Origin of the sequence: Mesorhizobium sp. M0047, assembly GCF_040323315.1 — a bacterium.
GTDB lineage: Bacteria > Pseudomonadota > Alphaproteobacteria > Rhizobiales > Rhizobiaceae > Mesorhizobium.
The window spans coordinates 115,343-171,752 of the sequence record NZ_JAMYUW010000003.1; the positions used below are offsets into that span (position 1 = coordinate 115,343).

General features: G+C 60.1%; 56 protein-coding genes (2 of these 56 cut by a window edge). 22 read left to right on the forward strand and 34 right to left on the reverse strand.

Translation table 11 applies throughout. The features are described from left to right. From NKJ89_RS03800 to NKJ89_RS03830, 7 genes are all read right to left on the reverse strand, one after another. Positions 1 to 44, reverse strand: partial view of a sugar ABC transporter substrate-binding protein gene (locus NKJ89_RS03800; protein WP_352600007.1) — the 5' end (the start) only. The gene continues 1,030 nt to the left of window position 1, outside the view; the window shows 44 of its 1,074 coding nt (coding positions 1-44); it begins with the start codon at positions 42 to 44; its stop codon lies off the left edge, out of view. Between the two features lie 21 nt (positions 45 to 65). Then, positions 66 to 824, reverse strand: a complete 759-nt coding sequence (locus NKJ89_RS03805; RefSeq protein WP_352600009.1) for an SDR family NAD(P)-dependent oxidoreductase — start codon at positions 822 to 824, stop codon at positions 66 to 68. After that, positions 821 to 1,618, reverse strand: coding sequence for an SDR family oxidoreductase (locus NKJ89_RS03810; RefSeq protein ID WP_352600011.1), 798 nt, complete (start codon positions 1,616 to 1,618; stop codon positions 821 to 823). Before NKJ89_RS03810 ends, NKJ89_RS03805 begins: the two co-directional genes overlap by 4 nt. After that, on the reverse strand, positions 1,608 to 2,084 hold the full coding sequence (locus NKJ89_RS03815) for a nuclear transport factor 2 family protein (protein ID WP_352600013.1): 477 nt from the start codon (positions 2,082 to 2,084) through the stop codon (positions 1,608 to 1,610). The genes NKJ89_RS03810 and NKJ89_RS03815 overlap by 11 nt, the downstream gene beginning before the upstream one ends. Positions 2,085 to 2,089: 5 nt before the next feature. After that, positions 2,090 to 3,130, reverse strand: a complete 1,041-nt coding sequence (locus tag NKJ89_RS03820; RefSeq protein WP_352600015.1) for a sugar ABC transporter substrate-binding protein — start codon at positions 3,128 to 3,130, stop codon at positions 2,090 to 2,092. A gap of 123 nt (positions 3,131 to 3,253) precedes the next feature. After that, positions 3,254 to 4,195, reverse strand: coding sequence for a VOC family protein (locus NKJ89_RS03825; RefSeq protein WP_352600017.1), 942 nt, complete (start codon positions 4,193 to 4,195; stop codon positions 3,254 to 3,256). Positions 4,196 to 4,248: 53 nt separating this feature from the next. Next, on the reverse strand, positions 4,249 to 5,130 hold the full coding sequence (locus NKJ89_RS03830) for a fumarylacetoacetate hydrolase family protein (protein ID WP_352600019.1): 882 nt from the start codon (positions 5,128 to 5,130) through the stop codon (positions 4,249 to 4,251). A 123-nt stretch (positions 5,131 to 5,253) separates the two neighbouring features. On the opposite strand from NKJ89_RS03830, the gene NKJ89_RS03835 reads away from it, so the two are divergent. Continuing rightward, positions 5,254 to 5,907 (forward strand): GntR family transcriptional regulator, encoded by a 654-nt coding sequence (locus NKJ89_RS03835; protein ID WP_352600321.1) that lies wholly within the window; start codon positions 5,254 to 5,256, stop codon positions 5,905 to 5,907. Here NKJ89_RS03835 and NKJ89_RS03840 read toward each other — a convergent pair whose 3' ends face one another. The 13 genes from NKJ89_RS03840 to NKJ89_RS03900 all read right to left on the reverse strand — a co-directional run bounded on the left by NKJ89_RS03840 (position 5,908) and on the right by NKJ89_RS03900 (position 18,543). After that, entirely contained in the window at positions 5,908 to 6,435 is a 528-nt protein-coding gene (locus tag NKJ89_RS03840) for a CGNR zinc finger domain-containing protein (protein ID WP_352600021.1), read from the reverse strand. Between the two features lie 122 nt (positions 6,436 to 6,557). Then, a complete protein-coding gene (locus NKJ89_RS03845) occupies positions 6,558 to 6,995 on the reverse strand; it encodes a nuclear transport factor 2 family protein (protein ID WP_352600023.1) in 438 nt (145 codons plus the stop codon). 129 nt (positions 6,996 to 7,124) lie between these two features. Beyond that, the gene (locus tag NKJ89_RS03850; RefSeq protein ID WP_352600025.1) at positions 7,125 to 8,180 is read right to left on the reverse strand and encodes a sugar ABC transporter substrate-binding protein; all 1,056 of its coding nucleotides are present in this window, start codon (positions 8,178 to 8,180) and stop codon (positions 7,125 to 7,127) included. A 93-nt stretch (positions 8,181 to 8,273) separates the two neighbouring features. Beyond that, positions 8,274 to 8,864 carry a TetR/AcrR family transcriptional regulator gene (locus NKJ89_RS03855; protein ID WP_352600027.1) on the reverse strand — a complete coding sequence of 197 codons (591 nt, stop codon included), beginning with the start codon at positions 8,862 to 8,864 and terminating at the stop codon, positions 8,274 to 8,276. A gap of 73 nt (positions 8,865 to 8,937) precedes the next feature. After that, a complete protein-coding gene (locus NKJ89_RS03860; RefSeq protein ID WP_352600029.1) occupies positions 8,938 to 9,675 on the reverse strand; it encodes an SDR family oxidoreductase in 738 nt (245 codons plus the stop codon). Between the two features lie 90 nt (positions 9,676 to 9,765). After that, positions 9,766 to 10,797, reverse strand: a complete 1,032-nt coding sequence (locus tag NKJ89_RS03865; protein WP_352600324.1) for an aldo/keto reductase — start codon at positions 10,795 to 10,797, stop codon at positions 9,766 to 9,768. 68 nt (positions 10,798 to 10,865) lie between these two features. Continuing rightward, positions 10,866 to 11,969: an NAD(P)-dependent alcohol dehydrogenase gene (locus tag NKJ89_RS03870; protein WP_352600031.1), complete on the reverse strand. Its 1,104-nt coding sequence runs from the start codon at positions 11,967 to 11,969 to the stop codon at positions 10,866 to 10,868. 14 nt (positions 11,970 to 11,983) lie between these two features. Next, positions 11,984 to 13,369 (reverse strand): aldehyde dehydrogenase, encoded by a 1,386-nt coding sequence (locus NKJ89_RS03875; protein ID WP_352600033.1) that lies wholly within the window; start codon positions 13,367 to 13,369, stop codon positions 11,984 to 11,986. Positions 13,370 to 13,402: 33 nt separating this feature from the next. After that, positions 13,403 to 13,918 (reverse strand): VOC family protein, encoded by a 516-nt coding sequence (locus NKJ89_RS03880; protein ID WP_352600035.1) that lies wholly within the window; start codon positions 13,916 to 13,918, stop codon positions 13,403 to 13,405. A gap of 28 nt (positions 13,919 to 13,946) precedes the next feature. Further along, the gene (locus NKJ89_RS03885; protein WP_352600037.1) at positions 13,947 to 14,921 is read right to left on the reverse strand and encodes an ABC transporter permease; all 975 of its coding nucleotides are present in this window, start codon (positions 14,919 to 14,921) and stop codon (positions 13,947 to 13,949) included. A 30-nt stretch (positions 14,922 to 14,951) separates the two neighbouring features. Then, positions 14,952 to 16,502, reverse strand: a complete 1,551-nt coding sequence (locus NKJ89_RS03890; protein ID WP_352600039.1) for a sugar ABC transporter ATP-binding protein — start codon at positions 16,500 to 16,502, stop codon at positions 14,952 to 14,954. Then, entirely contained in the window at positions 16,466 to 17,434 is a 969-nt protein-coding gene (locus tag NKJ89_RS03895; RefSeq protein WP_352600041.1) for an ABC transporter permease, read from the reverse strand. The genes NKJ89_RS03890 and NKJ89_RS03895 overlap by 37 nt, the downstream gene beginning before the upstream one ends. Positions 17,435 to 17,487: 53 nt before the next feature. After that, positions 17,488 to 18,543, reverse strand: a complete 1,056-nt coding sequence (locus tag NKJ89_RS03900) for a sugar ABC transporter substrate-binding protein (RefSeq protein WP_352600043.1) — start codon at positions 18,541 to 18,543, stop codon at positions 17,488 to 17,490. A gap of 210 nt (positions 18,544 to 18,753) precedes the next feature. Here NKJ89_RS03900 and NKJ89_RS03905 point away from each other — a divergent pair, with 210 nt between their 5' ends. From NKJ89_RS03905 to NKJ89_RS03970, 13 genes are all read left to right on the forward strand, one after another. Beyond that, positions 18,754 to 19,530, forward strand: a complete 777-nt coding sequence (locus NKJ89_RS03905) for an IclR family transcriptional regulator (RefSeq protein ID WP_352600045.1) — start codon at positions 18,754 to 18,756, stop codon at positions 19,528 to 19,530. Between the two features lie 174 nt (positions 19,531 to 19,704). Next, complete coding sequence (locus NKJ89_RS03910) at positions 19,705 to 20,319, forward strand: nuclear transport factor 2 family protein (protein ID WP_352600047.1); 615 nt, start codon at positions 19,705 to 19,707, stop codon at positions 20,317 to 20,319. Between the two features lie 40 nt (positions 20,320 to 20,359). Beyond that, positions 20,360 to 21,442, forward strand: coding sequence for a maleylacetate reductase (locus NKJ89_RS03915; RefSeq protein ID WP_352600049.1), 1,083 nt, complete (start codon positions 20,360 to 20,362; stop codon positions 21,440 to 21,442). An 8-nt stretch (positions 21,443 to 21,450) separates the two neighbouring features. Continuing rightward, positions 21,451 to 22,332, forward strand: coding sequence for a dioxygenase family protein (locus NKJ89_RS03920; RefSeq protein WP_352600051.1), 882 nt, complete (start codon positions 21,451 to 21,453; stop codon positions 22,330 to 22,332). Positions 22,333 to 22,360: 28 nt separating this feature from the next. Next, a complete protein-coding gene (locus NKJ89_RS03925; protein WP_352600053.1) occupies positions 22,361 to 23,227 on the forward strand; it encodes a TIM barrel protein in 867 nt (288 codons plus the stop codon). 525 nt (positions 23,228 to 23,752) lie between these two features. Beyond that, a complete protein-coding gene (locus NKJ89_RS03935) occupies positions 23,753 to 25,018 on the forward strand; it encodes an ABC transporter substrate-binding protein (protein ID WP_352600055.1) in 1,266 nt (421 codons plus the stop codon). A 93-nt stretch (positions 25,019 to 25,111) separates the two neighbouring features. Further along, positions 25,112 to 26,041, forward strand: a complete 930-nt coding sequence (locus NKJ89_RS03940; RefSeq protein WP_502904083.1) for a carbohydrate ABC transporter permease — start codon at positions 25,112 to 25,114, stop codon at positions 26,039 to 26,041. 7 nt (positions 26,042 to 26,048) lie between these two features. Then, positions 26,049 to 26,894 (forward strand): carbohydrate ABC transporter permease, encoded by an 846-nt coding sequence (locus NKJ89_RS03945; RefSeq protein ID WP_352600059.1) that lies wholly within the window; start codon positions 26,049 to 26,051, stop codon positions 26,892 to 26,894. Between the two features lie 125 nt (positions 26,895 to 27,019). Then, positions 27,020 to 28,027, forward strand: a complete 1,008-nt coding sequence (locus tag NKJ89_RS03950; protein WP_352600061.1) for an ABC transporter ATP-binding protein — start codon at positions 27,020 to 27,022, stop codon at positions 28,025 to 28,027. Positions 28,028 to 28,064: 37 nt separating this feature from the next. After that, positions 28,065 to 28,961 (forward strand): glucosamine kinase nucleotide-binding domain-containing protein, encoded by an 897-nt coding sequence (locus tag NKJ89_RS03955; protein WP_352600063.1) that lies wholly within the window; start codon positions 28,065 to 28,067, stop codon positions 28,959 to 28,961. Continuing rightward, a complete protein-coding gene (locus NKJ89_RS03960; RefSeq protein WP_352600065.1) occupies positions 28,961 to 29,707 on the forward strand; it encodes a GntR family transcriptional regulator in 747 nt (248 codons plus the stop codon). Before NKJ89_RS03955 ends, NKJ89_RS03960 begins: the two co-directional genes overlap by 1 nt. Then, positions 29,704 to 30,816 carry an N-acetylglucosamine-6-phosphate deacetylase gene (locus tag NKJ89_RS03965; RefSeq protein WP_352600067.1) on the forward strand — a complete coding sequence of 371 codons (1,113 nt, stop codon included), beginning with the start codon at positions 29,704 to 29,706 and terminating at the stop codon, positions 30,814 to 30,816. Before NKJ89_RS03960 ends, NKJ89_RS03965 begins: the two co-directional genes overlap by 4 nt. Then, positions 30,813 to 31,844 (forward strand): Gfo/Idh/MocA family oxidoreductase, encoded by a 1,032-nt coding sequence (locus NKJ89_RS03970; protein WP_352600069.1) that lies wholly within the window; start codon positions 30,813 to 30,815, stop codon positions 31,842 to 31,844. The genes NKJ89_RS03965 and NKJ89_RS03970 overlap by 4 nt, the downstream gene beginning before the upstream one ends. 39 nt (positions 31,845 to 31,883) lie before the next feature. Here NKJ89_RS03970 and NKJ89_RS03975 read toward each other — a convergent pair whose 3' ends face one another. The 6 genes from NKJ89_RS03975 to NKJ89_RS04000 form a co-directional block, all read right to left on the reverse strand. Then, the gene (locus tag NKJ89_RS03975) at positions 31,884 to 32,621 is read right to left on the reverse strand and encodes an SDR family oxidoreductase (RefSeq protein ID WP_352600071.1); all 738 of its coding nucleotides are present in this window, start codon (positions 32,619 to 32,621) and stop codon (positions 31,884 to 31,886) included. Next, the gene (locus NKJ89_RS03980) at positions 32,618 to 33,430 is read right to left on the reverse strand and encodes an HpcH/HpaI aldolase family protein (RefSeq protein WP_352600073.1); all 813 of its coding nucleotides are present in this window, start codon (positions 33,428 to 33,430) and stop codon (positions 32,618 to 32,620) included. Before NKJ89_RS03980 ends, NKJ89_RS03975 begins: the two co-directional genes overlap by 4 nt. Beyond that, a complete protein-coding gene (locus NKJ89_RS03985) occupies positions 33,427 to 34,398 on the reverse strand; it encodes a phosphoglycerate dehydrogenase (protein WP_352600075.1) in 972 nt (323 codons plus the stop codon). The genes NKJ89_RS03980 and NKJ89_RS03985 overlap by 4 nt, the downstream gene beginning before the upstream one ends. Positions 34,399 to 34,410: 12 nt before the next feature. Beyond that, positions 34,411 to 35,544 carry a Gfo/Idh/MocA family protein gene (locus NKJ89_RS03990; protein WP_352600077.1) on the reverse strand — a complete coding sequence of 378 codons (1,134 nt, stop codon included), beginning with the start codon at positions 35,542 to 35,544 and terminating at the stop codon, positions 34,411 to 34,413. Positions 35,545 to 35,720: 176 nt separating this feature from the next. Beyond that, on the reverse strand, positions 35,721 to 36,791 hold the full coding sequence (locus NKJ89_RS03995) for a LacI family DNA-binding transcriptional regulator (protein WP_352600079.1): 1,071 nt from the start codon (positions 36,789 to 36,791) through the stop codon (positions 35,721 to 35,723). Positions 36,792 to 36,912: 121 nt separating this feature from the next. Then, positions 36,913 to 37,881: a Gfo/Idh/MocA family protein gene (locus NKJ89_RS04000; RefSeq protein ID WP_352600081.1), complete on the reverse strand. Its 969-nt coding sequence runs from the start codon at positions 37,879 to 37,881 to the stop codon at positions 36,913 to 36,915. An 83-nt stretch (positions 37,882 to 37,964) separates the two neighbouring features. Here NKJ89_RS04000 and NKJ89_RS04005 point away from each other — a divergent pair, with 83 nt between their 5' ends. Continuing rightward, positions 37,965 to 38,861, forward strand: coding sequence for a sugar ABC transporter substrate-binding protein (locus NKJ89_RS04005; protein WP_352600083.1), 897 nt, complete (start codon positions 37,965 to 37,967; stop codon positions 38,859 to 38,861). Between the two features lie 64 nt (positions 38,862 to 38,925). Here the strand turns inward: NKJ89_RS04005 and NKJ89_RS04010 are convergent, their stop codons facing one another. Next, a complete protein-coding gene (locus NKJ89_RS04010) occupies positions 38,926 to 39,795 on the reverse strand; it encodes an SMP-30/gluconolactonase/LRE family protein (RefSeq protein ID WP_352600085.1) in 870 nt (289 codons plus the stop codon). A 13-nt stretch (positions 39,796 to 39,808) separates the two neighbouring features. Further along, positions 39,809 to 41,683 carry a 3D-(3,5/4)-trihydroxycyclohexane-1,2-dione acylhydrolase (decyclizing) gene (gene iolD, locus NKJ89_RS04015; protein WP_352600087.1) on the reverse strand — a complete coding sequence of 625 codons (1,875 nt, stop codon included), beginning with the start codon at positions 41,681 to 41,683 and terminating at the stop codon, positions 39,809 to 39,811. Between the two features lie 146 nt (positions 41,684 to 41,829). Between iolD and NKJ89_RS04020 the strand changes: the two genes are divergently transcribed. Beyond that, entirely contained in the window at positions 41,830 to 42,570 is a 741-nt protein-coding gene (locus tag NKJ89_RS04020; protein WP_352600089.1) for an SDR family NAD(P)-dependent oxidoreductase, read from the forward strand. Beyond that, positions 42,567 to 43,724 carry a Gfo/Idh/MocA family protein gene (locus tag NKJ89_RS04025; protein WP_352600091.1) on the forward strand — a complete coding sequence of 386 codons (1,158 nt, stop codon included), beginning with the start codon at positions 42,567 to 42,569 and terminating at the stop codon, positions 43,722 to 43,724. The genes NKJ89_RS04020 and NKJ89_RS04025 overlap by 4 nt, the downstream gene beginning before the upstream one ends. Positions 43,725 to 43,791: 67 nt before the next feature. On the opposite strand, the gene iolG is transcribed toward NKJ89_RS04025, so the two are convergent. Genes iolG through NKJ89_RS04050 form a run of 5 tightly spaced genes read right to left on the reverse strand, consistent with a single transcriptional unit; the run spans position 43,792 to position 49,470 of the window. Beyond that, positions 43,792 to 44,796, reverse strand: a complete 1,005-nt coding sequence (gene iolG / locus NKJ89_RS04030; RefSeq protein ID WP_352600093.1) for an inositol 2-dehydrogenase — start codon at positions 44,794 to 44,796, stop codon at positions 43,792 to 43,794. A gap of 24 nt (positions 44,797 to 44,820) precedes the next feature. Then, positions 44,821 to 45,828, reverse strand: a complete 1,008-nt coding sequence (locus tag NKJ89_RS04035; RefSeq protein ID WP_352600095.1) for an ABC transporter permease — start codon at positions 45,826 to 45,828, stop codon at positions 44,821 to 44,823. Beyond that, the gene (locus NKJ89_RS04040; protein WP_352600097.1) at positions 45,825 to 47,345 is read right to left on the reverse strand and encodes a sugar ABC transporter ATP-binding protein; all 1,521 of its coding nucleotides are present in this window, start codon (positions 47,343 to 47,345) and stop codon (positions 45,825 to 45,827) included. The genes NKJ89_RS04035 and NKJ89_RS04040 overlap by 4 nt, the downstream gene beginning before the upstream one ends. Then, the gene (locus NKJ89_RS04045) at positions 47,342 to 48,382 is read right to left on the reverse strand and encodes an ABC transporter permease (RefSeq protein ID WP_352600099.1); all 1,041 of its coding nucleotides are present in this window, start codon (positions 48,380 to 48,382) and stop codon (positions 47,342 to 47,344) included. The genes NKJ89_RS04040 and NKJ89_RS04045 overlap by 4 nt, the downstream gene beginning before the upstream one ends. A gap of 17 nt (positions 48,383 to 48,399) precedes the next feature. Continuing rightward, the gene (locus NKJ89_RS04050; RefSeq protein WP_352600101.1) at positions 48,400 to 49,470 is read right to left on the reverse strand and encodes a sugar ABC transporter substrate-binding protein; all 1,071 of its coding nucleotides are present in this window, start codon (positions 49,468 to 49,470) and stop codon (positions 48,400 to 48,402) included. Between the two features lie 544 nt (positions 49,471 to 50,014). Here NKJ89_RS04050 and NKJ89_RS04055 point away from each other — a divergent pair. Next, positions 50,015 to 50,902 carry a TIM barrel protein gene (locus NKJ89_RS04055; protein WP_352600103.1) on the forward strand — a complete coding sequence of 296 codons (888 nt, stop codon included), beginning with the start codon at positions 50,015 to 50,017 and terminating at the stop codon, positions 50,900 to 50,902. 189 nt (positions 50,903 to 51,091) lie between these two features. Here NKJ89_RS04055 and NKJ89_RS04060 read toward each other — a convergent pair whose 3' ends face one another. After that, positions 51,092 to 52,240, reverse strand: a complete 1,149-nt coding sequence (locus NKJ89_RS04060) for an ROK family transcriptional regulator (RefSeq protein ID WP_352600105.1) — start codon at positions 52,238 to 52,240, stop codon at positions 51,092 to 51,094. Positions 52,241 to 52,484: 244 nt separating this feature from the next. On the opposite strand from NKJ89_RS04060, the gene NKJ89_RS04065 reads away from it, so the two are divergent. The 4 genes in view from NKJ89_RS04065 to NKJ89_RS04080 are tightly spaced (at most 53 nt apart) and all read left to right on the forward strand, a layout consistent with a single transcriptional unit that may run on beyond the window. Further along, positions 52,485 to 53,795 carry an extracellular solute-binding protein gene (locus NKJ89_RS04065; RefSeq protein ID WP_352600107.1) on the forward strand — a complete coding sequence of 437 codons (1,311 nt, stop codon included), beginning with the start codon at positions 52,485 to 52,487 and terminating at the stop codon, positions 53,793 to 53,795. A gap of 53 nt (positions 53,796 to 53,848) precedes the next feature. Beyond that, a complete protein-coding gene (locus NKJ89_RS04070; RefSeq protein ID WP_352600109.1) occupies positions 53,849 to 54,730 on the forward strand; it encodes a carbohydrate ABC transporter permease in 882 nt (293 codons plus the stop codon). Position 54,731: 1 nt separating this feature from the next. Next, a complete protein-coding gene (locus NKJ89_RS04075; protein WP_352600111.1) occupies positions 54,732 to 55,649 on the forward strand; it encodes a carbohydrate ABC transporter permease in 918 nt (305 codons plus the stop codon). Further along, positions 55,646 to 56,410: the 5' portion of an ABC transporter ATP-binding protein gene (locus NKJ89_RS04080; RefSeq protein WP_352600113.1), read on the forward strand. 333 nt of this gene lie beyond the right edge of the window; only the first 765 of its 1,098 coding nucleotides appear in the window; its start codon is at positions 55,646 to 55,648; the stop codon falls past the right edge of the window. The genes NKJ89_RS04075 and NKJ89_RS04080 overlap by 4 nt, the downstream gene beginning before the upstream one ends.

A 56,410-nucleotide genomic window follows, 5' to 3' on the forward strand; every position in this document is an offset into this window, starting at 1 on the left:
AGGGCTGCCGCCAGGCCTGTCTTGAATTTGGTTCTGTAGTTCATCATTTCCTCCCGTTGAGTTGTCTATTGAGCTGTGTAGCCGCCATCGGCGGCAATATCGGCTCCGGTGACGAAGCTCGATTCATCGCTGGCAAGAAAGAGTGCGACGCGCGCTATCTCGATCGGCTCAGCTTGCCGCTTGAGCGGATGCGCATCGATCAGATTGCGCACATAGGCAGCGCCCTCGGGGCTCTCCTCCATCGCACGCACCGTCATCTGCGTCCGTGTCGATCCGAGGATGATCGAGTTCGACCGGATGCCGTTTTGCGCATAGGTGACGGCGTCGCATTTCGACAGAAGCCGCACCGCCGCCTTTGTCCCGTGATAGAGCGGGATATCGGCGTTGCCGATGACCCCGTAGGTCGAAGAGATGTTGACGATGCTGCCGGGCTTTCCTGCCGTCAGGAGGCCACGAATGACATGCTTCGTGCAAAGGAAGGTGCCTTTGACGTTGACCGCGAACACCGTATCGAAATCCGTCACACTCGCCTCATGCGTCGGTTTTCCGGTGCCCGCGATGGCGGCGGCATTGACCAGAATGTCGGGCGCGCCCCATGCCGCCGAAATGTCGGCCAGGGCACCGGACACGGCGTCTTCGTTGGTGATGTCGACTTGGTGGTAGCGGACATCCGCTCCCAGTGCCGCCAACGCCTGAGCGGCTCTTTCCTTGCTGTCGAAGACGGCGACTTTCGCACCCTCTTCAACAAACAGAGCGGTCACCGCGCTTCCAACGCCGCCTGCCCCACCGGTCACAACCGCGACACGATTCTTGAGCCGGTTCATGCCTTTTCTCCCAGTGCTTCCATGATGGTCCGCTGGTTGCCGATCGCCGCCATGAGCAACAGCCCGCCGTCTACATAGAGGGTGGTTCCGGTTGTGTAGTTGGCGTTGGGCGATGCGAGATACGCGATGGCCTCGGCCATCTCCTCCGGCTTGCCGGGTCGCGAAATGGGGAGTTCGGGCCTTTTGCGAGCCGCGACATCCTCGCCTTCGACCGCTCCGCTCATGGGTGTTGCAGTCTCGCCTGGCCCTATCGCATTGACGCGTATCCCGCGCGACGCGAGATCGAGCGCCATGCATTTCGTCAGCATGCCGACGCCCGCTTTCGACGAGCAATAAGCTGCGCCGCCCTTGAGGGGCACAGCCTCATGGACCGATGACAGATTGACGATGCGTCCCCTGGTGCCGGAAGCGGCCATGTGATTGGCGATGACCTGTCCGGCAATGAATGCGCCTGTGAGGTTACAGGCGACGACGCGGTTCCAGTCTTCCAGCTTGAGCGACAGGAAATCATCGAAAGCGAGCGTCCCTGCATTGTTGACGAACACATCGACGCCGCCGAGATCGGTGACGAGTGCGTCCAGCGCCGCGTGGATCGAGGCCGGGTCGGTCTGCTCCATCTGGCGAATGGCCACGCGTCGGCCCGCAGCCTTGACACGGCGCGCAGTCTCCTGCGCGCCCTGCGAATTGCTCGCGAAGGTGATGCCGATGTCGTAGCCCAGTCCAGCGAGATGAAGCGCGGTTGCCCGGCCAATGCCGGAACTGGCTCCAGTGATTATCGCGATCTCATTGGGCATCGTCGTTTCCTCCAAATGTCTTCATATCTGGCAGCATCGCCGCAGTGTCCCAGTGGAAAGGCATGAGTTCCAGGATGCGATCGTTGCGGACGCGGAAGAACTGGAGCAGCGGCCAATCGAGCGCCTTGCCGGTCGGCCGCGACACCGCAAAAACATGCGAGCGACTGAAGATCACATCCTCGCCCGATGGGTAGAAGCGTGGATCCCTGACCTCCAACGACGACCACTGGCGACCGAACGCTTCCATCCAGCTTTTGAAGCCGGCCGGCCCCCTCCATTCGCCACCGTATGGCAGGGACGCCGGCTGGTGAAGGATGCAATGCGGATCCAGCGTTTCGGCAATGATGCTGAAATCTCCGCCGCCAGGCGACAGATAGATCGTTTCCGCCTCGTAGAAGCGCATCAGCGTGTCAAAAGCCGCGCTGTTGGCAGCGCCTGCTATTTCTGTGTTCGATTGAACGGTCATAGAGATCAGTCCGCCTCCGGCTGATAGCCAGCGACATTCGACTTGTCGATGAACTGGACCAGATTGCCCTTGGTGATGGGCTTTCCCTCGTTTTGAATGACGTGAGGGACCCGCTCCCCACGTTGCGCCGCCGCAATCGCTTCGACCGAGGCAGCAGCGTTGGACCGCAGGTAGAGGGCGGTCGTGAAATCGATCGTGCCGGCCTCCACGGCCTGCTTCGCCCAGGCCGTGCCGCCGGCATCGAACACCTTCACGGTGCCGAGCTTTCCTGCGGCGTCCAGCGCCTGCACAATGCCGCGCGTCATGTTCGAATAATGCGAAAGATAGAGGGTGATCTCGGGATGCGCCGAGACGATTGGCTGTGCCTTCTCGAAGGCGACCGGCGTCGACCAGTCCGTCCGCGCCTTGGCCACGACAGACCAGTCCGGCGCTTCGGTAAGAAAGCGTTCGAGAGCAGCTTCGAAGTTGAGGGTGATCGGATTGAGATCGTTCCCGGTCAGGATCCCGACCTTCTGCGGTCCGGGCGCAAGTTCGCGGACCTTGTGCAACACCTCAAGGAACGCATCGGGCGTCTGTGTGCCACCGACATAGGTGAGCGTGCCTGGCGACCATTGTTCCTCGCCTTCCTTGCCAGAGCGCCCGCAGATCGGAAGCACGGCATTGACGACAAGTATGTTGCGCTGCGGGGCCAGGACGGACGAAGGCTCGCACATAGTGTTGCCTTCCAGCGGCTTGACGATGAACGCGTCGTAGTCCCGGTTGAGCGCGTTCGCGATCTGATTGCTCTGTTTGACGGCATCGAAACCGCCGTCAAACACATCGATGGACCATCCGTGCTTGGCGGCAGCTTCCTTGGCCGCCTCGATGCTCGCGGTCATCGCGGAATTGTTGGTGCCCTCGGAGAAGAAGGCTATTTTCAAGGGGCGATCTGTGGCGAGCTTGACGGTCATGCCGTTGCCTACGTCGACATCAACAGTCTCCGCCGCATGGACCGGCTGAATCATCACCGTGATAGCCAGTATCGTCGCACTGATAATGCTTTTCATCTCACTCCCCATTTGGATCATTGCTCCCGCCGCGCCCGAACGTGATCGTGCGGACGAACTTGATGCTTGCGCATGCGTCGATACTACTGGCGCCTCCGTCGGCGGCGCCAGCTGCCGGTCGGTCTACCGCCCGGCCAGTTCGTGGTTCACGCCAAAGTCCTCCGGTGGCGTCGGACCCCAGATATAGAAGGCATCCTCCGCGTCGTGGTCACCGGCTTGCCAGTCCATATCCTTCGGGATGAAATCCATATCGCAGGAATATTCGGTGTAGCTGCCCCAGGGATCGCGCACATAGTGGAAGTAGTTCGAGCCGAGCACATGTCGGCCCAAACCCCAACCTCGCGAAAATCCCTTGTCTGCCATTTGCATGGCGCCGAGCCCGATGTCATTGAGGCTGTCCACCTCCCAGCTCGTGTGGTGAATGCCGGGCCCCGTGGATTTTACGAACGCCACCAGGTGGTGGTCACTGCCGTGCTTGCCGTGAAGGAATGCTATCTCGTTTCCCGTACGATCCGACAGCGCGAGCCCCAGCACACGCTCGTAGAACATGACAGCCCGATCGACGTCGGCGGTAAACAGCAGGACGTGCGAAAGGCGGTTCGGTCGCGTCATGCGCGCCTGTTTGCGCGATGGCGCCCCTGCTACGCCAGGCGCGGATGATTGAAACTGGCCGTGCGCCTTTGCGTCGGGAGACGACTTGGCAGCGACTTTCAGTTCGACAAGAATACCATCGGGATCGCGAAACCAGATTCCGTTGGATTCCAATCCATATGGTGGATCGAGGCGTTTCACACCGAGTTCGTCAAGGCGGCGAGCGAAGCGCTCCATGTCGTGCTCGAACATCCCGAAGGACAGGTAGCCCAGCGCCTTGTGGTTTGCCTCGACTATGGTGCACCAGGTCTGGGCATGCCCAAAGGTTCTCAGCGCCAGACCATTGCCGACCTGCTGAACGTCCAGGCCGAAAGATTTATGGAACGCTTCCGCCTCGCTCAGATCGGGAACCGAAAAGGTGAAGCTGTCGAGGGAGTGAACGCCAAGAACGTCGTCACTGGCGCTGCGCTCCACATATCCTCTCAATGCCGTCATGCCATTCCTCCCGAATGAACTGACCTACCCTGTCAAGCAGCGCGGCGGTCGGCGGCGTCGCTCTCATCCACGATCCTGTTGCGCAGCAATCCGACCTTCTCGATCTCGACTTCGCAGACGTCGCCCGGCTTCATGTACAGTTTCGGATTGCGCGCATGCCCGATGCCGGAAGGCGTGCCGGTCACAATGACATCGCCGACCTCAAGGGTCACCGCTTCGGAAAGCGTGGAAATCAGGGTCGCCACATCGAAGATCAGTTCATTTGTGGAGGCGGACTGCACGACCTGTCCGTTGAGACGCGTCTCGAGACGCAGCCCGCTCGCGCCCTCGGGCAGTTCGTCGGCAGTGACGAGGTCCGGCCCGAACGCTCCCGTGGAATCGAAATTCTTGCCGATCGTCCATTGCGGCGACTTGAACTGGTACTCGCGCACCGAACCGTCATTGAAGACCGAATATCCGAGCACATGAGCCAAGGCGTCCGTCTTGCTGACATGCCTGCCAGCACGGCCGATGACCACGGCGAGTTCGCCTTCGAAATCGAGCGTATCCGACACGACCGGGCGCACCATCGGGACGTTGTGACCCATCAGGCTTGAAGCGAACCGGTTGAAGAATGTCGGGTAGTCGGGCTGCTTGTAACCGCTTTCTGTCGTGTGGTCGGAATAGTTGAGACCGACGCAGACGATTTTCGGCGGGGTGCGCAGAGGCGGCAGCCAGGCCAGGCTGCCGGCATCCAGGATCGGGGCCTGGCTCAGGACGGCATGGGCGCTCTCCAGGCTCCCAGGTCCCGCGGCTACCAAGGCGTCAAGGGAACCTACATAGCCTGTTTCGTTTTCGAACTGACCACGCAACACGCCGTCTACGATGACGCCGGTGCCGATGCCACCTAAGCCTTGAAAAGATCTGAACCGCATATCAATTCCTCGAAATTCCTCTTGATCCAAACCCTAGGAGAGATTCCAAAGTGAGTCAACAATAATATATTATTTTGATGGCGCATCTGGTATAGGTTTCGGCGCATGAGCATGGAGCACAGGATGGTAGCGGAGCCGGCGAACAAGGCATCTCTGGTCAGGGATCGCCTTCGAGGGGATATCCTGCGGGGTCGGCTGATGCCGGGCCAGAAACTGAATATCAGCGAGCTTTGCAGTCGCCTGCAGGTCAGCCTGCCAGCGGTGCGCGAAGCGCTGTCCGCCCTGCAAGGTGAAGGACTGGTGGATCTCAAGGCGAAAAAGGGTTTCGAGGTCTGCCAGCTTTCCGTACAGGATTTCGCCGACCTGACGCAGGCGCGTATCGAGATCGAGTCCGTCTGCCTGAGACTTTCGATAGCCGCCGGAGACGCCGCATGGGAGAAGCGCGTCGAGGACGCATTGCGTGATTTGCTGGCCGTACGGCGCTATACGGACGAGACGCCGCCGCAGATGAACGAAAGCTGGAGCGATCTTCACGCCAGGTTCCATGAAGAGCTGGCGTCAGGAATGAACAATCCGTGGCTGGCGGACATCCGACGCACCCTGTTTGCTCAAAGCGAACGCTTCCGCCGCTTGTCAGTACCGATGGAGCACTCCAGCCGCGACGTGGACGACGAGCACCGCACGATTGCCGAAGTAGCCCTTGTGCGCGACACGGAAACCGCGGTTTGCCTGTTGCGGCGGCACCTTCAGGCCACGTTCAGCATTGTGGCTCGCTGATCACTCAGCGTGGCGATGGCGAGCGACAAAGGCCCGCTTCTTGGCCTTGTTGCCGCATCCAGGACCTTCGGTTGCGCACCAGATCCTATTGTTGGCCCGGCTCTTATCCAAAAAGAACATGTTGCACGTCGGATCGGCGCACCGCTTGACCCGATCGACTTCGCCGCTGCCGACAAGCTGTATGAAGTCCCGCGCCAGCGTCGACAGGACTGACGGAACGAGGACGTCGGCATGCAGGACCACGCCATGTCCCTCCGCGCCGAGTTCGGGACGCAGAGGTGGCCGCTTCGCCGCTTGATTCAACGCGCCGATATCTGCCACATCCGGTTTGCGTCTCTCCTGCAGATCCTCGAGCACCCGGACCATCACGTCACGCAGGGTTTTGGCTTCGCTGAGATCGCTGTCCTTCAGCAAAGTCTCCTGCGTCGAAATGCCGGCATGCTTGATCCAGCCCGCCAGGTCGTCGAGAGAGCGCAAACGCTCGATATCGCGGTGCCCCCTCTCGCCCACCGTCGCAAGGAAATCCAAAGCGACGCTGTTCGACCGAAACCTGAATTCCAAATCCCCGGCGGATATTTTGCGCACAATTGGTAACCTGCTTAGCCGGTTCCGTTATAGCGATTGAACCGGCTGTTGTCCACGTCGAGCTTCTAGGCGGCGCGGATGGCTTTGCCGGACGCCGCGACATAGTCGGGAACATGCCAATAGAATGGCCGGAACTCGGCGATGCGGCCATTACGAACCGTGACGACCTGCGCCATCGGCGCGTCGTGCACCTGGCCGCTGCGTCTGGCGCGCGTGACGAGACGGCACAGGATGACGATCGTGTCACCGGAGACGAAGAACCTCGCATCCTCGACCGACAGCTGGTCGAAGGCGTCGCTCATTTTCAGGGACCAGTCCCGGAACCCTTCATGGCCGCGATATTCGCCGCCCCATGGCAGATCGGGCGACTGATGAAGTTCGATGGCAGGATCAAGCGTCGCGGCCATCTCGTCGAAAGACGCGCCTGCCGCCGCGCCTCCCGCCGCCATATAGCGCCGCTCGGCATCGTAGAATGCATTAAGAGTGTCGATTGGGCTGGTCATTCGTTCTGTCTTTCCTGGATATCCAATACTGCGTCCCTGCCAGCCTCATCATCACGCGAAGGCAAGGCGAGATTCGCGATGAAAATACCCACGGGTCCGGGCTTCGACGCCCGGATCCGTGTAATTGGATCAGGGGGATTCCGGTGTGTACCCCTCGACATTTGCCTTCGTGATGATTGCGACGTCGCCTTCCCTCTGCCCGGGAAGCAGAGCATGGCCATCATTGAGGACGACATGCGGGGGCTTCTTGCCATCGAAAGCATCGACGAGGAGCTTGACCGCCGTCGCTGCCGCTGTCGCGCGATAATAGCCGGTTGTTGCAGCAATCGTTCCGGACTTGATCGCATCGACCGACCACTTCGTGCCGCCGGCCTCATAAAGGCGAACCTGGCCTACCCGTCCGGCAGTTTCCAGTGCCGCTGCCGCCCCTTTGGACATGTTGGTGTAGACGCCGATGATGGCGTCGACGTCCGGCACCACCTGCAGGATGCTCTGCGTCTTCTGCTGGTTCATTTCGGGTGAATAATCGGTCCGGTGCGTTGCTACGATCTGAACGTCGGGGTGTTCCTTGACAACTTCCGCCACGGCCTTGTCGAAGGCCTGGGTGATGGGATGGATTTCCTGCCCCGTAAGCAGCGCGATCTTCTGCGGGCCCGGCTTGTCGTTCACGGCCTGCATGATCACCTTCTTGAACGCGGCTGGCGTCTCGTTGCCGCCAATATAGGTCAACGTACCGGGCGACCACAGTTGCTCGCCCTCGTTCACCGAGCGGCCGCAGATCGACATGGTCACCACGGCGACGGGTATGCCGGCACTCGGCGCTTCCTTGGCAGCCATGTCGCAGACCTGATTGCCTTCGATCGCCGCGACGATCCAGGCATCATATCCACCAAGCAGGGCGTTCTGCATCTGATTGACCTGCCGGGCTATGTCGAACCGGGCGTCGAACACGTCGACTTCGATACCGTGCTTGGCCGCCTCCTCCTTGGCTCCCGTCACAGTGGATTGCACGGCCGAATTGGTGCCGATTTCGATGAACAGTGCGATCTTCTTCAAGCCGTCCTTGGCTACGGTGATCGGCTTGTCCAGACCGACATCGATCGAAACATCCTCGGCCAGAGCCGGATGGAGGCTCGCGCCCAGTGCGAGCAATGCCCCGGCCGTCCTGGAAATCCAAGTTTTCATTTCAGTTCCTCCCGTTGCAACTTGATTGACGTTCAGCGATTGCAACTCAGCGCCGAACACTGTGGACCGATCGGTCCAAACGAAGTTAAAAAATTACACGGACAGCCGCGCCCTCATCATGGGCCATACGTGAAGGATGAACTCCGGCGCGTTTCGCACCTTCGATTGCAAGACCGCGCCGGTCATCATCATGTAGAGGTCCTGGGCTGCGGTCCTCGCGTCCTCTACCCTGAAGCTCCCGGACTTAACCCCTATCGACACGGCCCGCTCCAGAAAGCCGATGATACGGTCGAAGACGCTCTCGACCACCGCGCGCACATTTTCGTCCAGCGTGCTCATCTCTGCCGCCGCGAGCACATAAGGGCATCCCAAAACCTTGCCGGTCCGCTGTTTCTGCCGCATCATGTCGGCAACCGTAATGCTTACATAGGCTTGCAGCTGTTCTTCGGCAGCCGCCGAAACCTTGAAGACTTCGGCATAGTCAGCCGCGACACGCTTCCAGTGAAATTCGTAGGCCGCAACCACCAGATCGGATTTTGATCCGAAAAAATGGTAAAGACTGCTCTTGCTCACCTTGGCGCGCTTGCAGACCATATCGGTCGAAACGTTGCCGACACTGCGCGCCCAGATCAAATCCAGCGTCGCCTGGAGAATGCGTTCTTGTGTGGTTTCGACTTCGGACATGCCATGGGTTTATCATGGACCGATCAGTCCAGTCAAGGAGGCGCAGATCGGCCAAAAGACCGATCCCGCATCTCTAGCAAACCGTCCTGCCGCCGTTCACCGCGAACCTTTGCCCGGTGATAAAGTTCGCCCTGGGCGAAGCGAGAAACACCACCATGTCGGCAATGTCTTGCGGCGCGCCGAAATGACCGAGAGGAGTGCGCTCGACATACCAGTCCCGCTTCGCCTTAGGAACATCGCAGTGGCGCTGGACCGGTATCCATCCCGGCGCGACCAGATTGACCGTAATTCCTTCAGGACCGAGTTCCTTCGCCCAGGAACGCGTCATGGAAACCATGGCGCCTTTGGCCGAGGCATAGTTGCCAAAATACGGGTTACCGAGCTCGGCCACCTCGGACCCTATATTGATCACTCTCCCCGACTTGCGCTGCCTCCAATCCGGAAGGACCAGTTGCAGCAATTCGAGCGGCGCTTTCACGAAAAATTCGAGCTGATCGAGATACGTTCGCCAGCTCTGTTCCATCAGCGGCATTTCCGGCTGAGGCCCCGTGGCATTGTTGACGATCAGGTCGACCGGCCCGAGGTTTTCTCGGATTGACCGCAGGCCGATTTGCAACTGCTCCTTGTCGACTACGCTGAACTTGGCGGCAAACGCCTTGCCGCCCGAATTTTCGATCGAATTCACGACATGGGCAGCGCCTTTGTCATCATTGGCGTAGTTCACGGCGACGGCCCAGCCGTGTGAGGCCAATGCTTGGGCCATCACTGCCCCGAGGCTGCGCGAGGCACCTGTCACAAGCGCTACCTTCATCGTCTTCACGCCTCAACAGACTGGTTTCGGTACAAGCCGGCGTCGAACGAGGACGAGCGCAGCATTTTGAAGCTTCCGTCTTCCATGCCGTCAGACCGCGCCGGTCGGCGCGGCGTTATGCAACAGGCCTTCCGCCTTGAGCTCGATCCACAGTGCCGCTGGAATCTCGGTGGCCGCTATCTCCAGATTCTGTTTCATCTGTTCTATGCCGCCGCCGCCAGGGATGACCGATACGATCTGCGGATGAAGCAGGGGAAACTGAAAAGCTGCATCGATCAGCCTCACGCCGTGACGCCGACAGACCGCCTGAATCTTGCGGACGCGATCAAGAATGTCAGGCGGCGCCTTCGCGTAATTGTAATATGCGCCTTCGATCGGACCCGTGGCGAGGATGCCCGAATTATACGGTCCGCCGATTACGACGCCGATGCCCCGCGCCTGACAGAATGGCAGGAAGCTTTCAAGCGCTTCCTGTTCCAGCAACGTGTAACGCCCGGGCACAAGAAACAGGTCGAAATCGCCGCGCTCGGCGACCGCCTGGCTGCACTCGACATCGTTCTGGCCGCTTCCGATCGCCTTCGTGGACCCCTCGTCACGCAGCCGGACCATGGCGTCGTAGCCGCCCCGGCTGAAGAACTCCTCCATCCTTTGCTCGAAAGCCTCACGCGACCCATGCGTATAGATGTCGAGATCATGAACCATGAGGACATCGAACCTGTCGATCCCCATTCGCTCGAAAGAATCCTCTACGGAGCGCATGACGCCGTCATACGTGTAGTCGTATATGACCTTGCGGTTCGGCACCTCGTGCCAGAACCCGATTCCATCCCTTTCTTCCGCTGAACTGGCACGCAGAAGCCGGCCGACCTTGCCGCCGAGAATGTAGCTGTCGCGCAGCTTTCCTCTCAGGAAGGGGTTCATCCGCGTTTCGGCAAGGCCAAGCCCATACATCGGCGCGGTGTCGAAATATCGGACGCCGCCCTGCCATGCGGTTTCGAGCGTTTCCTGGGCCTCGTTGTCACTTATGGCGCGATAAAGGTTGCCGAGCGGCCCGGTCCCAAGGCCAAGCTCGGTGAAGCTCAGGCCTGCGTTCCCTGCGCGGGTCCAGTTGCGTAGACGCATCATGTCATTCCTTGATGTTGAGCTGTTGCCGGGCGATGAAACCCGCCCTCGAACGAAAGCGGTTCGTGCTAGTCGGGAAACAGCAATACGGCCTTCACTGCCTCGCCAGCTTCCGCCTCGGCGATGGCCCGGTTGATTTCGGAAAACGGGTAGAAACTCAGCAGCCTGTCGAACGGAAAAAAGCCCTGTTTCTGAAGTTCTATGAGGTGTGGGATAAACGCCTGCGGATTGGCGTCTCCCTCGACAATGCCGCGGATACTGCGGCCCGCCGTCATGATGTCCATGACATCCAGGGTGATCTCGGTACCGGGCGGAGCCGCGCCGACGATGCCGCAGACGCCGCGATGCGCGAGGGCATCGACAGCAGTCCGGATGACCTGCGAGATGCCTGTCGTATCGAAGGCGTAGTTCACGCCCGTCCCGGTGATGCGCTTGATCTCCTGCGACAGGTCAGGTGCACTTCCATCCAGCACATGGGTCGCGCCCAGTTCCAGGGCGAGATCGCGCCGGTTCGGGTGCAGATCGATGCCGATGACGGTGCGGGCGCCGAGCAGTTTCGCCGCCATCACCGCGCTGAGGCCGACAGTGCCGAGACCGAAGACGGCGATCGTCTGACCCGCGCTGAGCGTGAATGAATTGATGACCGCGCCTGCGCCGGTCTGGATGCCGCAACCCAGCGGGCCGAGAATTTTCAGGGGCACATCCTTGGATACGCGGACAACGTTGCGCTCGCGGCACAGCGCGTGCGACGCGAAAGACGATTGCCCGAAGAAGTTGCTGTGTATCCGTTCGCTGCCGCGCCGCAGGGATGTGGATCCGTCCGGACGATGGCCGGCGAAATTGTGCTCGAAATAGGCGTCGCAGTATTGGGGGGCGTGCTCCCGGCAACTCTCACAAACACCGCAATAGTCGAAGCTCATGATGACGTGATCGCCGGGCGCGATGGATTTTACCAACGGACCCACATCGATGACCACTCCTGCCCCTTCGTGACCCAACACGATCGGCTGGGGGACCGGAAAAATCTGGTCGCGCATGCCAATGTCGGTGTGACAGATGCCTGTCGCGACCAACTTGACCAGAATTTCGTCCGCACGCGGCGCTTCGAGCGTGAGGCTCTCAATGCTCAACGGCGCATGAGGCGCGCGCGCGACCGCTGCTGTGATTTCCATCGCCTCAGTCCCCGCTAAAACGGATAATGCACAGGCTCGGTCGCGATCGTGATCCAGCGCAGGTCGGTGAATTCGTGGATCGCCGCCTTTCCGCCGAACCGGCCGAAACCGCTGTCCTTCATGCCGCCGAACGGCATTTGCGCCTCATCGTGCACAGTAGGACCGTTGATGTGGAACGAGCCCGTCTGCACTTTCTTGGCGATGCGCAGCGCCTTGGTGACATCACGGGTGAATATCGCGCCCGCCAATCCATAGTCAGTGTCGTTGGCGACGCGCACCAGATCATTCTCGTCCCTGACGCGGACAATCGTCACGACAGGGCCGAAACTCTCCTGCGCAAAAAGCGACATCTCGGACGTGACATGATCGGCAACTGCGGGTTTGAACAATCGACGACCGATGCGGTCGCCGCCGCTCACCGAGGCACCCTTGGCGTTAGCGTCCTCAAGAAGGGAGATGAAACGGTCTGCCGATCGATCGGATATGACCGGCCCGATGACCGCGCCCTTGTTCGGATCACCGACCGGCAGCTTGGCAATCTTGGAACGGAGCTTTTCGACGAACTGATCTGCGATCTGTTCGTCGATGACCACGCGCTCGGTGGACATGCAAATCTGCCCTTGGTTCATGAACGCGCCGAACGCCGTGGCGTTGACGGCCTCATCGATGTCGGCATCGGCCATGACGATCAACGGAGACTTTCCGCCGAGCTCCAACAGAACCGGCTTGAGTGCGCGACCAGCCAGTTCGCCAACGATACGGCCGACCCTGGTCGAGCCGGTGAAATTCACCCGCCTCACCGCCGGATGCTCGATGAGGGCCTTCACGACGGCGCCAGCGTCCTTTTCTTCGTTGGCCACCACTCTGACGACATTGGCGCCCAGTCCGGCCTGGCCCATCAGATCGGCCAGCAGGGCATGCGTCTTCGGGCATGTCTCGGATGCCTTCAGGACAACAGTGTTCCCGCAGGCAAGCGGCATTGCGAGCGCGCGCGTCGCAAGGATGACCGGCGCGTTCCAGGGCGCAATGCCCAGACACACACCGGCCGGCTGGCGGATCGCCATGGCGAATGAGCCGGGACGGTCGGCCGGGATAACCTCACCGCTGATCTGGCTCGTCATCGCTGCCGCCTCGCGCATCATTCCGGCGGCGAGGCGTACATTGAAGTGCGCCCATGCGGCAGACGCCCCGATCTCCTCTGCCATCAGGGCCGTGAACTCGTCGCCCTTGCCGGCGAGCAGGTCTGCTGCGTCGTTGAGACGTCTGCGACGTTCGCTTGGCCCCAGTTCGGACCATTGCTGAAAAGCCGCCTGTGCGGAATCCACGGCAGCCAATGCCGCGGTAACGGCGCTGTGGTTCGACACATCCGTTAGAGGGTGGGCGGAAGCACTTACTGACATTTCAAAGCTCCGGATGGTGTTGGCCAAAATCTCTTAGCGCCGTGGCGGCTGCCAGCGACGTCGATCCGTCGTCGCCTCGTAAGCCTGGGGGGAACGGATTTGCACGAGTTCCACGATTCCACCCCATGGCGGACTGGTATAGACGTAGCGGTTGTCGTGTCCTGCTTCGGCGAAGGGCAGATCATTGATCTGACCAAACACCCGACCGCCATGCGTCTTGACGAGCCCAACAGTCGTCTCGATATCGTCGACCGAGACAGCGAAATGCTGGGTGCCCAGATCGCAGGCGCGCACCGGTTCCCTTTGGCCTTGCACCGAATATTTGAACATCTCCAGTCCCGGTCCGGCACCGAGCGACATGACCCGGACGGCTTCGAGCACTGTCTCACCCGGAACGCCCAAATCGTTGGCCATCTCCGGCCCCATCACCGGGTCGACCAAGAGATCGTAAAGTTTCTCTCCGCCGAACACCGCCTCGAAATAGGCCTGCGCCTGGTCAAGATCGGGAACGGTGATGCCGATGTGATCTATTCCGCGTGCTATCGCCATTGCTTGCATTCTCCGGATCCAACGACGGCTACTTGACCACCCCGAGCTTGCTGCGGTCGATGCTGACCGCGACTGCCGCTATGACGACCAGGCCGAAGGCCATGTTTTGCACGGCGGGTGGAAAGCCGAGAACGATGGCGCCGGTCTGAAAGAGCGTCGCAACGATCCCTCCCACTATGCTTTGCCAGACGCCGCCAACACCGCCGGTTATCGCGGTACCGCCTATGACCACTCCAACAATCGCCGGCAAGAGCAGGTTTGTCGCAAATCCCGGGGCGCTGTAAAAAGTCTGCGAGACAAGCATGCAGCCCGCCAGTGCGGCATAGAGCGCCGAGATGGCATAGGTGATTGTATAGGTCAGAGTCACATTGACGCCCGACATCAGTGTCGCTCTCTCGTTCGAACCAATCGCGTAAATGTTCCGACCCAGTATCGTCATCCGCAGCACGACGACCAGCAAAAGCGCAGACGCGGCGATGACCAGAACGCTATTTGGAACTCCCAAACTTGTTCCACCAAGTTCCTTGAGAAACGGGACGCCGGAATCGATCGGAAGCGCCGTCGCCCCACTCCAGACCAGGGCGCTGCCCGAAAGCAGGCCTAGAATGCCAAGACTGGAGATGAAGCTGGGCAACTGCAAATAGACGCGCAAACCTCCATGCACCGCACCGATGACGGCCGATATGACGAGTATGGCGGGGATGGTCATCGCGCCGAGTGCCGGGGAAAGAAGCGCGATCAGCACACCGGCGAAACTTGCCATGGCCGCAACCGAAAGGTCGATGCCACCCATCAAGATTGGAAAAGTTCCAGCAAGCACCAGCATCAGGACAGGTCCGGCATTGACGGCAAAGGTGCGAAGCCCACCAACTGAAAAGATCTGCGGCACGGTGATCCAAAGCAGGATCGCCATGGCGCCAAGCAGCAGCACCGGCGAAAAATCCATGAGCCGGACGCGCCTCAGATAAAAAGAAGCCGGCATTTTGAAGCTGAGTTCACTCATGGTCCGTCTCGCCATATCCAAAGCACCACCTCACACCATAGCCTTGATCAGTGCTTCCTCAGCTGGCGGATCGTACTGCACGTCGGCGAACTGTTCCGAGATCTCGCCGTCGCGCATGACAATGATGCGGTCGGCGAGAAACAGCACTTCATCCAGCGTATCGGCAACGAAGATCACCGAGACGCCCTGCTCCGCGAGGTCGCGGATGATTGCAAAGAGGTCCGAACGCGCGCCCGGGTCGAGGCCGCGTGTCGGATGATCCAGGACCAGAAGCGTGATTTCAGGGCTTATCAGCCATTTTCCCAGGACGGCCTTTTGCTGGTTGCCACCACTGAGCGCCGACATGAGCGCGCTGCCGAAGCGCGGCTTCACGCCCAGCTTCTCCATCCAGTTGGCGACGGCGGCGGTTTCCTCGCTCCGCTTTCTTAAGATGCCGGCTCCGGTAAACGATTTGCCCAGCGCCAGGCACATATTGTCAGCTACCGACCGACCGAGCAGCGCACCCTCGAATTTGCGTTCCGCCGGGACATAGCCAATGCCGTTGCGCACCGCCTGCCGCGGGCTACGAAGCTGGACGCCATGGCCGCGCAGACGGATTTCTCCCTGCCCTTCGTCCTCAGCTCCGAAAACGACGCGGCACAGCTGTTCGGCTCCAGAGCCATGCACGCCTATGAGGCCAAGGATTTCACCCTTCTGAACCGTAAGGGAAGTTGGTTTGAGCGCGCTGCCGCAGCTCACATTGCGCAAAGCAAGTTGTTCCTCCTGCGCAGGCGGCTTCTTTCTCTGCGCCGGAGTGGCGCCTTTCAGGCGCTGCTGCCCGATCATCAGTTCATAAAGTTCGTCCGGATCCGTGTTCGCCTTCTCGCGCTCCGCTACGACCTTGCCGTCGCTGAGGACATAAACGCGATCCGAAATGTCGAGAACTTCGTCCATGCGGTGAGAGACGAATATGACCGATGCACGCTCCCGGACACGGCGGATGTGGCCGAACAGGACCGCGATATCGTCATTCGACATGATTGCGGTCGCCTCGTCGAACAGCACGACCAGATCACGGTCGGCCATGTCTTCGAGCGACAAGACTTTCGCGAGCTCCACCATTTGCCGCTGCGCGAAAGTCAGGGTTTCAACGGTGGCTTCTGCCGAGATATCCAGGCCCAGTCGGTCGAGATGCGCTTGCGCTTTGTTGAACAGAGCCTTCCATCGATAAAAGCCCCAGCGACGGATGCCATCGGCCCGATTCAGATAAATGTTTTCTGCGACAGTGAGATTGGCGATGAGCGATTGTTCTTGATGCACCATGCCGATGCCTTGCAGCGAGGCGTTCAGCGGCGAAGTCAGAACGGCGGACTGTCCGCCAATAAAGATCTGTCCCGTGCTTGGTTGAACGATACCGGCAATGACCTTCATCAAAGTCGACTTGCCGGACCCGTTCTGTCCGATGAGACCCAGGATCTCGTTGCGGCGCAACTCGATGCTTACGTCGTCGAGTGCGGTGACGTCGCCGAAACGCTTGGATAGATTTTTGATCTCGAGCGCAGACGTCATTTGACCACCCTCAGGCGGCTGCGCATCCGCCAAGTCCCCATGGCAACCGCCGTAACAAGGGCTGCGCCCTCGATTGCCTGCCGCAGCAGCGGGTCGAAACCGGTCATGACCAATCCCTGCCTGATGACTTCAAGGATCAGCACACCGACTATCGAATAGAGGACACCGCCACGGCCGCCCGACAGCAAGGTGCCACCGATCACCACCGCGCTGACCGCTGGGAAGGCTAGTCCCTGGCCGGCAATCGGCTCGCCATAACCAAGACGCGCGGCAGAAAGAATGCCTGCAAGGCCTGCCAGCAAGCCGCAGACCGCAAATGCCGCGATCTTAAAGAATGAAGTGTTGACGCCTGCGAGTTTGAGCGCGGTCTCATCTGCGCCTATTGCGCGACAGATACGTCCAAAACGCGTATGGCGTTCGACCACGACAGCACCAGCAATGACCAGCATCGCCAGATACACCACGATGCTCAGGCCACCGATCTTGGTCAATGCTATTCCAATCAAGAGCGGATCGCTTATCACCGGTGGCGTACCGGGAAACAGCAACGCAGCGAGCCCAAGCAGGGCGAACCATGTCCCTATCGTCACAATAAGGGATGGGATCCTCAGACCAACGAAGAGGATGCCGTTCAAAAGACCGAACGCCAGGCCGCAAGCCAGTGCCAAACCGATCCCGCCCAGCCCCAGGTTTTGCGGCGATGCAGAGTTCGCGACCAGGAGCGAGACGATCATGCCAGTGGCCGAGACGACACCTTCGAGAGATAAGTCTATCGACCCCTGAAGCACGACGAACGTCAGGCCCACCGCGAGTATACAGGCGACGGCGGCGTTCTCCAGCAGCGCGGACATACTGAACCATGAGATGAAGCGCTGGTTCAACAGGTAGAAGCCCGCGACAAGCGCCATCAGCACCAAGACGGGTCCGATGCGGTTGAGACTGTTTTGCAGGGAGGGAACTGTCATCAGGTCTTCCTCGTGACTGCCGGCCGGTTCACGGCCGGCAGCAAACGGAATGGCTATTTCATATCGCCTTCGCCGATCTGTCCGGCAGACTGCGCCCAGAAATCCTTCTTGAGAGCGTCGTAATTGAACTTCGTCAGGTCCACGTTCCGGTAGCCATCGAGAACCTCGGCCACGTTGTTCTCACCCACCAGTTTCTGCTTGAGATAGAAATCGCGCTGTTCATGGCTGAGCTTGTCGAGGCTGATGTCTCCGACCGCGGCTGCATAGGCCAGCGCCGCGCCATACGCACCGAAGGTGAAGTTGTCGTCATGTACTGTCGACAGGGCGTCGCCCTTGGTGATCAAGTCCCAATATGCGACCGTGCCGTCGCCGCCGGTGACCTTGACCTTGCCGTTCAGTCCGCTTTCACGCAGGGCGGCGATCGCGCCCATACCCATTGCGTCGTTCGAACCGAACACGCCGTTCAGGTCGTCTCCGAAGCGGGAAATCCAGCCACGCGTGGTGTTCTGTGCCTCGGTTGCCGCCCAATTGGCAAAGCGGGTGTCAAGGAGTTTCACGCCTGGACACTCTTCCAGCGCTTTGTTCAATCCTTCCAGGCGCCGTTTTGCGGGCGGGTTGTCCGGCACACCGCCAAGCGCTGCGATATTGCCTTTGCCGCCGAGGGCGTCGCACAGCGACTTGCCGGTCATCTTTCCAATTTCGGTCGCATTGAACGCAATGTTCGCAACCCATGTGTCCGAAGCCGTGTCCCAGGGATGGATGTCCTCGGGCCGGTTGTAGACGGTAACGATCTTGGCGCCCGCCTCATGCGCCTTCTCGACGATTGCCTTGGTGAAGGCGATCGAGGCCGTATCGACCAAGGCGATGCAGTCGCTGCATCCGCCGGCAAATGCCGAACTAAGGTCGGACAGCAGCTTCTGGCCCTGAAAGTCACTTTGCAAAACAGTAATCTTGATATTCGGATCGACGGACTGGACAGCCTGGGTTGCGCCCTTGACGAAATCCACCCAATTTTCTGCCGACATTGAGCCCACGCCGATAAACAGCCGCTTGACTTCCGCAGCCGAAGCCTCGGAAGTCGCCGCCCCAACGGCGAGCGCCCCAACCATACCAAGCGCCATCCTCAATTTTTTCACGTGCATTATCTCCTCCCGAGGTCCTGCCTTCTTTGACTTGCACTGCGACTTTTGGTCATGTGCTTCCGATTGACCCAACCGGCACTCGAATATAGAGTGTTCCCATATAGAGACAGTTCCCTATAGAGAACGAGATATGTTTCTGTCAAGAGATGCCAACCGCTTTTTGGCCCGAGGTGTAATATGACATCCGAGACCGATGATGGATCAGTCAAATCAGCGGTTCGCGTGCTTGAGGTTTTCGAATTTCTCGCCAAGCTAGGCAGGCCGGCAGCCCACGGGGAGATCGCCGACGCGCTGGCAATTCCGAAGAGCAGTCTCACCAAACTTCTGAAGACGCTGACGAATTATGGCTATCTGGAAAGCCGCGCCGGAGAAGCCGGGTTCAGAATTGGACCGCGGCTGAAAGGCCTGGTCGAGATCTCTGAAAGCAATTTCGACATCGCCGAAATTGGATTGCCGACATTAAAGAAGATCGCGGAAAGCCTCGGGGAATCCGCAGCGCTGAACCAACTCCATGGCGAAGTCGCGGAGGTGGTCGCAACCGTGTCAGGACAGCAGCGCCTGTCGACAACGATGCGACTTGGCGATGTTGCGCCGCTTTACGCCACGTCAGGCGGCAAAGTCATTCTTGCCTACATGCCCGATCAATGGGTCGAAGATTATCTTGGACGGACAAAGTTCCGGCAGATAACGCCAAGGACGATCACGAAAGCACAAGAACTGCGCGATCAACTTGAGAATATCCGAGACACAGGGTTTGCCTACTCGTTTGACGAATTCACGCCCGGCATAACCGGCATCGCCAAGGCTGTGCTTTCGGCGTCGGGAACGCCGCTGGCCTCGCTTAACGTCACCATCCCATCGGCGCGGTTCACCGACTCGCTTCGAGCGAGCGTCGAAGACACAATCGCGAAGGCAGTCTCAGCACTTGAGCGGCACCAGCGGCGCCAGACCTGAACATCGGAGCCACTGGTTTTAATCACTCCGCCTCCGGACCCGAATAAATTTATTCTTATATGAGAACTGTTTATGTACGTGCATTGATTTTTGACCCGACGTGGGGTAGCACTCGCTTTCGAAGGCAACCCCTCGGATCTGCCGGATCGCCAAACGATGAGAGAGCGGACACATATGCTGCAGATCGACACGCCTACCTACGCCAGCGACAAGCAGGAGCTTCGTGACCTGATCGAGAACTGGGCAGTCTGGCGTGATGCAGGCGATTGGGAGCGCTTTAGGACGGTTTGGCATCCCGACGGCATGATGATGGCCACCTGGTGCCAGGGAACCGTGGACGAATTCATCGACATGAGCCGCCGGGGCATTGAAAACGGCGTCTCGATCCTTCACTTCCTGGGAGGCCAGTCGATCGAGATTGTCGACGATAGGGCGATCTCGCAGACCAAGATGACGATCTCCCAGCGCGCGCGGGTAGACGGTGTGCTTTGCGACGTGGTCTGCACAGGCCGCTTCTACGACTTCGTTGAGCGGCGGGACGACAAATGGGGGCTGGTGCTGCGGCAGCCGATTTATGAGAAGGATACGATCGCACCGGTGGATCCGTCAGCGCGGCTCAGCCTGGACAAGGAGCGGCTGGGCGCATTCCCGGAGGGCTATCGCCATCTCGCATATCTCCAGACCGGCATAGGCTATGCTGTCAAGAAAGATATGCCGGGGCTCCGCGGTCCTGAAGTCGAACAACTCTATGCTCGGGGCGCTGCGTGGTTGCTAGGCTCGGAGCTGTGAATGCACTGCCCGCAGCCATTAAGCCGCGAGCTCGATAAAAATGGCGACAAAAACGAAAAACTTTGCCTTCAAAGGCCTGCCGACACGCGTTGTCTTCGGCGAAGGAAGCTTTGAGGAAATTGCCAGCGTGGTAGCCTCTCTTGGCTGCGAACGTGTGCTGGCGATAACCACGCCGGAACAGGCGCATCTTGCGGACAGGATCGAAGCGCTTCTGGGCGAGCATCTCGTGGGCAGTTTCACCGAAGCAAGAATGCACACGCCCCTGCCTGTGACGGAAAGGGCTCTCGCCCGGTTGAAGTTGGTCGCGGCGGACGGACTGGTGTCGATCGGTGGAGGATCGACCACCGGCCTGGGCAAGGCGCTCGCCGTCCGTACCGGAATTCCGCATCTGGCAATTCCCACCACCTATGCCGGCTCGGAAATGACCGACATTTTGGGTGAGACGACCGACGCGGGAAAGGTTACCCGGCGCTCGGAGCAGATCCGGCCTCAGGCGGTGATATACGATCCGCGGTTCACCCTGTCTTTGCCGATCGGCATGTCGGTGGTCAGCGGGCTCAATGCCATGGGTCACGCCGTCGAAGCGCTCTATGCGCACGACGCCAATCCTATCATCTCGATGATGGCCGAAGCTGGCTTGAAGGCGATTCATGAAAGCCTGCCGAAGATCAAGCTCAAGCCGGATGACTTGGAGGCGCGAACCGAGGCGCTTTACGGCGCATGGCTTTGCGGTGCCTGTCTTGGTTCTGTTTCGATGGCTCTGCACCACAAGGTCTGCCATGTGCTTGGCGGATCATTCGATTTGCCACACGCCCAGACACATGCGGTGATTCTTCCGCATTCGACTGCCTACAACGCCCAAGCCGCGCCACAAGCCATGAACGTGATCGCGGCAGCGCTAGGTTGCTCTGACGCCGCAGCCGGATTGCAGGATTTCGCAAGGGAGCTCGGCTCGCCCACGACATTGAAGGAACTCGGCATGCCGCACTCCGGCATCGAGCGGGCAACCGACGAGATCCTTTCCAACAGCTATCCCAATCCACGCCCGCTGGAACGGCAGGCCATTATGTCCATGTTGGCGGATGCATGGTCAGGCGCCCGCATCAGCGGGCCGCATCCATGAGGCTGCCAATGAAGACGCTTTCGCATCCGGTCGGCAATGAACAGGCGATCACCGATGAAGTGCTGGAGCGAATTGCGAACACCGCGGACCCGCGCGTTCGCGAAATCAGCCAAGCGATCGTGCGGCATCTTCAGGCGTTCTGCGTCGAGGTTCGTCCTTCATTGAAGGAGTGGCGCTACGGCATCGACTTCCTCACGCGGGTGGGGGCGATGTGTTCTCCAACGCGGCAGGAATTCGTGCTGTTGTCAGACACGCTTGGCGTTTCCATGCTGGTCGACGCCATCAACCATCAGGCCGGTGGCGAGACGACGGAGACGACCGTCCTTGGCCCATTTTATGTTGAAAATCCACCGGTGCGGGAACTCGGCGCCTTCATTGCCGATGGACTGACGGGAAAGCCGCTCCTGGTCGAGGGTTCGGTTTGCGACGACAGCGGCAATCCCATTGCTGGCGCCACCGTCGACGTCTGGCACTCGGATGACGACGGCTTCTACGATGTGCAGGGCGAGCACGGGCTGGATGTTTTGACAGGGCGCGCCCGGTTCGAAACCGATCACGATGGCTCCTTTTGGTTCCGCAGCATTGTTCCGCGCCATTACCCAATACCCGACGACGGACCGGTCGGCGACATGCTGAAAGCGCAAGGCCGCCACCCTAACCGGCCGGCGCACATTCATTTCATGATCGCGGCGCCTGGCTGCGAGACCCTTGTCACGCACCTCTTCGTCGCCGGCAGCCCCTATCTCGATTCGGACGTCGTCTTCGGCGTCAAGGACGAGCTGATCGTTCAGCTTAATGACCAGCCCGCTGGAGTCACCGAGCGCGGAAACCGTGTGGATGAGCGCGTCCAGGCGTTGCGCTACGATTTCATTCTCGCGCCGGCACGTTGATTTCACATACAGTCCACAGGAGCAATCAATGAAGGCAATCGATTTTGTATTCTGGCCCGCCTCGGCACGAGTCCATGGATTTCGGGGACATGTCGAAGCCGCGCGAAGCGGGGGGTTCACATCGATGGCCATTGCGCCTGAGACCTATCTGGAAGCGCTCGAGTCGGGGCTCACGCCAAGTGAGATGCGCAAGATGGCGGAGGATGCCGGCGCCCCTTTGCGCTATCTCGATTCGCTGACGGACTGGGCGCCGATCCGCGTGCCGACAGAATGCAGCCCGGCCCTGCGCGCCCGCTTCGACGTGAGCACCGATCATTGCTTTCATATCTGCGAAAAGCTTGGTCTCAACTCGATTCTCGCCGTGCCCGGTTTCGATGAAGGGTCCGTCGAACTTACGCAGCTCGTCGACGGTTTCGGACGCTTCGCGGAACGCGCGAGTGTTGAAGGATACTGGATCGACCTCGAATTCATGCCGTTCCGCGGCATGGCCAACCTGTCGGACGCCTGGGCTATCATTTCGGCGGTCAACCCTTCGAACGCCGGCATTCTGGTTGATGTCTGGCATTTTTCCAAAGGCAGATACGAGCTCGACTTGCTGAAAACCATTCCCGGACAGTTCCTCGCCGGAATGCAGATTGCGGATGGCAAGATGACGCAAGTCGGAACGTCGCTTTTCGACGACACCGACAAATACAGGAACTTCCCCGGTGAGGGCGAGATGGATGTGGTGGGGATCATCCAGGCCGTCGCAGAAAAACAGTGCCTGCGGCACGCCGGCCCCGAGGTCTTCTCGCTCGAAGCAGATGCGCTCTCCGCTGAAGAAACCGGCAAGACGTCGGCAGAGACAACGCGTCACGCGCTGCTGGAAGCCGGCGTGGCGGTGCCGGGCAGATAAATCGCGCTTTCGCCAAGCCCGCTCCAAGGCGACCACGCCGACGCACATTGTCGATAGCGAACGCCGGCTACACTTTCCCCACGCTCGATAGCCGCGGTACCGGTTATGCGTGCGTCTGACATGCCCGGCGGGTCTCCAACCGCGATTGCGCCTCCATTGGAACCCCCCGCTCCGCGGCATCCGGAATCTCCGAAGTCGCGTAGCGGGGCGACGCCTTGGGAGACAAACGCTTCATGACGTCGAATCGTCGACCGTGAGCCCCAGGCGCTGCATTGAAAAGCTTGATGGGCAGGAAGCGAACGTCGTTGCGGGATTCGAGCAGCAGCGTCGGACGACGGGCGTCGTAAAACGCAACGTTGCTGAACTCCAGAATTTATCCCCCAGGACCCTAACCACTTAAGAACCAGTTGACATACTGGTTCCTCAGTGGTTCAACTTGCGCCGCTGCAGCGATCGGGACGCGCCTGCAAGATCGCTGAAGCGGCCCGCCAACCCAGTGATGTCGGAAACAAGGGAGACGACCCGATGACTTTTCAGACGCGTTTGAGACTAGCAACCGCCACCTTGGCCATTTTGGCCGGTACGGGGACGGCGCTTGCAGCTGACGTCACTTTGTCAATTGAAAGTTGGCGCACCGACGACCTGACAATTTGGCAAGACAAGATCATCCCCGCCTTCGAGGCCGCCAATCCAGGCATCAAGGTAAACTTTGTAGGCACCTCGCCGACCGAATATGTCGCTGCGATCGATGCCAAGCTGCAGGCAGGGAGCGCGGGCGATCTGATTGCATGCCGGCCTTTCGACACCTCGCTCGCCCTCTTCAACAAGGGGTATCTGGCGCCGGTGAATGACCTGGCCGGGATGAACAACTTTTCACCGGTCGCCCGCTCCGCCTGGACGACAGACGATGGCAAAACGACGTTCTGCGTCCCAATGGCGTCGGTCATTCACGGCTTCATCTATAACAAAGATGCGTTCGACAAACTCGGCATTGCGCCGCCGAAGACCGAGGGGGAATTCTTCGCCGCCCTCGAGAAGATCAAGGCGGACGGAACCTACACGCCGCTCGCCATCGGGACCCACGACCAGTGGGAAGGCGCAACGATGGGCTACCAAAACATCGGTCCCAACTACTGGAAGGGTGAGGACGGGCGCCTCGGGCTGATTGCTGGCACCCAGAAACTCACCGACCCGCAGTTTGTCGCTCCTCTTCGCACGCTCGCGAAATGGAAAAACTACATGGCCTCGGGTTTTGAGGCGCAAACCTATCCCGACAGTCAGAACCTGTTCACGCTCGGCAAGGCTGCCATCTACCCGTCAGGCTCGTGGGAGATCGCCGGGTTCGAAAAGAACGCAGCCTTCACCTTGGGTGCCTTCCCGCCGCCGGTCCCCAATGCAGGCGACCAGTGCTACATCTCCGACCACAACGACATCGGCATGGGCATGAACGCCAAGAGCGCCCACCCGGCCGAGGCCAGGAAGTTCCTGGAGTGGGTCGCTTCGCCAGCGTTTGCGGCACTCTACGCAAACTCGGTTCCTGGCTTTTTCTCCCTCTCCAGCGCTCCGGTCACGATGACCGACCCGCTCGCCCAGGAATTTGTGTCGTGGCGCAAAACCTGCAAGTCGACCATTCGTTCGACCTACCAGATCCTGTCGCGCGGGACGCCCAGCCTGGAAAACGAAACCTGGACCGCAGCAGCCAACGTCATCAACGCCGTTGCGTCGCCTGAAGAGGCTGCCAAGAAACTTCAGGACGGCCTCGACAGCTGGTACAAGCCCGCATCCAAATAGACCTGTCATCCTCCCAAACTTGCCAGGTCATCGTGAGGTGACCTGGTCTTCAGCCTGACGGCTCAGAACAACAGGGATGCAGCGGTGGACCGAATTGAACATACGATTGAGTCAAAACAAGCCAGGCGCTGGCACATTGCGATCTTTTTGGCGCCGGCCATTGCCGTCTACTCGGCGATATTGATCGTTCCTTTGGGTGTGACGCTTGTCCAGGCGCTTTACTCTGCCGCCGGAGTGAGGCCCACATTCGTTGGGCTGCAAAACTTTTGGGCGCTGTTCGCCGACCCTCGCTGGTCCGTCGGCTTTTGGAACGCGCTTTCGAACAACACCCGCTTCTTCATTATTCACATGCTGGTTCAAAATCCCGTCGGGATTGTCCTAGCAGCTTTGCTGAGCAATCCGCGCCTGCGGCTACGTGGCTTTTACCGCACGGCCATCTTCGTTCCGACGATTTTGAGTTTCGTGATCGTCGGCTTCGTCTGGAAGCTCATCCTCTCCCCGTTGTGGGGGGTGACGCCAAACCTGCTCAGTGCCGTGGGTTTGGGTGACCTGTTCTCACCTTGGCTGGGCAAGGAGCAGTCTGCACTGGCGGCACTGGGCCTGATCTCGGTCTGGCAGTTCATCGGCATCCCAATGATGCTGATTTACGCAGCACTCCTTTCAATCCCAAACGAAGTCATCGAGGCCGCTGAATGTGATGGGATCTCAGGCATCCGGCAGTTCTGGAAGATCCAGCTTCCGCTTGTTCTGCCTTCGATCGGGATCATTTCGATCCTGACTTTCGTCGGGAATTTCAACGCGTTTGACCTTGTTTACGTCGTCCAAGGCGCGGTCGCCGGCCCGAACAGCTCAACCGACCTTCTGGGTACGTTCCTTTACCGCACCTTCTTTGGTTTCCAGATGCAACAGGGGGATCCCAACATGGGTTCAGCGGTCGCAACGGTGATGCTGCTGATCATCCTCGCCGTGGTGTGCGCCTATCTGTGGCTCGTGCAGTCCCGACTCCATCGATATCAGTTCTGAGGACCCCATGAGCAGCCTGAAACAATCCGTTGGTCGAAGTGCAGCGGCTCACGCCGTCCTCCTTGCCTACACTGCGATCGCGTTGTTCCCGTTGGTGGTCATTGTCATCAACTCGTTCAAAGGTCGAAGGGCGATTTTTGCCAGCCCGCTAAGCGTAGCTTTTCCCGGAAGCCGCGACTTCAGTCTCGCTGGCTACGAGACGGTTATGAAGCAGGGAAACTTCTTTCTCTATTTCCAAAACAGCATCGTCGTGACGGTTTGTTCGCTCTTTTTCGTGCTGTTGTTCGGGGCAATGGCTGCATTCGCCCTCTCTGAATATCGCTTCAGGGGCAACGCACTCATGGGCCTTTACCTGGCGCTCGGCATCATGATTCCCATCCGCCTGGCGACGGTGGCCATTCTGCAGTTGATGGTTGCGGCCGGCCTCGTAAATACGCTGGCGGCGCTGATCCTTGTCTATACCGCCCAGGGCCTGCCGCTCTCGATATTCATTCTCTCGGAGTTCATGCGGACGGTTTCCGATGACCTCAAGAACGCCGGAAGAATCGACGGGCTCAACGAATACAAGATCTTTTTCACGCTGGTTCTGCCTCTGGTGCGCCCCTCGATGGCGACGGTGGCGGTGTTCAGCATGATTCCGATCTGGAACGACCTCTGGTTCCCACTCATTCTCGCGCCCTCCGAGGCGACCAAGACTGTAACCCTCGGCGCCCAGATGTTCATCGGTCAGTTTGTTACAGACTGGAACGCGGTCATCGCGGCGCTGACCCTGGCGATCCTGCCGGTCTTGACGTTGTATCTCATTTTTTCACGGCAGCTCATTCGCGGTATCACGTCGGGAGCTGTGAAATGATGGCCTGGTCCGGCGGCACCGGACGTCACTTTCGGGCCGCGCTATCGCATCTGCGCGTCGTTCTTGCCGGTATCGAGGTCGGCCATATCGGCGATGCATCCAATCTCCAAAATTAAGGACCGACCATGGGCTCACTGCAACTCAATGCCGTCACCAAGACATTTGGAGCAACCAAGGTTCTGCACGGGATAGAACTGGACGTAGCCGACGGTGATTTCGTCACCTTTGTCGGGCCCTCGGGATGTGGAAAGTCGACACTCCTGCGTATCGTCGCTGGGCTTGAAGACGCAACTTCCGGACAGGTTCTCATAGATGGCTTGGCGGTAACAACCACGCCGCCGGCTCGGCGCGGGATCGCAATGGTCTTCCAAACTTACGCGCTCTATCCGCACCTTACGGTTGCGGGCAACATGACCCTTGGGCTCAGACAGGCGAAAATGCCGTCGGCTGAAATCGCAAGACGGGTCGCCGAGGCCTCCGAGATGTTGTCGCTGGCTGACTATCTGAAGCGCCGCCCCGCAGAGCTCTCGGGTGGGCAGCGTCAACGCGTCGCCATTGGCAGAGCAATCGTGCGCGAGCCAAAACTGTTCCTGTTCGACGAGCCCCTCTCCAATCTGGACGCTGCGTTACGCGTCAATACACGGCTGGAGATTGCGCGCCTCCATCGCGAGCTCAATACAACGATGGTCTACGTTACCCACGATCAGGTCGAGGCAATGACCCTCGCCGACAAGATCGTGGTGATGAATGCTGGGCGCATCGAGCAGGTCGGATCCCCGATGGAGCTATATAACAGGCCTGCCAATCGCTTCGTAGCGGGCTTCATAGGGTCGCCTCAGATGAACTTCCTTCCCGCCGGCGCGTTCGGTTACCCCGGGGTCGAGACACTGGGGGTACGTCCTGAACATCTCCGCATTGACAAGGACAAGGGCGACTGGAAATGCACTGTTGTCCACGTTGAGCATCTAGGAGCCGACACGAACTTCTACGTGCAATCTGCACAGTCCCACCTCATCACCGTGAGGGTCTTCGGCGAAATTCATATGGAAATTGGGGCAACCGTCTACTTGTCCGCGCAGCCTCAACAAATCTTCAAGTTCGGCACAAATGGCGTTGCTATCTATGCAAATTAGCGCCCCCGAACTCATCGCCTCAACGCCCGTGGCAAGCATGCTCGATCTTATTGTTTTTGCGGATGCCGGCGGCACAAAAACCGTTGGATGTGCCGTTCGGCTGGCTGACGGAGCAAACTTCACGGCAAGAACAGGAGCCTGCGTCCCAAGCACGGACTTGCCCGCGGCGATCGCCCAGGTCGATGACCTTCTTGGGGATCTCAGTCGCCAATCAGGGGTACCTTTGACACGAGACAAGGTAGCACTGTCCATATCTTCTGCCGGCCTCGACGACGAGGAGACGCGACGCGCCTTTACAGCAGTGCTCGAGACCCGATGCGTCGCGCTCCATGTTGCTTCGGATGGCGAGGCGGCCTTGGTCGGTTGTCTCGGCTCGGGTGATGGCGCGGCAATGAGCGTCGGGACGGGTGTTGTCGCCTACTCGCGCCGTAGCGGCCATCCGGACCTGGTATTCGACGCGTGGGGTTGGCCAGCCGGCGACCGAGGCGGCGGGGCCTATGTAGGGCGCGAGGCGGTCGAGCAGTTTCTGCTTTGGGTCGACAGCGGAGCCGTTGAATCCGACCCATTGTACAATGCACTTGCCAACCTTATCGGCGCCACAAGGCCAACGATCCTTCGGTGGCTCACTGGCGCCGAGAGAAGGGACTTTGCTGCAATTGCGACTACAGTGGCGTCGGCCCAAGCCGCCGGGTCCGACTGCGCGAATGCAATTCTGATTGACGCAGGCGCCAAGCTTCGAGCCTTGGCGTCAATTCTGGAGGAACAGGGGCACAGCAGGATCTGTCTCACCGGCGGACTTGCGCAAACAATGCGCCCGTTCATCGACTTCTCGAAGATCGAGATTGTCCCCGATGCGAGCCTTGCTGGAGCAAAGTTCTTCGCGAGCGCGTGGCTTGGGCAAAGTAGTCGCTCACTTCTGAGGGAGCCATCCTGATGTCCAGCAATCTCGTTCTCGAACAACTACGCAAGACCCTTGATCAAGAGCCACGCAGAAACATTCACGCCACGCTCGTCAGTGGGATCGAGGATGCCATCGCCGACCGGTCGCTGCAGCCGGGAGACCTGTTGCCGAGTGAGCGCGAACTAAGCGTGGGGCTCGGGGTTTCAAGAAATGTCGTTCGCCGTGCCATTGCGACGCTCGAGGCCGAAGGCATAGTCGCGACACGCCACGGCCATGGCACCTTCGTCCCCCGCGAACTGAGAAAGTCGACCAACTCGATCCTCGGTTTTACCGAGGAGATGAACCGTCGCGGGCTTAGCGTCACGAGCCACGTCGTTCGCATGATTGAGAGGGTCCCAACTGCGCAGGAGTCGATCGATCTTGGCATCAACCCCGACGATCTGGTGCGAGAAATCGTTCGCGTAAGACTGGCGGGCGGTACCCCGATCGCGCACGAATTTGGACTTGTGCCGAGTTGGGCGATCTCCCCAGCGTTTGATGCGAACGGGTCGCTCTATGCGGAGATGGATGCTCGGGGAACGCGCCCTGTGCGTGTGCTTCAAGAAATTAGCGCCTTTGCGGCGGATCCGGAGGTCGCGGAGAGCCTTGCCATCGAACCCGGCAGTCCGGTTTTGCGGATCACGCGAAAGGGTCTCGACAAATCCAACGCTGTTTCCGAGTTCACGATCTCGCATTTCCGCAGCGATCGATACACCTGGATTACGGAGTTGAGGCGGTGACGGCCCTTAATCGTGAAGTTGCCAGCATATATTCCCACGGCAAATGGATCCGCGGGACTATTCACCACGACCGCGGCGTCGTGACGGCCGTCGAGGGTGAGGTGCTATCCGACAGGCCGAGTGCACCTTACATCGTTCCCGCCTTTGTTGACCTTCACGTCCACGGTGGCAATGGCGCCGACGCCATGAACGGCGCCGCAGACGTGCACAGTCTGGCGCGGTTCCACGCGCGGTTTGGCACAGGCGCCTTATGCGCGACCACGCTCACCGCTCCGGCCGACCAAGTCACCGCAGCTTTGCGTGGCATATCCGACGCAATGTCCACGCCAGCCGATGACGAGGCCGAGGTGCTAGGCGCGCACATCGAGGGGCCGTTCATCAATCCAGAGAAATTGGGGGGCCAGCCCCCATTTGCGATCCATCCCGATCTCGAACTTGCGGAGCTCTGGACGAGGACAGCGAAGGTTCTGATCGTGACGCTCGCTCCAGAGCTTCCAGGTTCTGAAGCCGTCATCAGGTTTCTTTGCGGACAGGGCGCGCAGGTTCAGATCGGCCATTCGTTGGCCACTGCTGACGAGGTTGCCCAGGCAGTGGCTTGGGGTGCCAAGGGCTTCGCCCACCTTTTCAACGCTGTCGCGCCGATCACTGCTCGGCACCCCGGTGTTACCGGATGGGCGCTCGCCAACGCGACGTGGTCCGAGTTGATCTGCGATCTCAAACACGTTGACCCGGCCCTTCTTCGTCACGCGATCGCGTCAATCCCCAAAGCGTATTTCATCACGGATTGCTGTGCCGCGGCCGGAAGACCAGACGGCGAGTATCGACTGGGCCTCAATTCGGTGACCAAAGCGGACGGGTTGGTTTGCCTCACTGGGACCAAACAACTCGCGGCCAGCCTCCTTGTCGGCAGCGACGCATTTCAAAACATCCTCTCGCTCGGCTGCAGCCTCGAGACTGCTGTTTGGATGACCTCGACAAGACCTTCGCAATATGTCGGTGCCGTCGGCTATGGGGACATTGTTGCGGGAAAAGTTGCAAGCGTCGTTGCGTTGGACGACCAGTTCAACCTAGTGCAGGTGTGGCTTCGGGGACGGGAGATCGACCTGTGATCAGAGCGGCCATCGTTGGCTTTGGGCTGTCTGGAAAGACATTTCACTATCCCTTGCTGCGCGCGGCAGGATTCGAGGTGAGCGCCATAGTCGTGAGCGACCCTGGTCGCCACAAGGCACCCGACGGCGTCTACTTCGCGAGTCTCGACGCCGTCTGCGAGAACGGCGACATCGACCTCGTCGTGGTCTGTTCACCAAACCCAATGCATCACGATCACGGACTGCGGGCGATCCGTGCGGGCAAGCACGTGGTCATCGAAAAACCGCTCGCCAGCACAGTCGAAGAGGCTTCAGCGCTGTGTCAGGCTGCAGGTCGTAGCCAAGGAGTAGCGACTGTCTTCCATAGCAGAAGGTGGGATGGCGATTTCCTTACGCTGCGACGCCTACTTCGTGAGGGCGCGGTAGGCGACTGGCAAATCCTTGAGTCCCGATGGGGAATGAACAAACCCGTCGCTCAGAAACGCTGGAAAGACAACGACGATCTGGGCGGCGGCCTGTTGGCGGATTTCATGCCGCACATGATAGATCAAGCGCTTTGCCTCTTCGGCCTCCCTGATCGTGTCGATGCCGACATTGCAACACAGCGCGTCGGTGGTATTGGCGCCGACTACGTCGCTGTGACAATGCGATACGGCTCAAAGCGAGTGTCGCTCGCGACCGACTGCTTCAGTTCGAATCCGGGATGGCGGTTCCGTCTCGCTGGCACCATGGCGGAATACATTTGCATGGGCACCGACCAGCAGGAAGCCCAGTTGCGCGCAGGCATGTCGCCATCGGCACCCGACTTCGGACTGAGTTCGACTGAACTGATCTCCAGGCTAGCGCCGATGAGCGGTGAGCCCAGAGCCATCAATCTCGATCGGGGGAATTATCTTGGTTTCTACAATCAATTGAAGGTCGCCATCGCCGAAGGACAGCCCGTGCCAGTTGATATCTCTGAGGCAGCCAATGTGGTGGCAATCATCGACAGTCTAAGAACCACCGGATGCTGGACTCCCGAACCAAGTCAAACAACTCGCCTCCCCTAACGCAAGGATCAGATTTGACTGGCAACCGCCTCGCGGTCCCTAAAGCAGCGTGCGGCCACCATTCACTGCGAACTTCTGGCCAGTGATAAAACTTGCTTTCGGCGATGCCAGAAAGGCGACCATGTTGGCTATGTCCTCGGGGGTGCCGAAATGGCCAAGGGGCGTGCGGTCGAGGTACCAGTTGCGACTGACCTGCGGCACTTCGGCATGGCGTTCTACCGGGATCCAGCCCGGCGCGACGAGGTTCACCGTAATTCCCTCCGGGGCGAGCTCTTTGGCCCAGGAACGCGTCATCGACAGCATTGCTCCCTTTGCCGATGCATAGTTGCCGAAATTCGGATTACCAAGCTCGGCAATCTCTGAGCCGATGTTGATGACCCGGCCGGACTTGCGGGCGCGCCAGTCCGGCAGCACAAGCTGGAGCAGTTCAAGCGGCGCCTTGACGAAGAACTCGAGCTGGTCGAGATACGTCCGCCATGACTGTTCCATGAGCGGCATTTCCGGCTGTGGTCCCGTGGCGTTGTTCACGATGAGATCGACCGGTCCGAGAACGTCGCGTATCTGATCCAGACCGACACTTAGCTGGTCCTTGTCAACGACACTGAACCGCGCCGCAAAAGCCTTGCCGCCATCCGCCTCGATCGTGCGCACCACCTGCGAGGCGCTTTTTTCGTCGCTGGCATAGTTGACTGCCACAGCCCAGCCATCTGCCGCCATGCAGCGGGCCATGACCGCACCCAGTCCACGCGATGCGCCGGTTATCAAAGCTACGTTCATGATGTGGGTTCCATCAAAGAAGTTTCAGTGCCTTGGCGGGTGGAAATGTCGAATGCGGATCGGAGAGAGCGAGCCCCCTCCTGCAGAAAGGTCTGGTCGCTCGACAGCAGGAAGAGGCTGGACCCCAGTGCCAGCCAGCCAGGAAGTTCGGAAAGATCCGAGACGAACATGCCTGTGCGCATCCCGGCTTCGGCGGCCTTCCGACAGATTTCATCGACCGCTTCCACCACCTGTGGATCTTTGGGAGAAGCAGCCCCCATCGAAATGGTGAGATCAACCCGGCCGATGAACAGACAGTCCAGGCGTTCGACGCGCACGATGTCAGACAGATTGTCGAGAGCTTCCCGGTCCTCGATCTGGGCGACTATCACCGTGTCCTGTGCGGAGCGCTCCCTGTGTTCAGCCATCGGTTTGCGTGTGTAGCCGGCCGCACGCGTTGAACCGGCGTAGCCGCGTCCGCCTGGACCGAACAGGGCGCTACGCACCAGCCGGTCGGCCTCTTCGCCGCTGCGGATGTGGGGCGCAACAACCCCGTCGGCACCCAGATCAAGGCAGTTCAGCAGGCTGTCGGCAGATGCCGTGCCGGGACGGACAAGAACTGGCATACCGAGAGCACGGGCAGCGAAGATCGACCCGTCCAGGTCGCCCCGATCGAAGGGGGCGTGCTCGGCATCGAGACACAATACATCCAGTGTCGAGCTCGAAAGGACTTCCACCACAGTGCGGCTGGGCGTCTTGATCCACGTGCCGATGAGCGGCGCGCCGGAACGCAGCCGCGAGCGAAACGAAGGGGCCTGATGTGCGCTCATTGGCCCCCCCGGAGGGAGTCACGGTTGACGACCGTGTCGGGCATTCGCCCTGCAAGCACGTCAAGAACGGACTGTGTTGCCGACCCGGTCATGCGCGCTATGGATTCATGGCTGATGCCGCCCATATGCGCTGCACAGACCAGATTGGGGACGTCGCGAAGGGTTTCGGCGTCCGGCGGCTCCGTTTCGAAGACGTCGAGACACGCGCCACCAAGCTTTCCCTGCCGCAGAGCTTCGAAAAGCGCCTCTTGATGGATGATTGGACCGCGTGAGGTATTGACCAGAATGGCCGTCGGCTTCATCCGTGCAATTGCGGCGGCATCGATGAGGTGATTGGTCTGCGCAATCAGGGGAACATGGAGGCTGACGATATCTGAACGGCTCAGAAGCTCCTCGAAACTGGCGACTTTTTCGGCGCCGGCAAGTGCATCGACCAGAGCATCGAAAAAGCAGATGGTGACCCCAAAACCGGCAAGTCTGCGCGCCACCGCGCGACCGATGGTGCCAGCGCCAACAAGTCCAATGGTTTTGCCTGGCAGTTCGCCGGGTGTCAGCGGACCGACGCGCTCCCAGCGGCCGGCCTTGACCGAGTTGTCCTGCTGGGGAATTTTGCGAACGGCCGCAAGGATGAGCGCCAGCGTGTGGTCCGCCACGGTCTCGGCGTTCATGCCCGGGGTGATTGAAATTGCAATTCCCAGTTCATCAGCCACGGCACGGTCAATCGAATCGAAGCCGACGCCGACCCGGGCAATGATCCGCAAATCCGGAAGCGCGCGAAGGACCTCGGCCGTGAATGGATCCGTGCTGACGATCGCGGCGGAACACCCTGCCGCCAGCTGCGTCAGCTCATCGGCCGTCCGGACGCCAAGCTTCGGCGCGAGAACCAGTTCGTGGCCGGCCTCCACGAGGCGTCCGCCTGTGGTCGCGCCGTTGGGATCGAAGCCCGGCCAGCTGATGAAGATACGCATCGGATTATTCCTTCACGCGTCTACGCGTCGGTAGGCGATGTCGACGCGCTGACCGAGGCTGGCGGCCCTGATCGCCGCGTCGATGATTTCGGAGCAGTAGTAGCCATCGCGGAATGTTGCTCCGATCGGAGCAACCTCGTGCAATCCGGCAATCGCACCCAAAATGTGGACGGCCTCATGGCTGAATGTGTCTACCCAGCCAAGCGGATGGCCTGGCGGAAACCAGTTTGACTGGTATGGGTCGGCGCCTCGTAGGACCGGAATTGTCAGGAAGGCCTTGTCGGCCCCAGCGACACGCAGCTCATTGAGACGCTGCATCGAAAACGCTATCGACCCTTTTGAGCCGTCGACCTCGATCCGGCTTGTAACCAGGTGACCGCCCGCGACCCGAGAAGCCTCGACGACGCCGAGCGCACCGTTGTCATAGTCGAACAATGCTGCAAACTGGTCGTCCGTCTCGATTCGCGCCCCATTGCTTGCAGCGCCGACCTTTATTCGGGTAACGGCCTGCACGGTCGTTGGATCAGAAGTCATCAGGAAGCGTGAGAGATCGATGTGGTGCGCTCCGAGATCGCCGAGCGCTCCGGCACCTGCGGCCTGCCTGTCATCGCGCCAGGTTTTCTCGCGTTTTTCATCGAGAGAAGACGAAACGAGGAATTGCGACCGGTAGTGATGGATGTCGCCGATCTCGCCGGAGCGGATGATCTCACGCGCCAGCTGCAGCGCCGGAAAGAAACGATAGTTGTAAGCACACATGTGCCTGACGCCTGCCGTGTGCGCTGCCTCCCACATCGCAAACGCGTCGTCCGCGGTCGGGCCGAGCGGCTTCTCGCAATACACATGCTTGCCGGCCTGAGCCGCCGCGATTGTCGGCTCGACATGCAGTGTATTTGGCCCTGAATTGTCGAACAGTTGGATCCGGTCGTCGGCCACGATGTCGCGCCAGTCGGCAACGCCCTCTTCCCATCCAAGCCGACTTCTGGCTGCTTCTAGCTTTTGCGCATCGCGTCCGTAGAGCGACACAAGCCTCGGGCGAGGCACGGCTTCCGGAGCAATGAGAGGCACGTCGCGGTAGCCAAGCGTATGCGATTTGCCCATGAAGGCGTAGCCGATCATGCCTATGCCAATTTCGTTCGATCCGGCCATTCCGAGGTCCTGTTTCTGCACTTTGTCCGCTGATCTTAAAATATGAATAGCTATGCAAAGTCAAGTCGGAACCTTAAGTGTATGCAGGACTTGCCGCTATCGGCATGCCAGCCGAAATGAATTGGCCAGTGCACGAATGGAAATGGGTGAGCCGGCGGAAGTGGCCGATATCGGGGCTATCGGGCGGTTGATTTTCGCTCGCAAAGCGTTCCGGGAACGAGGCGCAACCTGCCACCGCCGGCAGTGCCCTCCTGCCAGCGCTGCTTGAGCGCGGCGATGGCTGCGTCAACCATTTCCGCTCCATTCTGGCGGATTGTGGTCAATGAATAGGACGGCCAGCTCGAAAATGTCGCATCGTCAAAGCCGGCAATCATGACGTCTTCGGGAAAGCGCAGACCGTACTCGACGCGGGCGCATTCCATTGCCCCGATGGCAGTCAGGTCGTTTGCGCAGAACACCGCGTCAGGCGGGCTCTCTCCCGCAAACAGGGTACGGGCGGCTTCATAGCCGCCCTCGTAGTGGAAATTGCCTTTTACGATCTCGACATCCTCGACGCCGAGCTCTTTCAAGCGCCCGACAAATCCCTGCTCGCGATCGGTATTGGCCAGCGTTTCGTTACCGGCGATGTAGGCGAATCGCGTTCCGCCCTTCTGGAACAGGAGATTTGCAATCAGCCTGCCGCCCTCGACATTGTCGCAGCAAACGGCAGAAACCCACTTGTTCTGCTGCCGTCCATTGAGCAGGACGATGGGAATACGCATCTGCGCGCATTCGTCCGCGGCGTCCTTGGACATGATGGACAGCGCCGATATGATGCCGTCGACGCGATAGCGCATGATCAGGGGAATGGCGGCGTCGAAATACTCGTTATGATCGACGAAGAACACCAGAACCTGGTAGCCCTGCGCCTGAAACTGGCGGGTGAACTGCTCGAAGATGTTGGCGTAGTAGGGATTGTACATTCCGCCAATGACGATGGCGATCAGCTGCGAGCGATGCGTTACCAGGATGCGCGGAAGGATGCTTGGCTGGTAGCCAAGTTCACGCGCTGCCGCGATCACTTTTTCGCGCGTCTTCTTGCTGACGCTGGCTCCGGGGGTAAAGGCACGCGATACCGCCGACTGCGACACTCCGGCCAGACGTGCCACATCGATCGAAGACGGCTGAAGCCTGCCGCGGCCATCCGGACCTCCAGCCGCGTCTGGCAACGTCGGCTGCTTGCTGCCGTTTTCACCGTCCTGCCGCACACCAGACTCCGCCCCTGAATTGCAATGCACAAGCCGTCAGGTTAGCGACAAAGAACGACATCGACAATGTCACGTTTGCAGTTCTGGATCGGAATGAACGAGGCGAAGACACGTCAAATTGTCATCGTGCGCTCTCAACCACCCGTTCCACCAGGTCGAAGGCCCTCAGGCCATCCTCGAGGCTGCACAGGGGCTCGCCGCCGCATTGCAAAATATCCGCGAGATGGTCAACTTCGGCCTGATAGGCATCGCGATAGCGCTCCTGGAAGCCGGCGTCGCGACGGTCCAGAAATGTGCCTTGTGCCGAATCCTGGCGAACGCAGCTGATCCGGGGATCATCGCAAACGAGACGGCCGCCAGACCCGAAGACCTCAAGCCGCTGCTCGAAACCATGGACGGCCCGGCGGGTCGCCGAGATATGGCCCACGGGACCATCATCCCATTCGAGTTGCAGCGACGCGGTGTCGTGGTCCCCGATCTCGGCGAGGCCGGGATCGACGTTCCTGTCCAGGCGGGCGTGAACGTGGTCAGGCTGGCGTCCCACCAGCCAGAGGAGTTCGTCGAGGTCATGAACCACCATATCGGCGACGATGCCGCCCTGATGCGCCGTGACGTTTCGATCCGGCAAGGAGACGTCGCGGCTCAGCTGCAGGATATGTTCGATCTTGCCGATGCCGCCGGCCGCTATCCGGTTCCGGGCTTCACGCCGCATTGGATCGAAGCGCCTGTGAAATCCGAGTATGACTGGAAGGCCGGATCTGCCCACAAGGTCAATTGCCGCCTCGATGGAGGGGCGATCACGGGCGATGGGCTTTTCACACAGCGCTGGCAGACCGAAACGGACGGCCATCGCCAGATAGCTGACATGCGTGTCTGTCGGTGAGGCGATGACAATAGCGTCAGGCGCTATCGCCCCGGCGGCCATGTCAAGTGTGGAAAAACAGGATACGCCCCAGTCTGACGGCAGGCTGCTCGGAGCAAGGGGATCGACGAAGCCCGCAAGCGCCAGAGACGGGTTGCGGTGAACCGAGCGAGCATGGACGGCAGCTATTCTTCCCGTCCCCACAATGACGATCTGGTACTTGCGCATAGGTCACTTTTCGATTGATTTTCAAGCGGCAGGGATGTAGCACAAGGAAATATGAATAGCTATGCATTTGTGGGTTTGTCGAGATGCGACCTAAACGCCTGAAATTCTACGCGATCACCCACGACATCCTCGGCGACGTGTTCTGGGATGTCTTCCGCAAGGGGCTTATGGACGCCGCGGAGCGCTATGATGTCGACGTCGAGCACCTGAGACCAGGGAAATTCTCGCCCGAGATCCAGGCGGGGCTTATCGAGGGAGCCATGCATGCGCAACCCGATGGCATGATCTCCACCATTCCTCGTGTGGAGGCGGTCGACGCGCCGCTTCGAGCCGTCATCCAGCGTGGCATACCGGTCATAGCAATCAACGCCAGGGACCCACGGCCGCAAGGCGAACGCATTCCCTATCTGTTTTACATTGGCGGCGACGATACCAACGCCGGACGCCTGGCTGGCAACTATCTGATCGGAAAACTCTCGCCGAAAAGCGGCATGTGCGTGGATCATTACCTGCATGACCACATCTGCCATTCCGATCGCTATCAGGGTTTCGAACAGGCTTTCGGGGCAAGGGGCTTGAGGTCAGACCGGCTGCGTGTGCCTGGCGGCGATGCGCAAGCCTGTGCGCGGGCAGTTGCGGAATATCTGAGTGAAAACATCGGCGTTGACGCCGTCCTCACACTCGGGCCTCCAGGAGCACAGGCGGTGATTGACGCCCGTAAACTGGTCCCCCACGAACGTCAGTGGGCCCACATGACGTTCGATGTTGCCCAGCCGCAGATCGATGGCATCCGGTCCGGCGACATTGTCGCCACGATCGACAGCCAGCAGTATCTGCAGGGTTATCTGTCGGTGCAGCAGATGTGGTTGCATGTGGCGCAGGGCTTCACGATGGCTGACGACATCTACACCGGCCCGGCCATTGTCGATGCTTCCAATGTTGATGCCGCGGAAGACGGCGTGAGGCGGGGTATCCGCTGAACCGGCCTTCCGCAGATTCGCTCGAAATTGCCGGCGCACGTCCGATCCCATCGCACAGCTTCGGTCAGATCCGGCTGACCGGCTCGCGCAAACCGGTTGCCCCCGGCCTGAAGATGAACAGGTTGCCGGCCTCGATCTGGGCTCGTCTCTGTTCATGGTCGAGCAGCCGTTTGGCTGTTGTGACCGCGAGATGGTCGAGATCGGGCCCGCAGAACGCGCAGGATGTTACCTGCGTGGCTGGCAGGAGCAGCTCGTCTGTAAGGCGCCCCTGCCCCTGGTAGACGGCGATCCGCCCGCCGCCGAACTTGGCGTTCCAGATGTTGCCCTCACTGTCGGCAACCGCGCCGTCCGGTATCGATGCCAGTGCGGTATCGTCGGCAAAGACCTGGCGTCCGGCAAGCTCTCCGCTGTGCGGATCAAGACGGTAACGCCAGATCATCTTCATATGGCTGTCGGTAAAAATGACCTCGTCATCGGGAAGGAAGACCAGGGCGTTGGGAACGTGGATGCCAGACAGCAACCGGCTGATCTGGCCGGCGGGCGAGACCCGGTAGAGGCTGCCTTCGGACCGACGGCCCAGGGTCGACATCGACCCGATCCAGAAATTGCCTGCGGGGTCCGCCTTGCCTTCGTTCAGCCGGTTTGTCGGCATGCCCCCTTCAGGATGCAGGAAATATTGGTACTGCCCGCTGGCAGGACTGAAGCGGAAAAGCCCGGTCTGCGCCGCGACCAGAATTTCATCGGCGCCGAGCAGCGCCAGGCCGCCGCCCAGCGCCGGCAGCGGCCAGGTGCGTATCGCACGGGACAGCCAGTCAAGCTCGAAAAGGGTACAGCGCATGATATCTACCCAGTAGAGACGGTTCTGGCGGTGGTCCCACAACGGACACTCGCCAAGCTCCATCTGTAGCGGCAGCACTTCGATCAGCTGGGACATCGGCTCGTTCCGGTCAGACCAGTGTCTTCTGCTTCGCGCGACCTGTCTCGTAGCGCCTGCGCGCCTCGCGGACTCGTTCCAGGCCGGAGACTTCGGCGACACCGACCTCCCACCACAGGCCGGCCCCGATCGAACTGCCCCGTTTCTCGGCCTTCACCACGATCACGGCGGGACCATCGACTGCCCTGGCCTGAGCGAGCGCTTCGGCAAAGCCGTCCGGATCGGAAGCGGAAAACACCGCGCAGCCCATCGATCGCGCGTTCGCCGCGTAGTCAACGTCGAGATAGTCGCCGTCTGGCTGGCGCCCCTCGGCCGATCGGCGGCGGAACTCGTTGCCGAAATTGTCTGCGCCGGTGCTGGCCTGCTGAAGCGCCCTGATGCACTGGAATCCCCAGTTCTCGATGACCACTGTGACCAGGCGGGCACCTTCCTGAACCGCTGTCACCAGTTCAGTCGGCCCCATCAGATAGGTGCCATCTCCGATGACGACGAAGACGGTCCCCCTGTTTTCCCGTGCGATGGCAACACCCAGCCCGGCCGGTATTTCGTGGCCCATGCACGAAAAGCCGAATTCGATGAAGCACTCGCTGCCGACAGAATTGTCCCAGGCCTTCATGATCTCGCCCGGCGGCGTGCCGGCGGCGGCAATCACCACATCGCCCTTCACGGCCGCATGGTTGACCATGGCAATGATCGTTCCCTGCTTGAGGGGCGCTCCCTGCTCGTGGGAGATGGAAGCGCGATAATCTTCCAGCCATGTATCGACTGCGCCACGAACCTCGTTTCGGAAGCCGTGGGGTGTTGCGTAGCCCCTGGCCTCCAGTGCCTCACCAAGCGCTGCAAGGGCGAGTTTGGCATCAGCAACAACCGGCTCTGCACCGAGCTTGTAGGCATCCTGAGCGTTGACGTTGAGCGAGAGGTAGCGGGTCTCGCTGTTGAAATGCGACCGGGATGCCGTGGTAAAATCCGTGAGGCGCGTGCCTATTGCAATCACCAGGTCGGCCCTTTCACCAACCCGCGCGGCCGCTCCCGTTCCCGTCGTGCCGCCGCCTCCCAGAAGCAGCGATGCACCCTGCGAAACGCCCTTGCCGGCGAAGGTCTCCATGACAGGGATGCCGAAGCGGTTGCAGAAGGCCACAAGCTCGGCTTCGGCCGCGGCATATCGGACTCCCCCGCCGGCAATGATCAGAGGTCGGCTGGACTGCGCGATCATATCGGCTGCACGTGCAATCTCGTCTGCATTCGGGCTTGCCCGGCGAATGCGCCATATCCGCCTGTCGAAGAAACCTGCCGGACAGGAAAACGCCTCGCCTTGAACATCCTGCGGAAGTGAGATGGTAACGGCGCCCGTATTCGCCGGGTCGACAAGGATGCGCATGGCCTCCGGCAATGCTGTCAGCAGCTGTTCAGGGCGCGAGATCCGGTCGAAGAAGCGGGACAGCGGCCGGAATGCGTCGTTGACCGACAGATCGGCTTCGAGCGGATGCTCGAGAAGCTGAAGGATCGTTCCGGGCCTGCGGTGCGCGAAGATGTCTGAGGGGAGCAGCAGCACCGGAATCCGGTTGATCGTGGCCGTCGCCGCCCCTGTGAGCATGTTGGTCGAACCCGGACCGATCGAAGCGGAGCAAGCAAGCGTGGCGCGTCTGTTTTTTGCCTTGGCATAGCCCATGGCGGCGTGAACCATCGATTGCTCGTTCTTCGCCTGGTAGAAGGGCAGATCCTCGCCATACTCCTCAAGAGCCTCACCCATGCCGGCGACGTTGCCGTGCCCGAAGATCCCGAACATGCCGCCAATCAGACGGTCCTGCTGCCCGTCATAATCTGAATATTGCGACTTGAGGAAACGGACGACCGCCTGCGCAGCGGTAATTGAGACTGTGTGAGCCATTTTCTGTGTTCCTGAATCTTGACTAGCTATGCATTTTGGGTTCTGAGTGAGGCTGTGCTGTCGCTCCGGCGAGCCATATGACCCCTTGTAAGGCAAAAAACGATGCAAGAGAAGATGAAAATTGAAATGCTATGCAAAGTGAATCCATGACGCGCTTCGACGGCAAGGTCGTGATGGTCACCGGCGCATCGACAGGCATCGGGCTGGAGACCATACGCAGGATTCAGCGTGAGGGGGGCCAGGTTGCTGCTGCGCACAGGCGTGACCCCTCATCGGTAGATGTGGACGGCGCATTTTCGGTCTACCTCGACGTCACATCACCCGAGGGCTGGGAGCAGGCTGTCGCCACAGTCGTCGAGCGGTTCGGTCATCTGGACGTTCTGGTGAACAACGCAGGCGCGCGCGCAAGTGGAGGCGTCGAGGAGACGAGTCTCGAACTCTGGCATGAGATGATCGACACCAATCTGACGAGCGTCTTCCTTGGTTGCCGTGCAGCGGTGCCCCGGTTGAGAGCCGCAGGAGGCGGCACCATCGTCAATGTCGGTTCGATCACCGGCATTCGCGGTACCGAAAACATGATCGCCTACAGCGCATCCAAGAGCGGGATAACCACGCTGACGGCGTCGCTGGCGCTTGACCTGGCAGGCGACAGGATCCGGGTAAACGCGGTCTGTCCGGCGGCCATCGGCACGCGCATGGTGACGTCCTGGCTGGGAGCCGCCCAGGATCCGGATGCGGCCACCCAGGCGGTGGTGTCGAAACATCCTATCGGCCGGGTCGGCAGGCCCGAGGAGGTGGCCTCGGTCGTCGCCTTCCTCGCAAGCGACGACGCGAGCTTCATGACCGGCCTCGCAATCCCCGTCGATGGCGGGCGTTCCATCCGATGAACTTCAGAACAGATCCAGGAGACCAGAACGTGAAAAGCTTGAAATTCGGTATTGTAGGATCCGGCTATATGGCCAAGACCCACAGCCTGGCGCTGCGGAACATCGAAGGCTTCCTCTGGCCGAACATGCCGCGCATCGAGATGGTTCGCCTGGCCGACATCGATGCGCGACTTGCGCAGGAGAGTGCCCGCCGGTGGGGATGGGCAGAAGCAACGACAGACTGGAAACAAATTACCCGAGCCGACGACATAGACGTCGTGGTCATCATTACGCCCAATGACAGCCATGAGGAGATCGCCAGCGACGCGTTCGCCAATGGCAAACATGTCTTCTGTGAAAAGCCACTGGCCAGTTCGGCGGCCTCGGCAAAAAGGATGGCGGAGGCTGCCAGCAGATCGGGCAAGGTCAACATGGTGAATTTCGTCTACCGCTGCTGGCCGGCGGTGCAATTTGCCAGGAAACTGGTGGAAAGCGGCGAGCTCGGTGAACTGCGTCACTTCGAAGGACACTTCTTCCAGGACTACGCCAACGCGCCCGACCTGCCCTATGCCTGGCGGTTCGACAGCGCCCGGGCTGGCGCCGGTGCTGGTGGTGATCTCGGATCCCACATTTCCGACATTGCGGTCGCGCTGGTGGGTCCCATAGCCCGCGTTGCGGCATCCTCGCGAACCTATTTTCCGCAGCGGGCTGAAGGCGAGGCCATGCGCAACGTCACTGTCGACGACATGATGACCACACTGGTGGAGTTCAGGTCCGGGGCGACGGGGTCGATTCATTCATGCTGGGCCGCAACCGGTCACAAGAGTGATCTCGCCTTCACGCTGATCGGCTCCAAGGGAGCGCTGTCGTTCAGCTGGGAGCGCAACAACGAAATTCATCTCTACACCGATGCCGAGCAGAAGGATCGCAACGGCTTCCGCCGCATCATGATCGGTGGCATCCATCCCGAAGCCGAGCCTTTCTGGTACGCACAGGGACAGGGCCTGGGCTATGGCGAAGCATTCGTGATCACGGCCCGACGTCTTATTGAGGCAATCCAGAAGAACGACACTTCCGCTTCGCCAAGTTTTGCCGAAGCGGCTCATATCAACGCGGTGATAGAAGCGACGGTGAAAGCAGCTGCAACGCGGCAGTGGCAGGAGGTAGCAGGCTGAGAGATGACAGCCCTCGCCTCTCGTGGGCGGTTCGGCGCGATTTTTTTCCAGGCAATGTTGGTGAGGCTCAGGAGAGCCTTATTGCAAGACCCGACCTCATCGACTCTTCAGCTGCTTGCGCAATCTCGAGCGCTTTCAGACCGTCTGCGGCACCAGGCGACATGGCGCCTCCTTCCTCCAGGCGGTTCACGAAGTAGTCGAGCTCTCGCTGATAGGCGTCTACGTAGCGTTGAAGAAAGAAGGGCTGCGGCTTGTCGGATGACCCGCCGCCGGCGTTCCAGGCAGTGACGGGGGTAGACAAGACATTGCCGAGCTGGAGCATACCGCCCGCTCCATGGACTTCGGCGCGTTGGTCATAGCCGTAGGTGGCGCGCCAGGAATTGTTGATCGAAACGAGCGTCCCCGATGGCATCCTGAGGGTCACCATGACGGTGTCGACATGTCCGGCTGCGGCGATCCGCGGGTCCGTGCGCGCCGCGCCTACGGCATAGACGCTTTCCGGTTCCTCGCCGGTCAGCCATCGCGCCATGTCGATGTCATGAATGGTGGTTTCGCGAAGGATACCGCCTGAAGCCACGATGTAGTCCATCGGCGGCGGACCGGGATCTCGGCTGGTGAGCAGCACCAGTTCCGGAGCTCCTGCCTCGCCCTCGCGCAATCGCGAGGCCAGCGACGCGAAGCCCGGGTCGAAGCGTCGGTTGAACGCCAGCAGGAACGGTGTGCCAGCCGCCTCAACCGCGGCCACCAGCGAACGAACGGTGTCGAGATCGCGCGCCAGTGGCTTCTCGCAGAAGACGGCCTTGCCGCGCGCCAACGCCTGGTCAATCAGTTCGGGGTGGGTAGAGGCGGCGCTGGCAATGACGATAGCGTCGACGGCAGGATCATCGAACACATCGGTGGCCGAGCGCACGCGCGACTGAAATGCCTCCGCCAGGGCGCGGGCGCCCTCGGTATTCGGATCAACGATTGCGGCAAGCACCGCACGGGGATGCGCGGCGATGTTGGCGGCGTGAATCGTGCCCATCCGTCCGGCGCCGAACAGCGCCAGTTGCAGCCGCTTAGGTCCTGGCATTTGTTCTCCTTCCCGTCGGACGTGTTACTTGATGATGCCAATCTTCTCGCGATCGATCGTTATGGCGACTGCAATGACGATGACCACGCCGAAAACGATGTTCTGGTAGGCAGGATTGAGCCCGACGATGACAGTGCCGATGCGCACCAGCCCTGCGATGAGTCCACCAACCAGGGCGCAGGCAATGCCCCCTATGCCTCCAGAAATGGCAGTGCCACCAACCACCACGCCGACGATCGCGGGAAGGAGGTAGTTGTTCGCCATCGCAGGCGAGCTGTATCCGGTCTGCCCAAGCAGGAGCAGGCCGGCGACAGACGCACAGATCGCGGAAATGGCGAAGGCCAGCACCTTTACGCGCAGTGTCCTGACGCCTGACAGAAGGGCCGCCCGTTCAGAAGCACCGACTGCAAAGATCTCGCGGCCAAGACGGGTAAACCGGAACAGCGCGCCGAGGATGGCGGCCGAGATGAGAACCACGATCACTCCGTTCGGCAACCCGCCCGTGCGGCTGCCGAAGAAAGAGATGATGGCTGATGGTTGCGACAATGGGGCAGCGGTAGCGTTCGAGATGAAGTGGGTGATCCCGTAGAGCATCCCCAGCGATCCGAAGCTCACGACAAACGACGGAATCTGGGCCCGGTGGTGAACATAACCCTGTAGCGCGCCAATCAGGCCGGCAAGCACGAGCACCGCGACAAAAGCGAATTCCCCCAGGGTCGGATTGAGGATGACGAAGGCAACTGCAGCAAACGAAGCCATGGTCGCGACACTCAGGTCGATACCGCCAAGCAGGATGACGACGGCGCTGCCCATGACCAGCATGAGCAGCGGCGCGGCGTCTGTTGTCAGTCCGGCAAGTGCGCGCAGCGACAGGAGTTTGGGCTGGACCCATGCGATGGTGGAGAACAGCCCGGCAAGCGCGATTGCCGGAACAGCGATTGACCTGAGCTTGCGGGCAATTTCAATTCGCCTGATGGATGCGGTCTGTTCGCCAACCTGGCCAGCGCGAATTTCTGGACTGTCGTCAATCATACCATTGCCTCGACAATTTCTTCGGGTCTCGGCTTGCGCACGCAGAGGTCTTCAAATCTGGCCGACACTTCGCCGTCACGCATGACGACCACGGTGTCTGCCATGCCAAGCGTCTCCTCGAGTGTCTCCGAGACGAAGACGATCGCCAGCCCCTGGCGGGCGAGTTCCCTCATGACGCCGAAAAGATCGGCCTTGGCGCCAGGGTCAAGGCCACGCGTCGGATGGTCGAGGATGAGGACCTGAAGACGATCGGACATCAGCCATTTGGCGAGAGAAACCTTCTGCTGGTTGCCCCCGCTCAACCGCTCGACATATTCGACAGGTGAAGGCGTCTTGACCTTGAGCCTGTTGACCCAGGAAAGGGCCTGCGCCGTTTCCTTTTTCCGGTTGACCAGACCGCCCCGTCCCATCTGCGGGCCGAAGGTGAGGACGATGTTTTCGAGGACAGTGCGTCCGACTATGACACCCTCGAGCTTCCGCTCGGCGGGGACGTAGCCAATTCCGGCGCGAATCGCTGCATCGGGCATTGCGGATAGACCCAGTTCATGGCCGGCGACCCTGACGCTGCCAACCACGCCGTCCTCGGCGCCGAAGATGGCACGACAGAAGGTTTCGGCACCCGAGCCTGCCACGCCGGTTACGGCCACGATCTCGCGGGGCCTGACCGAGAGGGACACGTCGTGAAATCTTCCTGGCGCCGTCAGGCCGCTGACCACCAGCCGCGGCTCGACCGTATCGACTGGCCCGCGACCGCTTTCCTGATAATAGTCGTCGGAGCGTCGGGAGCCGACCATCAGATGGTAAAGTTCTTCGTGGCTCGTGGTGTCGCGCGTTTTTTCCGCGACATTCTCGCCATTGACCATGACGTGAACCCGGTCGGAGATCTCCAGGACCTCTTCCATCCGGTGCGACACGAAGACGACCGATGCGCGCGTCCGCAGCCGCCTGATCTGGCGAAACAGATTGTCGACCTCCGATGGGCTGAGTAGCGATGTTGGTTCGTCAAACAGGATCACAAGCGGCTGATCTATGAGTTCCTCGATCGCAAGCACCTTGGCGAACTCGACCATCTGCCTGTCGGGAAAGCTCAGCGTATCGACCTTGATGTCAGGAGGAATATCGCACTCAAGCTTTTCGAGCTGTCTGGCGGCCTCCCGATTGAGACCTCTCCAGTTGTAGATGCCGAAGCGGCGGTGCGACGACGGCTTGTCGAAAAAGATGTTCTCGGCAACCGTGAGATTGGGGATAAGAGACTGCTCCTGGTGGACCAGTCCGATCCCCATGCTTGCCGCGGCCAGCGGCGACCGGACCGCGGTATCAACGCCACGCAGGCGGATCTTGCCGGTGGTCGGCTGCTCCATGCCTGAAAGGATCTTCAGAAGTGTCGACTTGCCGGAACCATTCTGGCCAATGAGACCAAGAACCTCGTTGTGGCGCAACTCCACACTGACATCGTGCAGCGCACGCACGCCCGGGTAGGTTTTGCCAATGTTTGTTGCAGCGAGAACCGCGGTCATTTCACGATCCTCAGCCGCCCGCGAAGGCTCCAGTTGCCAATAACCAGGGCTGCGATGATGGTGAGGCCCTCGGCCACATGGCGCAGGTAGGGGTCGACTCCAAGCTGGATCATGCCGTTGCGCAGGACCTCGAGAATGAACACCCCGATGATCGACTGGAGTACGCCGCCCGTGCCGCCACTGAGAAGCGTTCCGCCAATCACGGCAGCACTGACTGCCGGGAACAGGAAGCCCTCGCCGGCCGCGGGATTGCCGACGGCGAGCTGCGCAGAGATCATGACGCCGCCAACGCCAGACATGAGCCCCATAAGCACGAAAGCCAGGATCTTGTGAAAGCGGACATGCTGCCCTGACTGCCTGGTGGCCTTCTCGTCGCGGCCGATGGCGTAGGACATTCGCCCGAACTGGGTATAGGTCTGGAGAAACCAGCCGAGTGCTCCAACCGCGAGCGCCAGAAAAACCAGGGCGGAAACGCCAAGGCTTTTGTCCAGCGCCAGACGCGTCAGCCTTTCATCAAGAATCTGCGGCTGCCTGCCCGGAAAAAGCAGAGTTGCCATACCCAGCCCGACAAACCAGGTTGCCAGTGTGACGATCAGGGACGGCAGCCGCAGGAATGTGTAGACGAGACCATTGACCAGGCCAAAAGCGGAGCCAAGACAGGCACCGGCCAGAACGGCCCACCAGCCCAGATCGAAACCTGTCACGGAGTTGGCGATGAGCAGCGAGACCAGCATGCTCGATGCCGCCATCACGCCTTCGATCGACAGGTCGATGGAACCCTGGATCAGAATGAAGGAGAGGCCCACGACGAGGACGACAGGGATAGCACTCGATTCAAGAACAACCTTCAGATTGCCGATCGACAGAAACTGCGCACTTGTCAGCGAGAAGAACAGGATGAGGACTGAAAGCGTCGCGACCGGACCGACTTCCCTGAGCGGAAAACGCCGCCTTGATGAAATCCTTGCCTGGCCTGCTGGCCTCCCCGCATTCCTGTGCAGGGAGGCTTCAATGGCCGCATTTTGCGTGATTGTCATGACCACCAGTTTCCAGCTTACTTGTTGGCACCGGCAGGTATCTGGCCGACCGACGCCGCCCAGAAATTGGCCTTCACCTTGTCGTAGCTATAGGCAGCCGGATCGTTCTTCTTGGTCAGGATCGCTTCGACATTGTCCTTGTTGACCAGGGTCTGCGACAGGTAGAAGTCACGCTGCTCGTTGCCCAGTCTGGAAAGGTCGATGTCGCCGGTAATTGCCCCTACCGCCAGCGCCGTGGCCGTGGCGCCCTGGACAAAGCCATCGATGTACATCGTCGAAAGCATCTCACCGGTCTTGATCAGATGCATGGCATCACTTGAGCCATCCGATCCAGTGACCGGAATTTTTCCCGCGAGGCCCTGCTCGCGCAGGGCCGCCACGGCGCCAAGCGCCATACCGTCATTCTCGGCAAAGATGCCATTCAGGTTTTTGCCGTATTTGGTGAGCCAGGCGCGTGTAATGTCCTGCCCCTGGGTCTGGTCCCAGTTGCCAACCTGAACGTCGACCAGCTTCATCCCGGGGCACTCGGCCACCGCCTTTTTCAGGCCGGAGAGACGCTGCTTGGCCGGCGGATTGTCGGGAATACCCTCCAGAGCGGCGATGTTGCCAGTGCCCTTGAGCGCCTTGCACAGTTCCATGCCATTGCGGTAGCCGGAATCCACACCATCAAACGATATATTGGCTACCCAGGCATCGGGCGCGGTATCCCAGGGATGAATCTCGTCGGGCCGGTTCCACAGGTTGACAATCTTGGCACCGGCATCGCCGGCACGCTCTATAATTGCCTTTGTAAAGGCGTTGGATGCGGGGTCGACGGCGATCGCGCAGCCTTCGCAGCCGGTCGCGAACACCGCCCCGAACTGCTCGAGCAGTTTCTGCCCGTTGAAGTCGCTGACAATGACATTGACGTCCTTGCCCTTTGATCCTGCGACTGCCTTTGCCCCCTCGATAAACGCTGCCCAGTACTCGCTGGACGCGCTCCCGACGCCCACATAGACGTTCGCGAGGTCTCCAGCGAACGAGGTCGATCCCGACAGCGACAGCACGCCGAGGCCGAGTGCTAGCTTTCTCATCAGATTCTTCAGCATGGCTTCCTCCCTGTAAACCACCCGCCACGGGCGGGACGTCATCAGCAAACGTCAATTTGCATAGCAATGCAACAAGAATCTTGCATTGCTATGCTACGCTTTGAAGCCAAGTTCGGCAGTGCTTTGTAACTAAACGGTTTTTTGTGCCGCAGGAATCTCTTTCGACGAGGTCCTATCGCCGATCCTTCTGAGGTTTTTGGGCACAGCTTTCGGGTGAAGCCACCAATTGCGCTCCTGTATGCCCGGACGCGTAGAACGATTGCGATGGAAGTGCCACACCTTGGCCTCACGCCTCGATCGTCTGACAAGGTCGCGGACCGTCAAGGCATCAGTCAGAGTCTGCATACCTTTCTGTTTTTGTTGATTTTTCTGTCATGTCATGACTGCGCCCGACAGACTATCCACGCGCCCCCCAGCCAGTTCAAAAAGAGGATTCTTAGCCGGCAACCGCGAAGATTGGATTGCATTGCTATGCAAATCATGATTTATGACGAGGCGTTGCTCGACCGGGGCGACGCAGGATGCATAGCCAGAGGATTTCCAGATGCTCGTCAAACTCGCCAACGCGCCCGTGTCCTGGGGGGTCGACTACGCCGACGATCCCAAAAACCCGGCATGGCCGCGTGTAATGGACGAGATAAGCGCCTCCGGATACGGCTATACCGAACTTGGCCCCTACGGCTACTACCCGACAGATCCTGCGGTTCTGCGGCTTGAGTTTAACCGCCGCAGCCTCACGGTAGTCGCGGGGTTCGTCTTCCAGGATCTGCACAGTCCGGAGAAGGCTGAATCCGTGCTTGATGTTGCCGACCGCACGGCCCGCCTGCTTGCTGCGGCCGGCGGCAGGTATCTTGTCACGATCGACCACATTTCACCGGAGCGCATGAACACAGCTGGGCGACGTGACCTCGCCCAGCCTCTCGGCACGCAGCGCCTCGACCATCTTGTCAGGCTGATCGATCGTATCGCCGACCTTGCGCTCGCCCATGGGGTCATGCCCGTCATCCACCAACATGCCGGTTGTTACATCGAGTTCGAGGACGAAATCGAAACCGTTCTGGCCAGGTTGGACCCGAACCGCGTCGGTATCTGCATCGATACCGGCCATATGGCTTACGCAGGCATTGATCCCGTCGCTTTCTACCGCCGGCACGCAGATCGCGTACGGTACTTCCACTTCAAGGATATCGATCCGGTCGTCCATAAACGCGTGCTTGCAGACCGCACACCTTTTCTTACCGCCATCGAACAGAAGATCTTTTGCCCGTTGGGCCGCGGCGTTGTCGACTGGGCTGGACTGGCAGCAGCTTTGCGGGAAACCGGATACGACGGGGCCGCGACAGTCGAACAGGACATCGATCCGGCCATTTCGCTCAATCCTGCGGACGATGCGCGGGCCAGTCTCGCCTATCTCCGCTCCGTCGGCTTCTGAACGAGGTGCTGAAATGATGGTGTGCTGAAGCAAGGCCGTTCATCGCTTCAGAAAGTGACCATGCTGCCGCCAAGCGGCAGTGGAGTCCGTACTGGAAGCCATCGAGCAGCGCGGCGACGAAGGTTGTTCAAAAACAATGGCGCTTCCGCAAGCATCTAGTAGCCGCCTGGTACCCTTCGTCGAAAGGTCTCAGAAGAATTCGGACTTGAACGGCACCGCGGCTGCCCCAAGCGCCTGAGCATCGCCGGCGATTTCCGAGACTATGAGCTTAGCAACTGGGCGTGGTACCCCGTATCGCGCTGGTTCAGGGGCTGCAGTCCGGGTGATGAACATCTGCGCAAGTGCGGGCGGCACCTGACCACCGAAGACGATAGCCTGAGGGTCGAAGACGCCAATGATCGCGTCAACAAGGCGATTGTATGCGGGCGCAACCTCGTCGACCCATTCATCCACCCCTGGCCAGTCCGGATTGAACTCCCTTTGCAACTGCATGATGGAATGAATTTCGATACCGCGATCGCGCAGTCTTTCGATCAGGAATTGGAGCGCCGGCCGAGCTACACCGCCCCTGAAGATCGGGCCGTATTCACCCGCGTTTCCATTTCCGCCGACAAGGAGTTCCCCGTCGCTGACGATGCCGCCGCCAAAACCGTAATTGAAAGAAAGATAGGCGAAGTTCCGAATATGCCGGCCAATGCCGAATAGCGCCTCGGCAACAGCGCCTGTACTTCCGCCGTTATGCACCCAGACAGGCATTCCGAATAAGTTGGAAAGTAACGGCCCGAGTTCGATCAGCGACCATTCGTGCAAGGGCAGTGACGCATTGTAGCGCGTTCCGCCGACATAATAACCCGCAATGCCAAGACCAATACCGAAGCAGCGTTCAGGATCGAGCTCTCGGGCGCGACGCAGATTGGCAATCTTCTCCTCAGCTTCCGCAAGCGCTTCTTCTACCGGCTGGCCATGCAGGGAAAGGCTGGCCTGCCCGAGGACTTCACCTGCCAGACTCATCAGGCAGATGCCCATGACATCGGTATTGACCGAGATGCCGCATGAATAGGCATGACTGCCATTCAGCGACAGCATCGGACTCGGCTGACCACGGCCAAGCCCACTCTTTGGCTCACCAAAGCTTATCACACCGCGCTCGCCAAGATGATCAAGGATGCGATGAATGGATTGCTGGGCGAGGTCGCTGCGGGATGTGATTTCGGAGCGCGAAATTCCGGGATGCAGCCATATCTGGCGAAGGACCCAGCGCTCGTTGGTCGACACAACGTCTCCGTGAGCCGTTCTGAGGAAGCGATGGGCGATTTGCCCGGTCGGGGAATAGTTCATGGGATCGCACTGCAAGAGGATCAGGCCCGGAGTCTACATTCAGGGAGTGAAAAAGCTTCACCGCAAATACCGTCTGCATGCGTCGATGCGGTCGGTCAACCCACTTTCCAATGCCGAAAATCGCCTGTGTGGTCCCGACGGTAGGGTATTGTCACACTTAAAGTGTCATGTTAATGTCACTCCTAAGGTGTAGTAATAAACACGTCCTGCCCCGCAAGGGGCATAACCAAAGGGAGGAATATCCATGAAGCAGCGCACGTTAGCGACGGCCGTGGCCGTGGCCATGCTCGGCACTGGAGCGGCCCAGGCGGCCGGTATCGAGTTCTGGTACGGCAATACCGGTAAGCCGGAAGAGGCCATTCAGGCTGCCTGCGCAGCATTCAACAAATCACAGGACAAGGACAAGGTGACCTGTGTCGGGCAGGGAAGCTACGAAGTGGCCATGCAAAAGGCTATCGCCGCGTTTCGCGCCGGCAATGCACCTGCCCTGCTCCAGGTCTTCGATGCCGGGACGCTTGATATCATGCTGTCGGATGCGGCGATCCCGCTTTCCGAAGCGCTGCCCGACGTCAAGTGGGATGACTACATCAGCGGCGCAAAGTCGTACTATCAGGCGTCGGACGGCCGGCTGTTCTCCCAGCCTTACAACGCCTCGACGCTGGTGTTCTACACGAACAAAACCCTGCTCGAGAAGGCTGGCGTGGCCAAGACGCCGCAAACATGGGAGGAAGTCGTCGACGCTGCACGCAAACTCAAGGCCTCCGGCGTCGCCTGCCCGTACGGCACCAATGCCGAGCCCTGGATCATCTTTGAGCAGTTTGCCGCCCGTCACGGTGAACCGATCGCGACCAAGAACAACGGCTATGGCGGGCTGGATGCTGAGTATGTGTTCAACAAGGGCCTGATCGCCAAGCACATGCAGGATCTGAAGGCGTGGCGCGACGAGGGGCTGGTCCGCCTCGACGTCGACACCAAAGCCGGCAAGTTCGTTTCCGCCTTCACCAGCGGCGAATGCGCCATGATGGAAGGCTCCTCGGGCTCCTACACCACCGCACTGGCGGGCCTGGGCGGCAGGTACGAGCTCACTGTGAGCCTGGCGCCGATGTATGCAGGCCACGAGCGCCACAATACCTTGGTGGGGGGCGGGTCGATCTGGCTGATGAAGGGCCACAGCGACGAGGAAAACGCAGCTTCAAAAGCGTTCCTGGACTTTCTGCGTCAGCCTGTGCAGCAGCTCGCTTTGACCGAGGCAACCGGCTATGTGCCGGTCACCCAGAGCGCGCTCGATAGTGTTCGGGCAAGCGGCAAGCAGGACCAGCCAGCTTTCAAGGCCGCAGCGCTGGGCATTGAATCCCTCAACGAGCCTGCGACCCCGGCAAGCCGGGGCATCCGTTTGGGATTCTACACGCAGTTCCGTGCGGGCTGGACCGAAGAAGTCCAGAAAGCCTTCAATGGCGAGCAGACGATGCAGCAAGCGCTCGACAACGCCAAGACCCGCGGCGACGAACTGCTGAAGCGCTTCGCGGCGACTTATAGCGGCGCTAAGCTCCCCTGATCGCAAAAAATGCGCGGGGAGCAAACGCCCCGCGCCACCGCAAAGGTTCACCCATGTCTTCCACCCTGTTTTCGGGTCGCTGGACGGCGCTTGCCCTGATGGCGCCGCTCCTGTTGCTTATTCTGATCTTCTTCTATCTGCCGGTCATCAACGCTTTCTACTGGTCGTTCTTTCTTGAGCGGCCGTTCGGCGGAGCAAGCTTCGTTGGGCTTGATAATTTCGCCCGCGTCCTGTCGGACCCGGCGTTCTGGGAGAGCTTGCGCAAGACGGTCGTCTTCATGGTCTTCGCGTCTACGCTTGCCGTCCTCGTCCCTCTGGTGCTTGCGCTTGCGGCCGACCGGCACATCCGTCTGTCTTATCCGGCGCGCAACGTTCTGGTGTGGCCGAAAGCCGTGGCAGGCGCCTCGATTGGCGTGGTCTTCAACTTCATCTTCAACCCCTTCGTCGGCATTCTGATGCCGCTCAACCATTGGTTTCCGGGCATCTGGAACCCCGGCATAAACGGGACCGATGCGTTCATCATGCTGGTGGCCGCCCATATCTGGGGCGGGATTCCGTTCAATTTCGTAATCCTTCTTGCCGGCCTCTTGGCCATCCCCGCGCCGCTGCAGCAGGCGGCAGCGATGGATGGTGCGGGCCCGTGGCGGCGCATCTTCGACATCCAGCTGCCGCTGATCACGCCGCAGATATTCCTCACCCTGGTGCTCGAGTTCACCGATAGCGTCGTGTCGGCCTTCTCACTGGTGGATACGATGACGAAGGGAGGGCCTGGCGGCGCCACGACCCTTCTCGTCTACAAGATCTATGTCGACGGCTTTCTCGGCTTCGACCTGTCGGGGGCGGCAACGCAGACCGTCCTGCTGATGGTCTTCATGCTGGCGGTCACCGCGTTCCACTTCCTCTATCTCGAACGCCGCGTGCAGTACGAGCGCTGACATGGTCGAAAACGCACGCTCCCTGAACATCGCCGCGACCATCATTCTCGCTTTGGGAATGCTCTATATCGTCGGCCCCCTTGTGCTCATGCTGATAACGGCCACGCAGTCATACGAGTACGTTCTGAGCCACGGCCTGGCCTATCTGCCTGGCGATCGGTTCCTTGAGAACTTTCGCTCGGTTCTGACCGAGACAGCCATTCCCAGGCAATTGTGGAACAGCATTGTGGTGGCCCTGTCGGTCGCCACCGGCAAATGCATCCTCTCCTTTGCGGCGGCCTTTGTGCTCGTCTTCTTCGAAGTCCGCCACCGCTCGCTCGTCTTTGCCCTGATCCTGCTGACGATCATGCTGCCCGTCGAGGTGCGCGTCATCACGACCTATGGCGTTGCATCCAACATCCTGTCGCCAGTCAACACTCTGCTCGACATCACCGGTCTCAATGGCCTCGTTACCAGGGTCTGGGGCTCGCCAATCCACTTTCAGCTCAGCGTGCTCAATACCTATTTCGGTCTTGCCGCCCCGCTGATCGCGCAAGGAACCGGCGTGTTCCTGTTTCGCCAGTTTTTCCGCACGCTGCCGGCAGATCTGGTCAAGGCGGCGAAGATGGACGGCGCAGGACCGCTTCGGTTCATGGTCGATGTTCTGCTGCCGCTTTCGCTGACCCCGTTTGCCAGTCTGTTCGTGCTCGAGTTTCTGTCCGGCTGGACCCAGTATCTGTGGCCACTTGTCGCCAGTTCCAAGGCCGACATGCAGACGGCGGTTGTGGGCCTCGCCCATCTGGTGCCGGACGACGACAGCTTCATTCCAAACTTCCCGATGATCATGGCCGGGGCAGCACTTGTCGCAGCCATTCCTCTCACGGTGATTGCGCTCTTGCAGCGCTACATGGTCCGCGGCCTCATCCTATCAGAGAAATGATCATGACCTCTTCTGCAGCAAGTATCACCCTTCAGAATCTTGCCAAATCCTACGGTCGCCAGGAGGTGATCCCGCCACTTACGGCAGAGCTGAGATCGGGTGAATTCACCGTGATCCTCGGCCCCTCCGGCTGTGGGAAGTCAACGCTGCTGATGATGATCGCCGGTCTCGAACGCGTCACCGGCGGTACTATCCTGTTTGGCGATCGCCCGGTTCAGGATCTGGAACCAAGGTTTCGCGGCTGCGCCATGGTGTTTCAGAACTACGCCCTCTATCCACATATGAATGTCGCCGACAATATCGGCTACAGCCTCAGGATTGCCGGCGTCGGCAAAGCCGAACGGCAGCGGCGCATCGCGGATGTCGCCTCGATGCTCGGTCTCTCGGATCAACTGGCGAAGCGTCCGGGGCAGCTGTCGGGCGGGCAGCGGCAGCGCGTCGCCATCGGTCGGGCGATTGTGCGCGAGCCAAAAGTCCTTCTCTTCGACGAGCCGCTGTCCAACCTCGATGCGCAGCTGCGGCACGACATGCGCATCGAACTGGCGGATCTGCACAAGCGCATCGGCGCCACCAGCGTATTCGTCACTCACGATCAGGTCGAAGCGCTCACTCTGGCCGACCGGATCATGGTTCTGAACCGCGGTCGCATCGAGCAGTTCGACACGCCCCAGGAGGTCTATCGCAGGCCGGCCTCGGTGTTCGTCGCCAGCTTCATCGGCGCGCCGCCCATGAACCTCGTTCCCGTGGAGGGCGACGGGCAG

Bases quoted from the DNA above. Each gene is read 5' to 3' on its own strand.
- NKJ89_RS03805 (WP_352600009.1), bottom strand. From the start codon at position 824: ATGAACCGGCTCAAGAATCGTGTCGCGGTTGTGACCGGTGGGGCAGGC.
- NKJ89_RS03810 (WP_352600011.1), bottom strand. From the start codon at position 1,618: ATGCCCAATGAGATCGCGATAATCACTGGAGCCAGTTCCGGCATTGGC.
- NKJ89_RS03815 (WP_352600013.1), bottom strand. From the start codon at position 2,084: ATGACCGTTCAATCGAACACAGAAATAGCAGGCGCTGCCAACAGCGCG.
- NKJ89_RS03820 (WP_352600015.1), bottom strand. From the start codon at position 3,130: ATGAAAAGCATTATCAGTGCGACGATACTGGCTATCACGGTGATGATT.
- NKJ89_RS03830 (WP_352600019.1), bottom strand. From the start codon at position 5,130: ATGCGGTTCAGATCTTTTCAAGGCTTAGGTGGCATCGGCACCGGCGTC.
- NKJ89_RS03835 (WP_352600321.1), top strand. From the start codon at position 5,254: ATGGTAGCGGAGCCGGCGAACAAGGCATCTCTGGTCAGGGATCGCCTT.
- NKJ89_RS03845 (WP_352600023.1), bottom strand. From the start codon at position 6,995: ATGACCAGCCCAATCGACACTCTTAATGCATTCTACGATGCCGAGCGG.
- NKJ89_RS03850 (WP_352600025.1), bottom strand. From the start codon at position 8,180: ATGAAAACTTGGATTTCCAGGACGGCCGGGGCATTGCTCGCACTGGGC.
- NKJ89_RS03855 (WP_352600027.1), bottom strand. From the start codon at position 8,864: ATGTCCGAAGTCGAAACCACACAAGAACGCATTCTCCAGGCGACGCTG.
- NKJ89_RS03860 (WP_352600029.1), bottom strand. From the start codon at position 9,675: ATGAAGGTAGCGCTTGTGACAGGTGCCTCGCGCAGCCTCGGGGCAGTG.
- NKJ89_RS03865 (WP_352600324.1), bottom strand. From the start codon at position 10,797: ATGCGTCTACGCAACTGGACCCGCGCAGGGAACGCAGGCCTGAGCTTC.
- NKJ89_RS03870 (WP_352600031.1), bottom strand. From the start codon at position 11,969: ATGGAAATCACAGCAGCGGTCGCGCGCGCGCCTCATGCGCCGTTGAGC.
- NKJ89_RS03875 (WP_352600033.1), bottom strand. From the start codon at position 13,369: ATGTCAGTAAGTGCTTCCGCCCACCCTCTAACGGATGTGTCGAACCAC.
- NKJ89_RS03880 (WP_352600035.1), bottom strand. From the start codon at position 13,918: ATGGCGATAGCACGCGGAATAGATCACATCGGCATCACCGTTCCCGAT.
- NKJ89_RS03885 (WP_352600037.1), bottom strand. From the start codon at position 14,921: ATGAGTGAACTCAGCTTCAAAATGCCGGCTTCTTTTTATCTGAGGCGC.
- NKJ89_RS03895 (WP_352600041.1), bottom strand. From the start codon at position 17,434: ATGACAGTTCCCTCCCTGCAAAACAGTCTCAACCGCATCGGACCCGTC.
- NKJ89_RS03900 (WP_352600043.1), bottom strand. From the start codon at position 18,543: ATGGTTGGGGCGCTCGCCGTTGGGGCGGCGACTTCCGAGGCTTCGGCT.
- NKJ89_RS03905 (WP_352600045.1), top strand. From the start codon at position 18,754: ATGACATCCGAGACCGATGATGGATCAGTCAAATCAGCGGTTCGCGTG.
- NKJ89_RS03910 (WP_352600047.1), top strand. From the start codon at position 19,705: ATGCTGCAGATCGACACGCCTACCTACGCCAGCGACAAGCAGGAGCTT.
- NKJ89_RS03915 (WP_352600049.1), top strand. From the start codon at position 20,360: ATGGCGACAAAAACGAAAAACTTTGCCTTCAAAGGCCTGCCGACACGC.
- NKJ89_RS03920 (WP_352600051.1), top strand. From the start codon at position 21,451: ATGAAGACGCTTTCGCATCCGGTCGGCAATGAACAGGCGATCACCGAT.
- NKJ89_RS03925 (WP_352600053.1), top strand. From the start codon at position 22,361: ATGAAGGCAATCGATTTTGTATTCTGGCCCGCCTCGGCACGAGTCCAT.
- NKJ89_RS03935 (WP_352600055.1), top strand. From the start codon at position 23,753: ATGACTTTTCAGACGCGTTTGAGACTAGCAACCGCCACCTTGGCCATT.
- NKJ89_RS03945 (WP_352600059.1), top strand. From the start codon at position 26,049: ATGAGCAGCCTGAAACAATCCGTTGGTCGAAGTGCAGCGGCTCACGCC.
- NKJ89_RS03950 (WP_352600061.1), top strand. From the start codon at position 27,020: ATGGGCTCACTGCAACTCAATGCCGTCACCAAGACATTTGGAGCAACC.
- NKJ89_RS03955 (WP_352600063.1), top strand. From the start codon at position 28,065: ATGCTCGATCTTATTGTTTTTGCGGATGCCGGCGGCACAAAAACCGTT.
- NKJ89_RS03960 (WP_352600065.1), top strand. From the start codon at position 28,961: ATGTCCAGCAATCTCGTTCTCGAACAACTACGCAAGACCCTTGATCAA.
- NKJ89_RS03975 (WP_352600071.1), bottom strand. From the start codon at position 32,621: ATGAACGTAGCTTTGATAACCGGCGCATCGCGTGGACTGGGTGCGGTC.
- NKJ89_RS03980 (WP_352600073.1), bottom strand. From the start codon at position 33,430: ATGAGCGCACATCAGGCCCCTTCGTTTCGCTCGCGGCTGCGTTCCGGC.
- NKJ89_RS03985 (WP_352600075.1), bottom strand. From the start codon at position 34,398: ATGCGTATCTTCATCAGCTGGCCGGGCTTCGATCCCAACGGCGCGACC.
- NKJ89_RS03990 (WP_352600077.1), bottom strand. From the start codon at position 35,544: ATGGCCGGATCGAACGAAATTGGCATAGGCATGATCGGCTACGCCTTC.
- NKJ89_RS04000 (WP_352600081.1), bottom strand. From the start codon at position 37,881: ATGCGCAAGTACCAGATCGTCATTGTGGGGACGGGAAGAATAGCTGCC.
- NKJ89_RS04005 (WP_352600083.1), top strand. From the start codon at position 37,965: ATGCGACCTAAACGCCTGAAATTCTACGCGATCACCCACGACATCCTC.
- NKJ89_RS04010 (WP_352600085.1), bottom strand. From the start codon at position 39,795: ATGTCCCAGCTGATCGAAGTGCTGCCGCTACAGATGGAGCTTGGCGAG.
- iolD (WP_352600087.1), bottom strand. From the start codon at position 41,683: ATGGCTCACACAGTCTCAATTACCGCTGCGCAGGCGGTCGTCCGTTTC.
- NKJ89_RS04020 (WP_352600089.1), top strand. From the start codon at position 41,830: ATGACGCGCTTCGACGGCAAGGTCGTGATGGTCACCGGCGCATCGACA.
- NKJ89_RS04025 (WP_352600091.1), top strand. From the start codon at position 42,567: ATGAACTTCAGAACAGATCCAGGAGACCAGAACGTGAAAAGCTTGAAA.
- iolG (WP_352600093.1), bottom strand. From the start codon at position 44,796: ATGCCAGGACCTAAGCGGCTGCAACTGGCGCTGTTCGGCGCCGGACGG.
- NKJ89_RS04035 (WP_352600095.1), bottom strand. From the start codon at position 45,828: ATGATTGACGACAGTCCAGAAATTCGCGCTGGCCAGGTTGGCGAACAG.
- NKJ89_RS04040 (WP_352600097.1), bottom strand. From the start codon at position 47,345: ATGACCGCGGTTCTCGCTGCAACAAACATTGGCAAAACCTACCCGGGC.
- NKJ89_RS04045 (WP_352600099.1), bottom strand. From the start codon at position 48,382: ATGACAATCACGCAAAATGCGGCCATTGAAGCCTCCCTGCACAGGAAT.
- NKJ89_RS04050 (WP_352600101.1), bottom strand. From the start codon at position 49,470: ATGCTGAAGAATCTGATGAGAAAGCTAGCACTCGGCCTCGGCGTGCTG.
- NKJ89_RS04055 (WP_352600103.1), top strand. From the start codon at position 50,015: ATGCTCGTCAAACTCGCCAACGCGCCCGTGTCCTGGGGGGTCGACTAC.
- NKJ89_RS04060 (WP_352600105.1), bottom strand. From the start codon at position 52,240: ATGAACTATTCCCCGACCGGGCAAATCGCCCATCGCTTCCTCAGAACG.
- NKJ89_RS04065 (WP_352600107.1), top strand. From the start codon at position 52,485: ATGAAGCAGCGCACGTTAGCGACGGCCGTGGCCGTGGCCATGCTCGGC.
- NKJ89_RS04070 (WP_352600109.1), top strand. From the start codon at position 53,849: ATGTCTTCCACCCTGTTTTCGGGTCGCTGGACGGCGCTTGCCCTGATG.
- NKJ89_RS04075 (WP_352600111.1), top strand. From the start codon at position 54,732: ATGGTCGAAAACGCACGCTCCCTGAACATCGCCGCGACCATCATTCTC.